Below are 55,020 nucleotides of genomic sequence, written 5' to 3'. Positions count from 1 at the left end.
TGTGACGCCCCGCTATGTGCGCGCCAACCCCGAAGAAGGCGGCAAGCAGGCAGTGGCCGAAGCCTATCGCAACCTGACCGCCGTGGGTGCCAAACCGCTGGCGACCACCGACAACCTGAATTTCGGCAACCCCGAAAAGCCCGAGATCATGGGCCAGTTCGTCGGCGCCATCAAGGGCATCGGCGCGGCCTGTTCGGCGCTCGACATGCCGATCGTTTCGGGCAACGTGTCGCTGTACAACGAAACCGATGGCCAGGCGATTCTGCCCACGCCGACCATTGGGGCGGTAGGCCTTTTGCAGAACGCCGACGAAATCATCGGCACCGAAGTTCGCGAAGGCCACGTTGCGTTGGTGATCGGCGAAACCAAAGGCCATCTGGGCCAATCCGCCCTGCTGGCCGAAGTCTTCAACCGCGAAGACGGCGACGCCCCGCATGTGGATCTGGACGCCGAGAAACGCAACGGCGATTTCATCCGCGCCAACCGTCACCTGATCAAGGCCTGCACCGACCTCAGCGATGGCGGGCTGGCGCTTGCCGCTTTCGAACTTGCCGAAGGGTCCGGCGTCGGCGTGCATCTTGAGGACGCTTCGACAGAATTCCTGTTCGGAGAGGATCAGGGCCGGTACCTTGTGGCCTGCAATTTCGATCAGGCCGAAGCCCTGATGATCGCCGCAGGCCAGGCCGGTGTGCCCATCACCAGCGTCGGCCGGTTTACCGGCGACACCGTGCGCATCGGCGCGTCCGAGGCCCCTTTGGCCGAGTTGTCGACGATCTATCGCACCAGCTTTGCCGAGGCCGTAGCCTGAGCCTCGTTAACACCCTTTACGCTCCGAACCCTGCGCCTGCCGAACTGGCGCAGGGTGCTTGTTTCGCCTTTGCCCGCGCCCCCTTGCACGGGCTTTGGCATCGCTCTACATCTTGGGAAAGACCTTCAGGAGAACCTACATGCCGATGAGCGCTCATGAAATCGAAACCCTGCTGCGCGAGGCCTTTCCGAACGCGGACATCAAGGTCGGGGGAAGTGACGGCGTGCACATGTCCGCGATGGTCGTGGACGAGAGCTTTCGCGGCAAGAACCGGGTGCAGCAGCAGCGCGCCGTCTATGCAGCGCTTAAGGGCAAGATGGATGGCCCTGACGGAGAACTTCACGCGCTGGCCCTGACCACGCGCGCACCGGAGTAACCCGGAGCAAACGCAACAAGACCCGTCGACTGGTCTGATGCAGAAAGTATCGAGAAACCTTCCCGGGAATCGGGCGAAATGACGAAAGCCAATGAACCGAACCGGGAGCCCGTCAAGAACCTGAAAGCCGACAAACGGTGGAGCGACCACCACGGAAAATGACTGCCCGCCGCCGTGGCGGGCCCAGCCTAGGAAACGCGAAATGACCGACGTGAAGACCCAGATCGATGAAACCGTCAAGAACAACGACGTGGTGCTGTACATGAAGGGCACCAAGGAGATGCCGCAGTGTGGGTTCTCCTCGCGCGTGGCAGGCGTTCTGAACTACATGGGCGTGGATTACATCGATGTGAACGTTCTGGCCGACGAGACCATTCGACAGGGCATCAAGGACTATTCAGACTGGCCGACCGTTCCGCAGCTGTATGTCAAAGGCGAATTTGTCGGCGGCTGTGACATCGTCACCGAAATGACCCTGTCGGGCGAGTTGGACACCCTGTTCGATGAAAACGGCGTGGCTTACAACAAGGAAGCCGCCGACAAGATCCGCGAAGCCAACGCCTGAGCCTGCGGCTCAGCGGCTTGTACAGCCCTTCAGAACATCGGTTTCGCTGCCGGCCCCGGCCGCGGCGAAACTGACCACAGCATCCCAGCCTTTGGACCGCAGAACATAGGTCCCCTGCCCGCCGACCGACTCGTATCGGATACCCGATCCACTCGGAACCTGCCGCAAGGCGATCAACTGACCGTCCACCACCATGGCCGCTGCCCCGTCACCCTCGGGTGGGTTGAAATACGTGACCGCAAGCTCGACCCCACCTTCGCAGGTGAAGGTGACAGGCAAGATGTCGATCTGGGCCTGCGCCATGGACGCGCACAGTGTAGCCATACCGGCCAAAACAGTCAGACGGCCCATTTTCATTTCCCTGACTTCTCGGCAACCATTTCCGCCAGTGACTCGGCACGCGCCGCCAACTCGGCAAGCGTGTCCGTCACCGAGGGCGGCACAACGGCCACTTCGACCCGCTCGGGTTCGGGCGGCGGTGCGTTGCGCAGACTGTCCAGTTCCGCCTGCGCCTCGGCCAGTTGCGCCTCCAGCGCCTTGATCCTGTCATCGGACGCCGCAGCCTTGTCGGCCAGCATCAGCCCCGCCATCAACAGCATGCGGGATTCCGGCATGCGTCCGATCTGGTCGGTCAGAACCTGCGCTTCATCATCCAGCAGCTTGGCTGCGGCATGCAGGAACGGCTCTTCCCCGTCCCGGCACGACACTTCGAAACCGCGCCCGCCGATATGAATGGTCACTTCCGGCATTACTCCACCTCTCCTTCGGCAAGGTTGGCATGGGTCAGCAGCGGCTCGAGCCGGGCCAGAACCGCGTGGGCCTCGGCCGCATCCGTGGCCCGCGCGGCGCGGATTGCTTCAAGCTCGGCCTCGGTCGCGCGGTTCAGCAGCTCGGCATCGGGCAACCCGTCCGCGACTGCCTTGCGCAGCTCTTCCACGGTTTCCTGCAACTGCGCGTTGGCCTTGCGCAGACGCTGAAGATCGTCATCGAGGCGCGACATCGCCGCGCCGTGGCTCACCCGCTCGGCGCGCAGCATCTCGAGCTCGGCGTTCAGCTCGGCCACACGTTCGCCGTCGGCCAATTCCGCTTTGAGCCGGGCGATCTCGCTCCGCATCAACTCGACCTTTTCTTCTGATGGCTTCAAGCGCTCGACCTCGGCGCGTAGCTGGGCAAGTTCCTCGCTGTCATCCGGGCGGGTACGCAGGCTCTCGATCTCGGATTTCAACGCCGCCAGTTCATCCTGGTTTTCCAGCGCGGCCTTGGCCTCGGCCAGTTCGGCCCGCGCGGCTTCGACCGCCGCAAGCTGGGACTTGGCCTCGCCCAGTTGCCCGCGCAAGGCGTCGATTTCCTGCTCATAGCGCTCCTTGACGGATTTCAGGCGTTCCTCTAACTGCGCGTTGGCCAGACGCTCTTCGTCCAGCGCGACCCGCAATTTGCCGTCGCCGCCATCCCCTCCGGCCTGCATCGCCTCGATCCCGGCACCGATCCGGTCCATCGCGGCGGTGATGCGTCTGTGAAGGTCTTCGATCTGACTCATTGCCCCTGTTGCCCTTTTGCCAAGGTTCGCTCTCTTCTTACGCCGGCCGAATCAAGCCGTCCCGATCTCATTCATAGTCTAGCGGAATGTGCGCCAAAATACCCAGTGTTTGCTTTCAACCACTTGGACAACACAGTTCAACCGCGCCCCCGGCGCCACGGCCGGTTCCGCTTGCACTTTGAGGGGTGAATGGTATTCAGCGCGCAATCTGCCCGTAACCCAAAGGAAAACATCCGTGGACCTGACAGCGCTGCGCAATGCCAACCCTGAACACTGGGCCAAGGCTGCGGCCATCCGCACCCTGACCCTCGATGCCGTCGCGGCCGCCAATTCCGGCCATTCGGGAATGCCCATGGGCATGGCCGATGTCGCGACCGTTCTGTTTGAAAAGCATCTGAAATTCGACGCATCCGCCCCCAAATGGCCCGACCGCGACCGGTTCATCCTGTCGGCCGGCCACGGCTCGATGCTGATCTATTCGCTGCTGTATCTGACGGGCTACGAACAAGTCACGCTGGACGAGATCAAGAACTTCCGCCAGTTGGGCGCCAAGACGGCTGGCCACCCGGAAAACTTCCTTTTAGACGGCGTTGAAACCACCACCGGCCCGCTTGGGCAAGGGATCGCCAATGCCGTGGGCTTTGCCATGGCCGAGGAGATCCAGCGCGCGCATTACGGCAAGAAGGTCGTCGATCACTATACCTATGTGATCGCCGGGGACGGCTGCCTGATGGAAGGCGTCAGCCAGGAGGCGATCACCCTGGCCGGTCGGCACGAGCTAAGCAAGCTGATCGTGTTCTGGGACAACAACAATATCACCATCGACGGCACCGTGGACATCGCCGACCGCACCGACCAGGTGCGCCGGTTTGCGGCCTCGGGCTGGAATGTAATCGAGATCGACGGTCACGACCCCGAGGCCATTGACGCGGCCATCACCGAGGCGAAGGCGTCGAAAAAGCCGTCGATGATCGCCTGCAAGACCCATATCGCCTTGGGCCATGCCGCGCAGGACACCTCGAAAGGTCACGGTGCTCTGACCGATGCCGAGCAGCTGAAAGCCGCAAAAGAGGCCTATGGCTGGCCCTACGGTCCGTTCGAAATCCCGGCCGAGGTCAAAGCGGCCTGGGAAGCGATCGGTGCTCGCGGCGCTGCGGACCGCGCGGCCTGGGAAGAGCGTTTCGCCCAACTGTCCGAGCGCAAGCAGGCCGAGTTCAACCGTGCCTATGCGTTCGAGGTGCCGAAGAAGCTGGCCGGCGCGATCCGCGCGCTGAAAAAGCAGATCTCTGAAGACCAGCCCAAGCTGGCCACCCGCGCCTCGTCGGAAAAGGTGCTGAACGTCGTGAACCCGATCATGACCGAGACGGTTGGCGGCTCGGCGGACCTGACCGGGTCGAACAACACCAAATCGGCCGATATGGGCGTGTTCCTGCCGGAAAACCGCAAGGGCCGCTATATCCACTACGGCATCCGTGAACACGGCATGGCCGCGGCGATGAACGGCATGGCGCTGCATGGTGGCATCCGCCCCTATGGCGGCACCTTCATGGCCTTCACCGACTATGCGCGTCCGTCGATGCGCTTGGCCGCGTTGATGAAGATCCCCAGCGTTTTCGTGATGACCCATGACTCGATCGGTCTGGGCGAAGACGGCCCGACGCACCAGCCGGTCGAGCATCTGGCGATCTCGCGCGCGACGCCGAACACCTATGTGTTCCGTCCCGCCGACACCGTCGAGACTGCCGAGGCCTGGGAACTGGCGCTGACCTTCAAGGACAGCCCCTCGGTACTGTCGCTGACCCGCCAGGGCGTGCCGACCGTGCGCACCCAGCACAAGGCCAAGAACCTGACCGCCCAGGGCGCCTATGTTCTGGCCGAGGCCGAGGGCAAGCGTCAGGCGATCCTGATCGCCACCGGGTCCGAGGTGTCGCTGGCCATGGAGGCAAAAGCGATGCTCGAGGCCGAAGGGATCGGCACCCGGGTCGTTTCGATGCCCTGTATGGAGCTGTTCGCCGAGCAGGACGAAGCCTATCGCAAGAAGGTCCTGCCCGCCGGCCCCGTCCGCGTCGGAATCGAGGCCGCCGTCCGTGCCGGCGGCTGGGACCGCTGGCTGCTAGGCGAGCGTGGCCGCGAGGCCAAGGCCGGTTTCATCGGTATGTCGGGCTTTGGCGCGTCTGCTCCCGCCGGCGAACTGTACAAGCATTTCGGCATCACCGCCGAGGCAACGGTTGCAAAGGTCAAGGAATTGCTGGGCTGATCCAGCCGAACCAAGCATTCAAGGGGCGGCCATCGTGCCGCCCTTTTCCTTTGTGCCTCAATGGTCCGCTTTCTGCTCTGTCTTATTGGGCCAAAGCGGCGCGATGACCTTGGTCGCCAACGGTATCAGAGCGAACCCCCAGGCCAGCCCGAACATGCCATCCATCGCGGCCTTGCTGATCCACTCCACCGCACCGGCCCATTGATCGGGCACGGCATGACCGGCCGCATAAGCCCAATCGTGGATGTGGTGTGCCAACCAGCCAAAGCCCAGCACCTCGAGCCCATGGATCATGATCGAGCCGCCAACCCATAGCATCGCCGCCGTACCCACGACCGACAGCGTCTTCATGACCTTTGGCATCGCCTTGACCAGCCCGCGGCCCAACCCGCGGCCGACTGACGTCAGCGCGTTCTTGGCCAGATAAAGCCCGACATCGTCCATTTTGACGATCAATGCGACCGAGCCATAAACGGCCACCGTGACACCGATCCCCACAACCGCCAGCGTCGCCGCCTGCATCCAGACATTTGGCGCCTCAATGGCAGAAAGCGCGATGGTCATGATTTCGGCCGACAGGATGAAATCAGTCTTGATGGCACCCTTGATCTTCTGCTCCTCCAGATGACCCGGATCACGGACGTTCATGTCTTCTTCGATGACGTGGCTGCCATGCGGGAATAGCACGTGGAAGATCTTCTCAGCCCCCTCGAAGCACAGGTATGACCCACCAATCATCAGCAAGGGCGTGATCATCCATGGTGCGAAATTCGCAAGCAGCAAGGCCACCGGCAGCAGCAGAATGACCTTGTTGAAAATCGACCCCCGTGCGATGCGCCAGATGATCGGCAACTCTCGCGCGGGGGCAAAGCCCTGGACGTATTTCGGCGTGACGGCCGCGTCGTCGATGATCACGCCCGCGGTCTTGGCCCCCGCCTTGCCGGCGGCCGCCGCCACATCGTCGACCGAGGCCGCCGCCACTTTGGCGATTCCCGCCACATCGTCCAACAGGGCCAGCAAACCGCTCATGCCGCATCCTTTCCGTTCATCCGTCGCACTTTGGACCCTAACCGATCCGACAGCTAGCGCAAGCGTTAGCGCAACCACGCCAAGTTTGCGCTAACACATTGCAAATATGACATTTTCTACCTTTTTTGATGAACCGATCATCGCTATATCGCCCAGAACACAAGCGGATTTGGAGACGTCACATGACCATCAAGGTCGGCATCAATGGTTTTGGCCGCATCGGCCGCTGTACCCTGTCGCACATCGCCGCGTCAGGCCGCAACGACATCGAAGTGATCAAGGTTAACGCCACCGGACCGCTTGAAACCTCAGCGCATCTGCTGAGATACGACAGCATCCACGGCCGCTTTCCGCGCGAGATCTCGATCAGCGGCAACACGATGGACCTGGGCCGCGGGCCGATGCAGATGTTCTCGACCTACGACATGAACGAGCTGGACTGGGAAGGCTGCGACGTCGTTCTGGAATGCACCGGCAAGTTCAACGACGGGCTGAAGGCCAAAACGCATCTTGAGCGTGGCGCGCAGAAGGTTCTGCTGTCGGCCCCGGGCAAGAACGTGGACAAGACGATCGTATTTGGCGTCAACCACAACAGCCTGACCGCCAACGATAGGATGGTGTCGAATGGCTCGTGCACCACGAACTGCCTTGCTCCGCTTGCCAAGGTTCTGGACGAAGGTATCGGCATCGAAAACGGCATCATGACCACGATCCATGCCTATACCGGCGACCAGCCGACGCTGGACCGCCGTCACAATGACCTGTACCGCGCCCGCGCCGCCGCCATGTCGATGATCCCCACAAGCACCGGCGCTGCCAAGGCCCTGGGCGAAGTTCTACCGAACCTCAAGGGGCGTCTGGACGGCTCGGCCATCCGCGTGCCAACGCCGAACGTATCGGCCGTAGACCTGACATTCCGAGCCGCGCGCGATGTGACCGTTGATGAGGTCAACGCCATCGTCGCCGAGGCCGCCAAGGGGCCGATGCAGCGCGTTCTGGGCTATGAACCTGCCCCGCTGGTGTCGACCGATTTCAACCACACCGAAGAAAGCTCGATCTTCGCACCCGACCAGACCCGTGTCGTCGATGGCCGCATGGTCCGCGTGCTGGCTTGGTACGACAACGAGTGGGGCTTCTCGGTGCGCATGGCCGATGTGGCCGTCGCCATGGGGCGCCTTAACTGACATCGCCAAGTAAGCTTGCGCGAAAACGCCCGCTCAGGTTATCTGGGCGGGCGTTTGCGTTCGGAGCGGCAATGACAAACCAAATCGCGATCTGGCTTGGCGTGCTCATTCTGGGTGGACTGATGCTGGATTATGCCCTTGTCGGAACCGAGCATCTCCTATTCCTCGGCAAGAAGTTCTACGACCTTTTGGATTGGGTCGCGTTCTGGCGCTGACAGAGGTTTTGCTTGACATTTTCGCCTGACTGCCTTTGTTAGCGCTAACTAATTTCAATCGCGGCTTAGCGGCCATTCAGACGGAGCGCGACATGACACTCAAACTTGCAATCAACGGATTTGGACGGATCGGGCGCGGCGTCCTGCGCGCCCTGATGGAAAGCGGTCGCACTGATGTGCAGATCGTCGCAATCAACGACCTGGCCAAGCCGGAAATGAACGCGCATCTGTTCGAGTTTGACAGCGTGCATGGCCGCTACGCCAAGCCGATCACCCTGACCGAGGCCGGGCTGGACGTGGGCGCCGGCCCGATCCGGCTGACCAGCGAGCGTGACCCCGAGGTGCTGGACTGGTCGGACGTGGACGTCGTTCTGGAATGCACCGGCGTATTCCGCACGCGCGAAGCCGCGTCGCGTCATTTCAAGAACGGCGCGAAAAAGGTTCTGATCTCGGCGCCGGCGCGCGGGGATGGCGAGGTGAAGACCGTGGTGTTCGGCGTGAACGAACACGAACTGACCGCCGCCGACACCGTGGTTTCAAACGCATCCTGCACCACCAACTGCCTGTCGCCCGTCGCTGCCGCATTGGATGCGGGCCTGGGTATCGTGCACGGCAACATGACAACGGTGCATGCCTATACTGCCAGCCAGCCAGTGCATGACACCGCCGGCAAGGACCCGTACCTGTCGCGCGCGGCTGCCCTGTCGATGATACCGACCACCACCGGCGCGGCCTCGGCCGTGGGGCTGGTTTTGCCTCAACTGCAGGGCAAGCTGACCGGTCAGGCGATCCGGGTTCCCACCCCGAACGTCTCGGTCGTCGATCTGGTGGTCGAAGTATCACGCCCCACCACCGAAGACGAGGTCAACGCCCTGTTCACCGAAGCCGCGGCCAAGATCCCGACCGTTCTGGCCGCGGAAACCCGCCCGTTGATCTCGATCGACTTCAACCACGATTCCCACAGCTCGACCGTGTCGCTGGCCGAAACCAAGGTGACCGACGGCACGCTGGTCCGCGTTCTGGCCTGGTATGACAACGAGTGGGGTTTCTCGAACCGGATGCTGGATACGGCCGCCGCGATGGGCGCCCTAGCCTAACCGCTCTTTCAGCGCGATATTGACCTGGGGCGTGACGAATTTCGACACGTCCCCTCCCAGCCGGGCGATTTCCTTGACCAGCTTCGAGGCAATCGCCTGGTGGCGGGCCTCGGCCATCAGAAAGACGGTCTCGATGGAATCATCCATCGCCCGGTTCATCCCCACCATCTGGAATTCATACTCGAAATCCGCCACCGCGCGCAGGCCACGCACAATGATCTGGGCGCCCACGTCCCGGGCGCAGTCGATCAGCAGGTTCTCGAACGGATGCGCGACGATCTCGGTGCCGGTCTGCGCGGTCAGATGGGCGCATTCGGCCTCGATCATGGCCACCCGTTCTTCCAAAGAAAATAAGGGCCCCTTGTCGCGGTTGATTGCAACGCCGATCACCAGCTTGTCGACCAGCATCGCCGCCCGACGGATGATGTCGATATGACCCAAAGTGATCGGATCAAAGGTTCCGGGATACAATCCAACCCGCATCTGGGCCTCCTGAGCAAGAAAATTTCTGCGCAAGCAAACACAAGTTTTCCGCAGCTGCAAGAGGCCGCATCATTAGCGTAGGGCTAGTGGCCCATGATCATGCCCTGCAGGGCATCCTTTTCCATCGCCAGTTCCGACAATTGCGCCTTGACCACGTCACCCAGCGTCACGATGCCGACCAACTGGCCGTCCTCGACGATCGGCATGTGACGAAAACGGCCTTCGGTCATGCGGGCCAGTACGTCCTGCACCTTGTCCTGTTTGGTGGCGGTAACCAGCTTTTTGGTCATGTAGGCGATGACCGGCTGGGTCAGGCAACCGCTGCCGCTGGCGGCCAGCTCGCGCACGATGTCGCGTTCCGACAAAATCCCAACGGCGGTCTTGCCCCCGTCCTCCGAGACCACGACGGTCCCGATGCGCTTTTCGGCCAGGATCTTGGCTGCGTCGGAAACGGTCGTCGAAGGCGCCACAGTCACGACCCCGTCCGTTGCCTTCGAACTCAGAATGGCCTGAACAAGCATGGGCAAAACCTCCGACAATAATCTTCCCGTATTCCAAAGCGTTGCCGGAATACTCGACCCTGTCAAGCTTGGGCTTCAGCTTCCAGCCGCGCAATCTCGTCGCGGATGCCGCGACTCAGCGCGTCAGCAAAGCGGTTGAGGCGTTCATTGCGCTGATCGCCCTGATGGCGCACTAGGTAGAAGCTGCGGGTCAGACTTACTTGATCCGTCAGGATTTTCCGCAACCCCGGATGGAACGGAAGCGTAAAGTCATGGGCCACGCAGACCCCGGTGCCCAGCGATGCCTGCCGCAACTGGACCGAGACCGAATTCGATGCAAGCGCGACACGGTCAATACCGATGTCGTTGAGGTAGTCCAGCTCGCGATCGAAGATCATGTCCGGGATGTATCCAATCATGCGATGCCTCTGCAGATCCTCGAGAGTGCGGATCGGGGCATGGCGCGCTAGGTAATCCTCTGTCGCGACCATATGCAGGCGATAGTCGCTGACCTTCTGCACCAGCAACTTGCCGGCGGTGGGCGCGCTGACGGTCAGCGCCATGTCGGCCTCGCGCCGCGACAAATTGATAATGCGCGGCAGGGCAAGAATCTGAATGTCCAGATCCGGGTTCGCATCGCTGATGCGGGCACAGACCTGCGGCAGCAGATAGTTCGCACTGCCATCGGGCGCGCCGATGCGGACCTGACCGCTCAGCGCCTTGGTCGACCCGTCCATCGCCCCGGCTGCCGCGCGCATCGCCTCTTCGGCGGATTGGGCGTGTTCGAACAGGCGCTCTCCGGCCGAGGTCAACAGATAGCCTTGGGGCGATTTGGTGAACAGCGGCGCCTTCAGCGCCGTCTCCAGCCGCGCGACCCGGCGCCCCACCGTGGCCGGATCGATCTTCAGCCGCCGCCCTGCCGACGACAGGCTTTCCTCGCGCGCGACGGCCAGAAACACGCGCATGTCGTCCCAATTGGGGGTCATCCCTCACCTATGCATTTTTGCAAAACTCTTTTGAGACATTGCCCCTGTTCAGGTGATTTATGCAAGCCTATGCTGCGCCCAAATTCTGCGGAGGAGTTTGCAATGCAAGACCTGACCCATTTCATCAACGGCGAATACACCCCCGGCACCTCGGGCCGGTTCGATGATGTCTACAACCCCGCCACCGGCGAGGTTCAGTACAGATGCCCGATGGCCAGTGCCGCCGAGACCACGGCCGCCATCGAATACGCCGCTGCAGCCCAGCCTGCCTGGGGTGCAACCAACCCGCAAAAGCGCGCCCGCGTCATGATGCAGATGGTTCAGCTGATGAACCGCGACATGGACAAACTGGCCGAAGCATTGAGCCGCGAGCACGGCAAGACCCTGCCCGATGCCAAGGGCGATCTGCAGCGCGGGCTCGAGGTGATCGAATACTGCATCGGCGCCCCGCAGATGCTGAAGGGTGAGTTTACCGACAGCGCAGGCCCCGGCATCGACATGTATTCCATGCGCCAGCCGCTGGGTGTTGTCGCCGCCATCATGCCGTTCAACTTCCCGGCCATGATGCCCCTGTGGCATGTCGGCCCGGCGCTGGCCTGCGGCAACGCTGTGGTGCTGAAACCCTCGGAACGTGATCCATCGGTGCCGCTGATGCTGGCCGAACTGTTCGTCGAGGCCGGTCTGCCCAAAGGCGTGTTCCAGGTTGTCAACGGCGACAAGGAAGCCGTGGATACCCTGCTGGACAGCGAGATCATTCAGGGTGTTTCCTTCGTCGGATCGACCCCGATCGCGCAGTACATCTATGCCCGCGCCACAGCGAACGGCAAACGCGCCCAGTGCTTTGGTGGGGCCAAGAACCACATGATCGTTATGCCTGACGCCGACCTGGACCAGGCCGCCGACGCGCTGGTGGGCGCCGGTTTCGGCGCTGCCGGCGAACGCTGCATGGCCGTTTCGGTGGCCGTTCCGGTGGGCGAGGAAACCGCCGACGCGCTGATTGAAAAGCTGGTGCCGCGCATCGAAAAACTGAAGGTCGGGCCCTATACCGCAGGCGATGACGTCGATATGGGGCCGGTCGTGACCGCCGCTGCCAAAGAACGCATCCTGGGCCTGATCAACTCGGGCGTTGAACAAGGCGCGAAGCTGGTGGTCGACAACCGCGACTTCAAGCTGCAAGGCTATGAGAACGGCTTTTTCGTCGGCCCCCACCTGTTCGACCATGTCACCCCCGACATGGACATCTACAAGCAGGAGATCTTCGGCCCCGTCCTGTCCACCGTCCGCGCCGGATCCTACGAAGAGGCGCTGAAGCTGGCGATGGACCATGAATACGGCAACGGCACCGCGATCTTCACCCGTGACGGCGATACCGCCCGTGATTTCGCCCACCGGGTCAACATCGGCATGGTCGGCATCAACGTCCCGATCCCGGTCCCGCTGGCCTATCACACATTCGGCGGGTGGAAGAAATCCATGTTCGGCGACCTGAACCAGCACGGCCCCGACAGCTTCAAGTTCTACACCCGCACCAAGACCGTGACGTCGCGCTGGCCGTCGGGCATCAAAGAAGGTGGCGAGTTCAACTTCAAGGCAATGGACTAACTATCCAAAAACAAATTAAAAGGCCGCCCAATCGTTGGCGGCCTTTTCTTTTTCTGAAACCTCCGTTCGGCGACGATGCGCCTGCACGGTCCACTCTCACGAAAAATTCAGCCAAGCCCTCTGGCCCAGCGTCCGCCAACGTCATAGATTGCCGGCCGAAATAAAAGAGCAGTCATTCGTCAGGAGGCTCCGTTGACCAGCAAGATCACCCGCCGCTCGGCCCTTTTGGGCGTCGTGTCTGCCCTGGCCGCTCCGTCGGTGTTGCGCGCTCAAAGCCAGGATGCGTTCCCGCAGTCCGAGGAAGCGATCAGCGTGCAGCCGCCCGTGCGCCGGAACATCTCGTCCTTTTCGCAGCAAAACTGGCAGGACCATTTTGACGAAATCGGCGTCGGCTGCCTGCTGGCCGACATCACCAGCCGCGCGGTGCACTACTGGGGGCCGGACGGGACCTACAAGCTCTATCCCAGCTCGGTTCCGATGAGCGAGGAACTGACCAAGCGCGGCTATACCGAGGTGGTGCGCAAGGCGGAAAATCCCAGCTGGACCCCGACCTCGTCCATGCGCGAGCGCGACCCGACCCTGCCGCAGCGCGTCGAGGGCGGCGACCCAGGCAACCCGCTGGGCACCCGTGCCATGTATCTGTCATGGCCCGCCTATCTAGTTCACGGCACACATGATACGCGCAAGATCGGGCGTCAAAGCTCGTCGGGCTGCATTGGCTTGTACAACCAGCATGTCGAGGAGCTGTATCCGATGGTCCAGATCGGCACTCAGGTGCGGCTTTTGTGAATTGAAAAAGCCCCGGGCCGCGCAGGCACCGGGGCTTGTCTGCCTAGGTGAGTGGTAGCTTTATTCAGGCAGCAGAACCTTGTCGACCACGTGGATCACGCCGTTGCTGGCCTCGATGTCGGCCTGCACGACATTTGCGCCGTCAACCTTGACGCCGTTCTTTGCGTTCACGCTCAGGCGGTCGCCCTGAACGGTCAGCACCTTCGCGCGCTTGCCGGCGATGTCCCCGGACATCACCTTGGCCGGGACGACGTGATAGGTCAGGATCGCAACCAGCTGATCCTTGTTCTCGGGTTGCAGCAGGCTCTCGACCGTGCCCTCCGGCAGAGCGGCAAATGCTTCGTCCGTGGGCGCGAACACGGTGAACGGGCCCTTGCCCTTCAGCGTGTCAACCAGACCGGCGGCCTGTACGGCTGCGACCAGCGTGTTGAACGAGCCGGCGGCAACCGCGGTATCCACGATGTCTGCAGCCTTGGCATTGATCGGCAGAGCCAAGGCGATGGCGGCGGCTGCGCCCATGAAAGTGCGACGGAACATTGCTGATATCTCCTCTCCAGCGTGTTATGGAAAGGGGTACGGCGCTTCCGTGAAACCGGATCACGAAAAATTTCAGGCCCCGGCCCGTTGCACCCAGATGCTCTGCGCCCTGCCTTCCTTAAGAAACGGAAGCGACTCCACCGCGTCGGGGCGAGCGCGTTGCAGGAAATACCCGGGCCAAAGCATTGAAAACGCACCCGATTGCAGCAGCGCGTGCAGCATGTACTGCTCGCCCCATCCGGGGCAATCATAGAAGAACCGCTTGGGGTATTCGTAGGGCAGAAAAACATCGTGCACATGGATCACCACCCCCGGATTCAAGGCAGGGATGATCCGGCAGAACAGATGCGCCACGTCGTTGCTCATACGCACAACATGGCTGGAATCGATGAACAAGACGTCGCCCGCCTCCAGTTCGGCGAACAGCGACGGGTCGACGTCCTCCAGCCGCTTCTGCTCGAACCGGTCCACCACATGGGCGATGTCGGCGCGGGGATAGGGGTCGATGGCCGTGAGTGTCGTGGCCAGCCCACCGTCGATGATCGCCTGCCGGGTCACGCGGGTCGAGTTGCCGCAGCCGACCTCGATCACGCGCTCGGGGCGAAACCGCCGGATCATCAGATACAGCGCATCCGCGTCCGGGCTGTCATAATAACCGTTGCCGATGCGGTATCCGGTCTGGTTGCGGGCCGGGTCCTTCAGGGCCGCAAGCGCATCCTTGTGCGTGGCGTATTCGGCAACCAAGGTTCTGATGTCGAAATCCTGCATCCCCGGAGACAGGGCATAGGCCGGACGCTCCAGCCCGCCGGCCCGCTCGAAGGACTCGAGCCGCGCGCGCTCATCTCGTTCCGGCGCCTTGTCGATCAGCTTGACACCGAACCGGTCCAGAACGGCGTTCAGCTTGGGAAATTTCCTGGGTTTCACGGTGGCGGCTCCGGCTTGGCATTTGGCTGCGGGCTGCTTACCGCCGCAAGCGGTGTCAGCGCAAGGCGGATCACCACAAACCCTTGGCAAATTAAAAAATTGCGTATTCACTGATCCCGAATGGGAACAGGGAGGCCCCGCATGCAGCAGGATTTCACCGTCGGCATCGAAGAGGAATACCTGCTGGTCGACCGCGACAGCCTGCAACTGACCGAGGCGCCTGCCGCGCTGATGGAGGCATGTCAGGCCGATTTCGAAGGCCAGGTCAGCCCGGAATTCCTGCAATGCCAGATCGAGGTCGGCACCCGCCCCCATGTCACGATCAAATCGGCGCGCGAGGATCTGAAACGCCTGCGGTCCTGCGTGGCCCGGCGCGCCGCCGAACACAACATGGCGCCGATCGCCGTGTCCTGCCACCCGTTCGCGGATTGGAAGGATCAGCACCACACGCGCAAGGAACGCTATGATAACTTGCAGCACGCCCTGGGTGGCGTGGCGCGGCGGATGCTGATTTGCGGCATGCATGTGCATGTGGGCGTCGAGGACAAGGCGCAGCGGGCCGACCTGATGCCGCAGCTCAGCTATTTCCTGCCGCACTTGCTGGCCCTGTCCGCCTCGTCCCCGTATTGGAGCGGGCGCGACACCGGTCTGTCCTCGTACCGGTTGACGGTGTTCGACAACCTGCCCCGCACCGGCCTGCCGCCCGTGTTCGGCAGTTGGGCAGAATATGAACGCACCACCGGGGTGCTGGTCGAGTTGGGGGTGATCGAGGACACCTCGAAGATCTGGTGGGACCTGCGCCCCTCGCACAGCTATCCGACTTTGGAAACGCGGATCATGGACGTGCAGCCGCGGTTGGAACACGCCCTGTCACTGGCGGCGCTGGTGCAGGCGCTGACCCGGATGCTGTGCCGACTGAAGGACCGCAACCTGCGCTGGCGGGTCTATGACCGGTTCCTGATCGGCGAGAACCGATGGCGTGCGCAGCGCTACGGCGTGGGCGAAGGTCTGATTGATTTCGGCGACCGGTCGATCAAGCCGATGCCCGAGCTGATGGGTGAGCTGATGGGCATGCTGGCCGAAGACGCCGAGGCCCTTGGCACGATGGCGGAGTTGGCGCAGTTGCGCCAGATTGCCGAAACGGGCACGTCGGCCACACGTCAACGGCGCGTACACGCCGAAGCCCAGGCCAGGGGCGATGACCCCGGCCAGGCGGTCGTGCGCCACCTGATCGAGGAATTCCACGCCGATCTCTGACCGTCAGACCGACGCCAGAACCTTCTGGATGCGGGCGGCGACCGGCTCGTAAAGGTCGCGGTCTTTCCAGTAGCCGTTGTGCGACAGCGGGTTCCACGAGGTGAAGATCTTGCCCGCGTTGATCGGCAGGTCGCGTATGGCCTTGGATTGCACCAGCTGGGCATAGCTGGGCGCGATCTTGCCCAGCGGAAACCCAAGAACATCGTGCTTGTCGAAATAATTGTGCCACCAGGTACGGAACCGCAGCGCAGCAGGCAGGGCCCGATTGGGCGGCTGGATCGGAAAAATGCCTGCCTCGGGATAGGCGAACAGAAAGATCGGTATGTTGCAGCCGAAGGTGATCAACCCGGCCACGGTTTCCATGTTTTCGATCGGGGTCGCATGTTTGGGCGGCCCGCCGCTGCGCAGGTATCGCTGCGCGTCATAGATGTAGTTCGACATGATGTGACCGCCCAGCGAATGCGCCAGAATCAGAACCGGTGCCCGGTCGCTGATCTGGTGGCGCAGAACCTGCATCACCAGTTCCACCTTCTTGTGGATCTCGTCATAGGTCTTGTCGCTGGCATCCGGCGTCTGCCGGTAAGAGGCCGCGTCCGACAGGTTGCACACCACGAACTCGCGCAGTTGATCATAGCCGGTGCTGCGCTTGATCTTGCGCAGATAGTCTTTCTGACGCTCCTGCAGGATCTGCGCCCAGACCACCTCGTGCCAGGCCACCTTGTTCATGTCCGCGCCGACCCGACGCGCCACCCGGCGGTGCAGGTCCTTCGAAAAGGTCGGCACCGAGGACGGCGGATGCGGCTTGCGGTACTGGCTGCCCATGCCGTGAATGACGACAACGGCCATCTTGTAGTTCGGCATAATACGCTCCGTATTAATTCCTGAATGAAAGACCCCATCATATCAGCCTTCGGCGCATGACCCAAATAAAGGTCCAAGCGGGTCATGGGGTTTGCCCCGCGTGAAAAAATTCTGTAAGGATTGAGCAATAAATAAACAGTCGTTCAATTCACGTCGCCACAAGGGGGAGACCGGCCATGGATTTCGCGCTGACCGAGGAACAGACGGCCATTTTCGATATGGCCTATGCGTTCGGGCAAGAACAGATCGCACCTTTCGCCCGCCAGTGGGAGGCCGAGGGCACCATCCCCAAGGATCTTTGGCCCAAGGTCGGCGAACTGGGCTTTGGCGGGCTCTACGTGTCCGAGGAAAGCGGCGGCTCTGGACTGACCCGACTGGACGCCACGTTGGTGTTCGAGGCGCTGTCGATGGCCTGCCCCTCGGTCGCGGCCTTTTTGTCGATCCACAACATGTGCGCCAAGATGCTGGACAGCTTTGCCAGCGACGAATTGAAATCGCGCATCATGCCCGACGTTCTAAGCCTGAACACGGTTCTCAGCTATTGTCTAACCGAACCGGGCTCGGGCTCGGACGCGGCGGCGCTCAAGACGCGGGCCGAGCGCACAAACGAGGGCTATACGCTGAACGGCACCAAGGCCTTCATCTCGGGCGGCGGCTATTCCGATGCCTATGTCTGCATGGTCCGCACCGGCGGCGACGGGCCCAAGGGGATCTCGACCGTCTATGTCGAGGACGGCACACCAGGCCTCAGCTTTGGGGCGCTGGAACAGAAGATGGGCTGGAAAAGCCAGCCCACCGCGCAGGTCCAGTTCGACGACTGCAAGATCCCGGCCGAAAACCTTGTCGGGACCGAGGGCGACGGGTTCAAATACGCGATGATGGGCTTGGACGGCGGGCGCCTGAACATCGCCTCATGCTCGCTGGGTGCGGCGCAGGCGGGGCTGGACATGACGCTGCAGTACATGTCCGAACGCAAGGCCTTCGGCCAGACCATCGACCAGTTTCAGGCCCTGCAATTCCGGCTGGCCGACATGGAGATCGAGCTGCAGGCCGCTCGAACCTTCCTGCGTCAGGCGGCATGGAAGCTGGATCAGGGCGCGCCCGACGCCACCAAATTCTGCGCGATGGCCAAGAAGTTCGTGACCGAGACCGGATCGAAAGTGGTCGATCAGTGCCTGCAATTGCATGGCGGCTACGGCTATCTGGCCGACTACGGAATCGAAAAGCTTGTGCGCGATCTGCGGGTCCATCAAATTCTGGAAGGCACGAACGAGATCATGCGCGTGATCATTGCCCGCCAACTGCTCGCCCATCGCTGAGGTTTCCATGTCCGATATCGACATCCGCACCACGGGCCGTGCCGGCCGGATCACCCTGACCCGGCCCAAGGCCCTGAATGCGCTGAGCTACGAGATGTGCATGGCCATCGACACCGCCCTGCGCAATTGGCGCGAGGATGACGAGGTCGATCTGGTCATCCTTGATGCCGAGGGCGAAAAGGCCTTTTGCGCGGGCGGAGACATTGCCGAGTTGTACGCAACGGGCACAAAGGGCGACTATGCCTATGGGCAGAAGTTCTGGCGCGATGAATACCGCCTGAACGCGATGATCTTCGAATATCCCAAGCAGGTGGTCAGCTTCCTTCAGGGCTTTACCATGGGCGGCGGCGTGGGCATCGGCTGTCACGGGACGCACCGGATCGTCGGCGAAAGCTCGAAGATCGCGATGCCCGAATGCTCGATCGGGCTAGTGCCGGATGTGGGCGGGTCGCTGCTGCTGGCGCTGGCGCCGGGGCGGTTGGGCGAATATCTGGGCGTCACCGGCGCGCGCTTGGGTCCGGGCGACGCGATCTATGCCGGGTTCGCCGACCATTTCATCCCGCAGGACCAATGGCCCGACTTGATCGAGATGCTCGAGGCCTCGGGCCAGGCCGACCTGTTGGCCGAACACGCCGCCCCTGCCCCTGATCGCACCTTGCCGCAGGACGAGATCGACCGTTTCTTCGGCGGTGAAACCCTGGGCGACGTTCTGACCGACCTGCGCAATGGCGACACCGAATTCACCCGCGGCGCGCTCGAGGCGATGGGCCGCAATTCGCCGCTGTCGATGGCGTGTGCGATCGAGATGCTGCACCGCCTGCGCGGTCCTGCCCTGACCATGCGCAAGGCGCTGGAGCTGGAATACCGCTTTACCTTCCGGTCGATGGAGCATGGCGACTTTCTCGAAGGCATCCGGGCGCAGATCATCGACAAGGACCGCAACCCGAAATGGCAGTTTGCGGACATGAACGTGCCGGCCACGGCGGTATCACGGATGCTGATGCCGCTGGGCGCGGACACGCTGACATTCGAGGAGGAGTGAAACATGAAGATCGGATTCATTGGCCTGGGCAACATGGGTGCGCCGATGGCGGCCAATCTGGCCAAGGCCGGTCACGACGTGACCGGGTTCGACACCGCGGGCGTGTCGGTCGAGGGCGTGACCAAGGCCGAAACGGCCACTGATGCGGTCCGCGGCGCCGAGGCGGTCATCACCATGCTGCCCAATGGCGACATCCTGCGCGCGGTGGCCGATCAGATCATTCCGCATATGGAAAAAGGGACGGTTTTCATCGACTGCTCGACCGTCGATGTGGACAGCGCCCGCGCCGTGGCGGATCAGGCCGAACAGGCCGGGCTTCTGGCCGTGGACGCGCCGGTTTCGGGCGGAATCGGTGGCGCGGCCGCGGGCACGCTGACCTTCATGGCCGGCGGCTCGAACGCGGCCTTTGCCAAGGCGGCCCCGCTGTTCGACATCATGGGCCAGAAGGCGGTGCATTGCGGCGCGGCGGGCGCCGGTCAGGCCGCCAAGATCTGCAACAACATGATCCTGGGCGTCACCATGATCGCCACTTGCGAGGCCTTTGCCTTGGCCGACAAGCTGGGCTTGGACCGGCAGAAGATGTTCGACGTGGTCAGCACCTCGTCGGGCTACAGCTGGACAATGAACGCCTATTGCCCCGCCCCCGGTGTCGGGCCGCAAAGCCCCGCCGACAACGGCTACAAGCCCGGTTTCGCTGCCGAGCTGATGCTCAAGGACCTGCGGCTCAGCCAGCAGGCCGCCGAAAGCGCCGATGCGGACACGCCGATGGGCCAGATCGCCACAGCCCTGTACGAACAGTTCGTCGAATCCGAAGACGGCAAGGGCATGGATTTCTCGGCCATGCTGCCCCGGTTCGAAAAGCGCGGCCGCAGTTGAGCTTTGGGCGGCATTTCGCCACCCAGGGCTTGCACTTCGGGCGGGCATTCCAAAATACTGGGAAACGCGGCATGACGGCGCGACGAACCGAGGGGAACCGCCCATGAAGACACTGTTGCATATTGCACTGCTTGCCGGCCTGTCACTGACCCCGGTCGCGACGCTGGCTGACAACGGCAAAGGCAAGGGAAAGAACAAGGACACGTTCTCGGTCGAGCGCGTGGCCCCGCAGAAGGGCGCAAAATCCGTTGCCAATTGTCCACCCGGGCTCGCCAAGAAGGCCGTGCCCTGCGTCCCGCCCGGACAGGTCAAGAATCGGTACAAGGTCGGCGATCGGATCGACCGCGATTATGTCTGGATCGACGATCCGTACCGCTATGGTCTGAAACGCGGCGGCAACTACGTTCGCGCGGGCGACTACGTCTACAGCATCGACCCCGATACGCGCAAAGTGCTGAACCTGATCGGCGCGGTGGCGGATATTCTGTACTGACGCGCAGGCAGCCTATTCGGCCGCCACGCGTTCGGGGTTCAGCATCGGTTTGAGGTATCGCCCGGTGTGGCTGCGCTCGCATTCGGCGACCTCTTCCGGGGTGCCGACGGCCACGATCTCGCCGCCGCCATCGCCACCCTCGGGGCCGATGTCGATGATCCAGTCGGCTGTTTTCACAACGTCCAGATTGTGTTCGATCACCACGACCGTGTTGCCTTGGTCGACCAATTCATGCAGCACTTCCAACAGCTTGCGCACGTCTTCGAAATGCAGGCCGGTGGTGGGCTCGTCCAGAATATACAGCGTGCGCCCGGTGGATCGCTTGGACAATTCCTTCGACAGCTTGACTCGCTGCGCCTCGCCGCCCGACAGGGTCGTGGCCTGCTGGCCAACCTTGATGTAGCCCAGCCCGACCCGCGCCAGAGCATCCATCTTGTCGCGGATCGCCGGAACCGCCTTGAAGAACTCCTGAGCATCTTCGACCGTCATGTCCAGCACGTCGGCGATGGACTTGCCCTTGAACTTGATCTCGAGCGTCTCGCGGTTGTAGCGCGCGCCCTTGCAGGTCTCGCAGGTGACGTAGACGTCGGGCAGGAAGTGCATCTCGATCTTGATGACCCCGTCGCCCTGGCAGGCCTCGCAGCGCCCGCCCTTGACGTTAAAGCTAAACCGCCCGGGCTTGTAGCCGCGCGCCTTGGCCTCGGGCAGACCGGCGAACCAGTCGCGGATCGGGGTGAAGGCGCCGGTATAGGTGGCCGGGTTCGACCGTGGCGTGCGTCCGATGGGCCGCTGGTCGATGTCGATCACCTTGTCCAGATGTTCCAGCCCCTTGATCGTATCGCAGGGCGCAGGCGTCTGACGCGCGCCGTTCAGACGCATCGAGGCGGTCTTGAACAGAGTCTCGATCGTCAAGGTCGACTTGCCGCCGCCCGACACCCCGGTCACGCAGACGAACTTGCCCAGCGGAAACTCGGCCGTCACGTCTTTGAGGTTGTTGCCCGAAGCCTTTACAACCGTTACCTTTTTCTTGTTCCCCTTGCGCCGCTCGGCGGGCACCGGAATTTCCCGCACCCCCGACAGATACTGCCCCGTGATCGAGGCCGCATCGGCCGCGATCTGCTCGGGCGTGCCGTGACTGACCACCTGTCCGCCATGCACGCCGGCACCGGGGCCGATGTCGAACACATAGTCAGCCTCGCGGATGGCTTCCTCGTCATGTTCGACGACGATCACGGTATTGCCCTGATCGCGCAGGTTCTTCAGCGTGCCCAAAAGGCGGTCATTGTCGCGCTGATGCAGCCCGATCGAGGGTTCGTCCAGCACGTAAAGCACACCGGTCAAGCCCGAGCCAATCTGGCTAGCCAGCCGGATGCGCTGGCTTTCGCCCCCTGACAGGGTGCCACTTGAACGAGACAGCGTAAGGTATTCCAAACCAACGTTATTCAGGAATCCCAACCGTTCGCGGATTTCTTTCAAAATGGCGCGCGCAATCTCGTTTTTCTGGGCGCTCAGATGGTTCGGCGCGTCCTCGACCCAGGCCAGAGCTTCTTTGATCGACATTTCGACCACCTGGCCGACATGCAGCCCAGCGATCTTGACGGCCAACGCCTCGGGGCGCAAGCGGCAGCCCTCGCATGTGTGGCACGGCCGGTTGTTCTGATACCGTTCGAATTCCTCGCGGATCCACGCGCTGTCGGTTTCGCGATAGCGGCGCTCCATGTTCGGGATCACGCCTTCAAAGCTGCGGGTCACCTGATAGACCCGTCCGCCCTCGTCATAGCGAAACTGGATTTCATCATCGCCCGAGCCATACAGAAACACTTGCCGCACATGCGCCGGAAGGTCCTTCCACGGTGTGTTCTTGTCGAACTCATAGTGGCGCGCAATCGCCTCGATCGTCTGCAGGAAATACGGCGACTTGCCCTTGCGCCACGGGGCCAGCGCACCGTCATACAGTTTCAGCGTCTGATCGGGCACCACAAGCCGTTCGTCAAAAAACAGCTCGACCCCCAGCCCGTCGCAATCCGGGCAGGCACCAAAGGGCGCGTTGAACGAAAACAGGCGCGGTTCGATCTCGGGGATGGTGAACCCACTGACCGGGCAGGCAAAGTTCTCGGAAAACGTAATACGCTCGGGCTCTCCCTCGCGCGGGGCGGTCTCCAGAATCGCGATGCCATCGGCCAGATCCAACGCGGTGCGCAGGCTGTCGGCCAGGCGGGTCTCCATCCCCTCGCGCACGACGATCCGGTCGACGACCACGTCGATGTCATGGCGGAACTTCTTGTCCAGCGTCGGCGGCTCGTCCAGCTCGTAGAACTGGCCATCGACCTTGACGCGCTGGAACCCCTGCTTGCGCAGTTCCAGAAACTCTTTCTTGTACTCGCCCTTGCGGTCGCGAACGATGGGCGCAAGCAGATAGCCGCGGGTGCCCTCCTCCATCGCCATGATCCGGTCGACCATGTCCTGCACCTGCTGGGCCTCGATCGGCAAACCGGTGGCGGGGCTGTAGGGCGTTCCTGAGCGCGCGAACAGCAGGCGCAGATAATCATATATTTCGGTGACGGTTCCCACGGTCGATCGCGGGTTCTTCGACGTGGTCTTCTGCTCGATCGAGATCGCTGGGGACAGGCCGCTGATGTGATCCACATCAGGCTTTTCCATCATGTCCAGAAACTGGCGCGCATAAGCCGACAGGCTTTCGACATAGCGGCGCTGGCCCTCGGCATAGATCGTATCGAACGCCAGAGACGACTTGCCCGACCCAGACAGACCCGTGATGACAACCAGCTGATCGCGCGGAATGTCCACGTCGATGTTTTTCAGGTTGTGCTCGCGCGCGCCGCGCACCTCGATATTCTTCAGCTCAGCCATTCAGGCCCCCAACACACAAGTGCCCTAGAGATAGGCGAGCGATGCCGAGTCTCCAACCAAAAAATCAGAACAAAGTGTGAACGCGCGACTTTTCTCCGATATCCGCATTCATGGCAGCAAGACAAAACCCAAAACCGTTTGTGCTTCAGGGGAAATACCTGCGACTTCACTTGAAGAAATGGCGCGGTTGACGGGGCTCGAACCCGCGACCCCCGGCGTGACAGGCCGGTACTCTAACCAACTGAGCTACAACCGCGCATTAGGGTCTATGTCGATCCGTTTACCCGGATCAAAGGCTGGCAGCGATGGCGCGGTTGACGGGGCTCGAACCCGCGACCCCCGGCGTGACAGGCCGGTACTCTAACCAACTGAGCTACAACCGCCCGCTGCCCGTTCAGTGCTGAACGTTGGGGTGTATTATGGCCCCGCCCCGGCGTCGTCAAGCGGGGTTTTGAAGTTTTTTTCGAGAACGAACGATTTTGTTCGATCCACCGCATCGAACGGGCCAAGCGCGCGCAATACGCTCCAACTACACGTATCTAATTGGCGCTCGCGAGGGTTGTTTACGACATCACGTTCATATTTCGCGGTCAAAATTATCGTTATGAATGCAAGAAATGAACGCTCTAGAAAACGCGGCTAAAATGATGCCCCACTTGAAAAAATCATGATTTTGCCTTGCTCCGACTAATCTGACCGTTCATGATTTGTAGTCAGTCGGCAAGCCGGTCTGGGCGATCAGAGCTGCCATATTCGTCTCAACCCCGAGCGTCCTTGATTATTCGTCCAAAGACCAAAACTGTTAGGAACAGAAAGCAGCACTAAAACCAATGGCAATTGCAAGACCAACCACGCCCGGAACGAACCCGACCGGGAATCCATTTCTCGACAGCCTGATCTGGGGCTCATCCTGGGGCGGAAGCACGATTACCTTTTCCTTCGACAATGGAACTGTCGGCGACCGGGGCTTTACCAGCGCTATGAAAAGCGCCGTGCGCATGGCCTTCAACACGATCGAGAAGATCATCCCCGTCACCTTTCTGGAACGGCCGTTCCTGACCCCCGTCGGGCAAGTGGCCGAGGTGAATGTCATTTATGCCCTGACCAGCGTGGATACCTTGGGCGGCGCCGTCGGCTTTCACGAAGTACCTGGTGAGACACCGTATCTTGCCAATTATGGGCTGAACACACTGATCGGTGCCTTCGGGTTCGATTCGCCGATCTTCACGGCACCTGGCTTGAAGAAGGGAGGCGAAGGATTCGCGACCATTCTGCACGAGATCCTGCACGGGCTTGGCCTTGCGCATCCGCATGACAGCGGCGGAGGATCGTCGACTTTTCCCGGCGTTACCGCAGCGTTCGATGACTATGGCAACCACGGCCAAAATCAGGGCATTTATACGATCATGTCCTACAATTCGGGGTATGCGGAAAAGCTGCCGTTGAAAAGCTATGCTTACGGCAGCACCGCTACGCCGATGGCTTTGGACATCGCTGCACTGCAGACGATCTATGGCACCACCGCGCACAAAAACGGCAACAACGTGTACGACCTGCGCGACGTGAACGGCGCCGGCACCTATTGGTCGTGCATCTGGGATACCGGCGGCGTCGACACGATCTCGGCTGCCGGTCTGAATCGGAACACCGTCATCAACCTGAATGATGCGGATCTTTCTGGCTCGGATGCCGGAGGTGTTCCGTCTTATGCCGGCGGAATTCGCGGCGGGTATACCATTGCAAACACGGTCGTGATCGAAAACGCGATCGGCGGCAACAGATCCGACCGAATTCTGGGCAACGAAGCCGCCAACCGCCTGGAAGGCCGAGCGGGCAATGACATTCTCTATGGACGGGGCGGCAGCGACGTTCTGCTCGGTTCGCACGGGAACGACACGCTGTCGGGAGACAATGGATCGGACCGCATGATCGGTGGGAACGGAAACGACAATTTCGTGGCGAAGGTGGGCGACGGCGATGACGTGATCAACGGCGGCAACAACTCGGACTGGATCCGATTTGTCGGATCCGTTGGCGCAACCGTCAATCTGTCGAATTCGACGCGGCAGGATACCGGCTATGGCATGGATACGGTCGTAGATGTTGAGAACGCAAGTGGCACCGGGGTCGCCGATGACTTCACCGGGTCGGCCGGCGCCAACGTGCTGAATGGTGGCAGCGGAAACGACTCTCTGTCCGGGCTCGGCGGCAATGATCGGCTGAACGGCGGCAACCACAACGACACGCTGATCGGCGGCGGAGGACGCGACACGTTGAATGGCGGGAACGGCGCCGACGCGATCTTCGGTGGCGCCGGGTTGGACATCATGACCGGCGGCGCCGGAGCCGATACCTTCGTATTCCTGACCGCGCGGGAAAGTACCGCATCGACCCGTCGCACGGACAAGATCAAGGATTTCCGCCCCGGGCAGGACAAGATCGACCTGAGCGCCATCGATGCCAGCACAGTTTTCGACGGCGATGATGCGTTTGTCTTTCGGGGGCAAAAGCCGTTCGGCCTGTCGAACCAAGGCGAGGTCTATTTCGAGAAAGTCAACGCGCCCGGCAGCACAAATGATCGCACCTATGTCTATCTTGACACCGATGGCGACCGGGCGCCTGAAATGGTGATCGAACTGACGGGCTTGCACAATCTGACCGCAGGCGACTTTATTTTGTGATCGCACGCCGCACGGCAGAGGGCCAGTTTTGCCGCCCTTTGCCCTGCGGGAACATCAGTGGATGTGACGCCCTAAAGACCTGCCCGCGGCCACCGGTGACAGAGGGTCGGCCGCTTGAGGGCCCGACTCTTCTTACCTTTTATCCCCGCTCGGGAAGACCAGAAAATTTTTCCTCGAACCGGCTTGAAGCCGGTTCGCAGACACTGTAGAGAGCGTTCCGACGGGTGATTAGCTCAGTGGTAGAGCGCTTCGTTCACATCGAAGATGTCAGGAGTTCGAATCTCTTATCACCCACCATTCTCTCTCTTTTTGTGCGACCATCTGCCTGAACCCTGCTAGCAGGCATGCGCCGCAATAGTTCGACACTGCCGCCGGTGAGCGGCATGAAAAAAAGGGCGGGATGAAACCCGCCCTTTCAAGATTTCTTGCGCTGTCCGGTCAGTGCGCCGTGGCGACCGGGGTGCCGCCATCAACGGCCTTGGCTGCTGCTGCCGCGGCCTCTTCGTCGGCCTCGTCCCATTCGATCGGCTCGGGTTTGCGCACCAGCGCACGTTCCAGAACCTCGGACACGTGCTTGACCGGGATGATCTCCAGCCCTTCCTTCACGTTGTTCGGGATGTCGGCCAGATCCTTCTCGTTCTCTTCGGGAATCAGCACCGTCTTGATGCCACCCCTCAGAGCCGCGAGCAGTTTCTCCTTCAACCCGCCGATCGGCATAGCGTTGCCGCGCAGCGAAACCTCGCCGGTCATGGCGATATCCTTGCGGACCGGAATGCCGGTCAGGACCGACACGATCGAGGTCACCATCGCCAGGCCGGCGCTGGGGCCATCCTTTGGCGTCGCGCCGTCAGGCACGTGCACGTGGATGTCGATCTTGTCGAACTGCGGCGGCTTTACACCGATCTCGGGCGCGATCGAGCGCACATAGGACGAAGCGGCGTCGATGGATTCCTTCATCACTTCGCCCAGCTTACCCGTGGTCTTCATGCGGCCCTTGCCTGGCAGCTTCAGCGCCTCGATATGCAGCAGATCGCCGCCGACCGAGGTCCAGGCCAGACCGGTCACCACGCCCACCTGATCGTCCTGTTCAGCCAGACCATAGCGGTACTTGGGCACGCCCAGGAATTCGTGCAGGTTTTCGGCGGTCACGGTCACGGACTCGGATTCCTTCTTGATGATCCGGGTCAGCGCTTTGCGCGCCACCTTGGCGATTTCGCGTTCCAGGTTCCGCACGCCCGCCTCGCGGGTATAGAACCGGATGATCGCAGTCAGCGCCTCGTCCGTCAGTTCGAATTCCTTGGTCTTCAGGCCATGGTTCTTGACCTGCTTTGGGATCAGGTGGCGCTTGGCGATCTCGCGCTTTTCGTCCTCGGTATAGCCGGCCAGCGGAATGATCTCCATACGGTCCAGCAGCGGCCCAGGCATGTTGTAGCTGTTGGACGTAGTCAGAAACATAACGTTCGACAGGTCATATTCGACCTCAAGGTAGTGGTCCATGAACGTGCTGTTCTGTTCCGGGTCCAGCACCTCGAGCATGGCCGAGGCCGGATCACCACGGAAGTCCTGCCCCATCTTGTCGATTTCATCGAGCAGGATGAGCGGGTTCGTGGTTTTCGCCTTTTTCAGCGCCTGGATGATCTTGCCGGGCATCGAGCCGATATAGGTCCGACGGTGGCCGCGGATCTCGGATTCGTCGCGCACCCCACCCAATGAGATGCGGATAAACTCGCGCCCCGTAGCCTTGGCGACCGATTTGCCCAGCGAGGTTTTACCCACGCCCGGAGGGCCGACAAGGCACATGATCGGGCCTTTCAGCTTCTTCGAACGTTGTTGCACCGCGAGATATTCGACGATCCGCTCCTTGACCTTTTCGAGGCCATAATGATCGGCATCCAAGATCTCTTGCGCGCGGCTGAGGTCTTTCTTGACCCGCGACTTGGTGCCCCACGGCAGCGACAGCAACCAGTCGAGATAGTTCCGAACCACCGTCGCTTCGGCCGACATCGGGCTCATGTTGCGCAGCTTCTTGAGCTCGGCCTCAGCCTTTTCGCGGGCTTCCTTCGACAGCTTGGTCTCGGCGATCTTGGCTTCCAGTTCGGCGATCTCGTTCGCGCCGTCCTCGCCATCTCCCAACTCTTTCTGAATGGCCTTCATCTGCTCATTCAGGTAATACTCGCGCTGGGTCTTCTCCATCTGCGACTTGACGCGGGTCTTGATCTTCTTCTCGACTTGAAGAACCGACATCTCGCCCTGCATCAGGCCATAGACCTTCTCGAGCCGCTCGCTGATGCTGAGCGTTTCCAACAGGTCCTGTTTCTGTTCGACCTCGATGCCCAGATGGCCCGAAACCAGATCGGCCAGCTTGGCTGGGTCGGTGGTGTCGCTGACCGCGGTCAAGGCTTCTTCGGGGATGTTCTTGCGGACTTTGGCGTAACGCTCAAATTCATCCGAAACGGTGCGCACCAGTGCCTGGGTCGTGGTCACGTCGCCAGGAATTTCATTCAGGTATTCGGCGCGGGCTTCGAAGAACTCGACGTTGTCCACGAATTCGGTGATCCGCACGCGCGCCTGACCTTCGACCAGAACCTTTACGGTTCCGTCGGGCAGCTTCAACAGCTGCAGCACATTGGCCAGCACACCGGAGCGATAGATTCCATCCGTATCCGGATCATCGACCGCTGGGTCGATCTGGCTGGACAGCAAAATCTGCTTGTCGTCCTGCATCACCTCTTCCAGCGCGCGCACCGATTTTTCACGGCCCACGAACAGCGGCACGATCATGTGCGGAAACACAACGATGTCGCGCAGCGGCAGGACGGGGTATGAGGAATTAAGAGGCTCTTGCATGCTCTATCCTTATCATTGGCAAGATGGCACTGACCCCTGTCGCAGGCAGCCCTTGGCCATCTCCTTCATTCGACGATAAAGGTGGGGCGCGGATCGCCCGGTTTCAACCTTTTCGCCGTACCTGTCCGAACACAATGACCTGACGCTGACGCGACTGCAAGGCATCAGCTGAGGCCCGATGCAGTTTTGGTCGCACGTGCATCAGATCGTATCAGAGCGGCTCGATGTCGCCCTGCGCCCGTTGCGCGTGGAACTCTGCCTGCCACACTTCGAATGAGCCTTCAGCGATCGCGTCCCGCATACCCTGCATGATTTCCTGGAAATAGTGCAGGTTGTGCCAGGTCAGCAGCATGCCCGAAATCATCTCGTTGGCGCGGAACACATGGTGCAGATAGGCACGCGAATAATTCGAGCAGGCCGGGCAAGTGCACTGCTCATCCAGCGGGCGCGGATCGTCGGCGTGGCGGGCATTCTTGATGTTTACCACGCCGCGGCGGGTGAACACCTGGCCCGTCCGCCCCGAGCGCGACGGCAGCACGCAATCCATCATGTCGATCCCGCGCGCCACGGCGCCCACGATGTCATCGGGCTTGCCCACGCCCATCAGATAGCGTGGTTTGTCGGTGGGCAGGAAATCGGGCGCATAATCCAGACAGCCGAACATGGCCTCCTGCCCTTCGCCCACGGCCAGGCCGCCAACGGCATAGCCGTCGAACCCGATGGCCTTCAGGGCCTCGGCGCTTTCCTCGCGCAGGTCCCGCTCCAACCCGCCCTGCATGATGCCGAACAGCGCGTGGCCGGGCCGATCGCCGAACGCCTCGCGGGACCGTTCGGCCCATCGCATCGACAGGCGCATCGACTCGGCGATCCGGTCGCGGTCGGCAGGCAAGGCGGGGCATTCGTCAAAGCACATGACGATGTCCGACCCCAGCAGGCGCTGGATCTCCATCGACCGCTCAGGTGTCAGCTCGTGCTTCGATCCGTCGATATGCGATTTGAAGGTCACGCCCTTTTCGGTGAGCTTGCGCAGGCCGGCCAGCGACATGACCTGAAACCCGCCCGAATCGGTCAGAATCGGCCGGTGCCAGTTCATGAGCTTGTGCAGGCCGCCCAAACGGTCGATCCGTTCGGCCGTGGGCCGCAGCATCAGGTGATAGGTGTTGCCCAGCAGGATGTCGGCGCCGGTCGCCCGCACGCTTTCGGGCATCATAGCCTTGACCGTCGCGGCCGTGCCCACGGGCATGAAGGCCGGTGTGCGCACCTCGCCCCGCGGCGTGTGGATCACGCCGGTGCGGGCCTTGCCGTCGGTGGCCTTCAGTTCGAATGAAAAACGCTCGGTCATGTCATCGCCTCGGGTCGCTGAACCGGGCAGGCTTTGCCCGATCGACGCGCGCAATGCAACCCGTCAGGGCAATGCCGCAACCCTTTGCGTGAACAGATCGACGACCTGATCGCCGTTCACGTCGGTGCACACCAGTACCGGCGGCCGCGACGGTTCGGGCCGGGTCGCGCCCCGCGCCTCGCCATCCAGCGCGACCCGCAAACCGGTTTCGTGCAGGCTGAACATCGACCGGTGCGAACAAGCAATGACGGCGGTCGAGTCGTGCAGGCCGCAACCGTCCAACCCCGCCACCTCGCGGTAGAAGTTCAGGTAGAACCGGGAAATGTCACGCAGGAACCCACCTGTTTCCGGGGCGCTTTGGGCCAGCGTCTCGAAATCATCGGCGCGGTACAGCGTTTTCAGCGTGACATCTAACCCCACCAGAACCGTCGGCGCTGGGGTCGAGAACACCTCGTCCGCCGCCACCGGATCGTGAAAGATGTTGGCCTCGGCATGGGCATTGATGTTGCCGGGGCAGAACACTGCCCCGCCCATGATGACCAACTGCCCGATATTGCCCGCAAATTCCGGGTCTAGCCGCATCGCGTCGGCAATGTTGGTCAACGGCCCCACCGCGCAGACCGTCAGGTCCTTGCCGTGCCGGCGTGCCATCTCCACCAAGAATTCGGCAGCCGGCAGATCGTGGTTTTGCCCGATCTCGGGTATCTGGGTCAGGTCACCAAACCCCTCGTTGCCGTGAACGTGCCGCGATGGCACATGACCGTCGGCGCCACGCGCGACGCCGGCCCCCGAGGCAACCGGAACATCCAACCCCAGCCGGTGCACAAGATAGCGGGCGTTGCGGCTGGATTGTTCCACATGCGTGTTGCCGAATACCGTGGTCAACCCCACCAGGTCGAATTCCGGCGCAGCGGCGGCATAGGCAATGGCCATCGCGTCGTCGATGCCCGGGTCGGTGTCGATGATCAGTTTCATCCCGCCCCGATAGCGCAATCAGTTGCGGATGCAAAGCAGTCACAGACCGGAATTTCGGCATTGCCCCGCGAATATCCGGCATGGGATTCCACTGCCGTTCCCGCCATACCAGAGTTGAAATCATGGGACTCAATCCCAAAATGTATACAATCGTACACAATAAAAGAGGACAGATATGACCGAAGACCAGATTATCGGACTGCTTTCATCCAACATCATTTACCTTCTGGCGGCCGTTCTGGTCGTCGTCGTCATCCTGAAGGGCATCAAGATCGTTCCGCAATCCGAAAAATATGTGGTCGAACGGTTCGGGCGCCTGCATTCGGTGCTGGGCCCCGGCATCAATTTCATCGTGCCGTTCCTGGACGTAGCGCGCCACAAGATCTCAATTCTGGAACGCCAGCTTCCCAACGCCACGCAGGACGCCATCACCAAGGACAACGTTCTGGTGCAGATTGACACATCTGTCTTCTACCGCATTCTGGAACCCGAAAAGACCGTGTACCGCATCCGTGATGTCGATGGCGCCATCGCCACCACTGTGGCGGGCATCGTGCGCGCCGAGATCGGCAAGATGGATCTGGACGAGGTTCAGTCGAACCGCGCGCAGCTGATCGAACGTATCCAGGAAAGCGTGGAAACCGCCGTTGATGACTGGGGCATAGAGGTGACCCGGGCCGAAATTCTGGACGTGAACCTTGATCAGGCCACCCGCGACGCCATGCTGCAGCAGTTGAACGCCGAGCGCGCCCGTCGCGCCCAGGTGACCGAGGCCGAGGGCCAGAAACGCGCCGTTGAGCTGCAGGCCGACGCCGAGCTTTATGCCGCCGAGCAGGCCGCCAAGGCGCGCCGTGTGCAGGCCGAAGCCGAGGCCTTTGCCACCGAGGTGGTCGCCAAAGCGATTCAGGCCAACGGTCTGGAAGCGGCCCAGTACCAGGTTGCCCTGAAACAGGTCGAAGCCCTGAACGCCCTGGGCAAAGGCAGTGGCAGCCAGACGATCGTGGTGCCCGCCAATGCGCTCGAGGCCTTCGGCAATGCCTTCAACATGTTGAAAGGGGGGAAATGATGGCTGACCCGTTCTGGCTGACCTGGTGGCTCTGGCTGGCGGCGGCGCTGGTTCTGGGCATCCTCGAAGTCGCCCTGCCCGGTTTCATCTTCCTGGGTTTCGCGATCGGCGCCGCCATCACGGGACTGCTTCTGGCGATCCCCGGCATTGGGCCGGACCTGGCCGTGCTGCTGCTGATCTTTGCGGTGCTGTCGCTGATCGCGTGGCTGATCCTGCGACGCATGTTCGCTCTGCCGCACGGACAAGTGAAGACCTTTGACAAGGATATCAACGAATGACCACGATGGCGCCCCTTTCCCGGGCGCCATCCGCCTCTGGACGCTGGCGGCGGCTTTCCCTATATAATCGCTCAGGTAACAACCCGAGGCATCCATGACCCACCCAAGCGAACAGTTGGAAGGCACCCCTTTGATCGCGCCTTCTACGGTCGAGCACCCTCTGTACGAGTCCGTGGTCGAGGCCTGCCGGACCGTCTATGACCCTGAAATTCCCGTGAACATCTATGATCTGGGTCTGATCTACACGATCGAGATCAGCGATGACAACGCGGTCAAGGTCATCATGACACTGACCGCTCCGGGGTGCCCCGTGGCGGGCGACATGCCGGGCTGGGTAGTCGAGGCGATCGAGCCGGTGGCCGGGGTCAAGGAGGTGGACGTCGAACTGACCTGGGAGCCGCCCTGGGGCATGGAAATGATGTCGGACGAGGCCCGCCTGGAATTGGGCTTCATGTAACGCCGCAAGTCCGGGGTCGTCCCGGCACCCGGCATCGCGATCGCTCTTTGCCTGCGCTCATTTCAGGTCACAGGTTGCCTTGATCTCGGCGGCACGGGCGTCCAATTTATTGACATCTTCGCCCGACAACATCTTCAGCCTTTTCTGCTCGGCCCCCGCGACCAACCCGAGCAAGGTGCCGACCGGCGTGATGGCCAGAATGCTTTAGTCCTGCTGCGCCCGGGCATGTTTCCGTTCGGCGGCAATGGCTCTCAGATCGCCCTCGGCGCTGGTGCAATCGACCGGATGCTTGGCCGGATCACCCATGGCCGGCGAGGCGGACAGGGCAGCGACCACGCCGCACAGGATCCGTTTGAATGAGGATCGTATCATTTCCAGGCCTCCTGTCCAAAAGCGGTGGCGCGATCACACCGAACCACCTTCAGCGTATAGGGATGCTCGCCACAGGCAATCTCGGCCATGCGCGAGGCGCGCCCGGCAGAAAAAGACACGAAACCACCGGGCCGGCTTGAGCCTTGCCCTCAGCCACCCTAGATTATGAACAACGCGCGAATACGGAGAGCATGATGTTTGGCATTCCCGGCAAGCAAGCCGTGACGATGACCCCGAAAGCGGCCGAGCAGATCGTTCGGCTGATGAAGTCGGGCGGCCACGCCGGCCTGCGCATCGGCGTCAAAAAGGGCGGATGCGCCGGCATGGAATACACGATGGAATATGTCGATCAGGCCGACCCGAATGACGAGGTCGTCGAACAGGACGGCGCCCGGGTGATGATTGCGCCCATGGCACAGATGTTCCTGTTCGGCACGGAAATCGACTATGAAACCTCGCTGCTGGAATCGGGGTTTAAATTCAAGAATCCTAACGTGGTCGATGCCTGCGGCTGCGGCGAATCGATCAAGTTCGACGAGTCGCTGGCCCAGCAGGGCTAAGGTTTCTGTTTCAGGTGCAGATAGGTTTCCTGGAAGCGCCGGGTCAGATGTTCCCCGGCGCTGATCGTCCGGCCTGAACCGGGCGGTGCGACATTGATGTCGTAGGACGGGTTGAAGAACAGCGGAACCGAGATCCGCTCGTCCCGGCCGCCCCTGACACGGTGCATGGTGGCCTTGACGCGCCCGGCGGTCCAGAATTCCAGCATTTCCCCGAAATTGATGATGAAGGTGCCGGGGTCAGCCTGCACCGGTTGCCATTCGCCCCCGGGCATCTGAACCTCGAGCCCGGGCTGGCCGTCGGTGGCCAGAAGGGTCAGACAGCCATAGTCGGTATGCGCGGCGATACCGAAATCCTTGTCACCCGCCCAGTCCGGGCGCTGGGGGTAATAGTTGCCGCGCAGCAAGGCCATCGGCGTATCGAATGCTCGGTCGAAGCTGTTTGCATCCCGCCCCATGGCGCAGGCAATGGCCCGAAGGATACGCATCGCCACGGCACAGGCGTCCGCGTAATAGGCTTGGATGACAGCGCGAAATTCGGGCGGCTGCGTGGGCCACAAGTTCGGCGCATAGACGCTCAGCCCCCGGCCCTGATACGGGTTTCCCGGCGGCAATTCGAACCCGCAATCGAACACTTCCTTGTAATCGGGGTTGGCATCCGGGTCGACCTGCTCGGACCCGGGCGCGCCCCAGCCGCGGTTCGCGCCCGTCCGCGCCATGTCGACGGCCCGCTTGTCGGCGCGCGGCAGGTGAAAGAACACGCGGTAGGTCTCGATGACAGAACGCACGCGATCTGCGGTCAATCCGGTATTAGAGACGGTCAGAAACCCGACCCGCTGCGCAGCATCGGCAAGGCGCGTCAGGTCCTCGGGCGCGCGGTGGTCCAGTTTCGCAAGATCCAGGTCGTCAATCATCGGCATACAGGGCAAATTGGCCCCCGCAGAGTGGCGGCGAAACCGGCGTCCTGCAACCGGAATTGTCACGCCCGACCAGCGGTGCTAACTGGGGTGCGACCATAAATGCATCAAAGACAGCGGAGGACCCGACATGCGACGCAAGCTGGCGGCAGGCAACTGGAAGATGAACGGAACCGGGGCCGCGCTGTCCGAGTTGCAAACGCTGAAGCAAAGCCACCCCGCGCCCACGGTCGACATCCTGATCTGCCCACCGGCCACCCTGATCCACCGCGCGGCGCAGACGGTCGGGGGTGGCATCGCCATCGGCGGTCAGGACTGCCATGCCGAACGCTCTGGCGCGCATACGGGCGACATCAGCGCCGAGATGCTGAAGGACGCGGGTGCGACCCATGTAATACTGGGGCATTCCGAGCGGCGCGAGGACCACGGCGAACAGGATGAGGACGTGCGCGCCAAGGCCCGCGCGGCCATGGATACCGGACTGATCGCCATCATCTGCGTCGGCGAAAGCCTCGAGCAGCGCGAGGCAGCCAATACGCTGGACATCATCGGCGGGCAACTGTCGGGGTCGGTGCCCGACCAGTCGACCGGCGAAAACCTGGTGATCGCCTACGAGCCGATCTGGGCCATCGGCACCGGCAAGGTCCCGACGCTTGACGAGATCGGCGAGGTTCACGACTTCATCCGCGCCCGGCTTGAACGGCGGTTCGGCGAGGGCGTGGGGCGGTCGGTGCGGTTGCTGTACGGCGGCTCGGTAAAACCGGCCAATGCGGCCGAGATCTTCGGCGTGTCGAACGTGGATGGCGCGCTGGTCGGCGGGGCCAGCCTGAAGGCCCGCGATTTCTCGGGCATCATCTCGGCGCTCGAACAGGCCTGACCCGTCCAATGCCACATGGATGCCGGCCTGGCCGTGCGATCACCTGAAACCCGGGACCGGAACCATGAAAGTCTGTGTCATCTGCATGAAATGGGGTGATGTCTATGGCCCCGAATACGTCAACCTGTTGTACCGGGCGGTTCAGGACAACCTGTCGATCGAGCATGACTTCATCTGCATTTCCGATGATTTCACGGGGCTCGAGCCCGGCATCAAACGGCAGCCCTTTGCCTTTCCCCAGTTGGACCGCCCGCTGTGGACGCATGGAAAATGGCCCAAGCTGCAGATGTTCGACCGCCGGATCGTCGGCCAGTACGATGCGGCGCTGTTTCTGGACCTCGACCTGCTGATCACCGGCGATCTCGATCCGCTGTTTCAGATCACGCTGGACAAGGGCGGGCTGTATCTGATGCCCAAATTCCGCGGCTTCGTCTGGCGGATGATTCCGGCTAGTGTCTGGGATCTTGTGCCGTGGCTGATGAACAAGGTCACCCGTGGCAATTCATCCGTGGTGGGCTATGTCCCGTCCCAGCAATATCACCTGTTCGACGACTTTGACGGCGACACCCATCTGCCGAAATACGAAAACGACCAGAACTATATCTCGGCCCTAGCCTACAAGCGTCGGTGTTTCCCCAAGAACTGGTGCATCGGACTGATTCATCTGGTGCCCTACTGGCCGTTCGGCCTGGTCTACAAACCCTACCGAAACCTGCCGCAGCGCCCCAAGATCGTGATCTTCAATGGCCGACCCAATCCCGATGAACTTGTCAACGATGACATCGGATCTTGGGGCGCACGGCGGCGGCGGGGCTACGGGGGCATCCGGTGGGTCGCGGACTATCTGGCGAAATACGGCGACCCGGCCTGAGGGACCCGAACCGGCGCACCGGTTCGGATCGGATCTTTCCCGCTAGTTCGTTATGATCTCGGGGCCCATGAAGGTGTTCGGTAACACCGTCGAGATCCACGGGATGTAGGTGACCATGATCAGGAACACGAACAGCACCGCCAAGAAGGGCAGCGCGGCGCGGACCACGCTCATCATCGGCATGCCTGCGACGCCCGAGGTGACGAACAGGTTCAGACCGACGGGCGGCGTAATCATCCCGATCTCCATGTTGACCACCATGATGATCCCTAGGTGAATCGGGTCGATGCCCAGTTCGATGGCGATCGGGAACACCAGCGGCGCCACGATGACCAGCAGCCCCGAGGGCTCCATAAACTGACCGCCGATCAGCAGGATCACGTTCACCACGATCAGGAAGGTCACCGGCCCCAGCCCCGCTGACAACATCGCGTTGGCGATATGCTGCGGCACCTGCTCGTCGGTCAGAACATGCTTGAGGATCAGTGCGTTGGCGATCACGAACAGCAGCGTCACCGTCAGCTTGCCGGCCTCGAACAACGTGTGCTTGGTGTCCGCATGGAAGAACGCGGTGATCAAGGCATGGGGCTTTTTCAGCAGCGACATATTCTGTTCGCCATCGGCCGTGCGCAGCGGTCCCATGTCCTTGTAGACGAAGCTGGCGATGAAGAAGGCGTAAACAGCCGCCACCGCCGCGGCTTCGGTCGGGGTAAAAATCCCGCCGTAGATACCGCCCAGGATAATGACGATCAGGAACAGCCCCCAGGCCGCCTCGCGCGCCGATTCAAAGATCTCGCCCCAGCCCAGCCAATCGCCCTTGGGCAGGTTCTTGACCTTGGCCATGACATAGATCGTCACCATCAGCATCAGTCCTGCCATCAAACCCGGGATCACGCCGGCCAGGAACATCCGGCCCACCGACACTTCGACGGCGGCGGCATAGACGACCATCACGATCGACGGCGGGATCAGGATGCCCAGCGTACCCGCGTTGCAGATGACCCCCGCGGCGAATTCTTTCGAATAGCCCACCTGCCGCATCCCGGCGATGACGATCGAGCCGATGGCGACCACCGTCGCCGGGCTGGAGCCCGACAGGGCCGCGAACAGCATACAGGCGAACACGCCAGCAATCGCCAGACCGCCCGGCAGGTGTCCGACGCAGGCGATGGAAAAACGGATGATCCGCCGCGCCACCCCGCCCGTCGTCATGAAGGACGAGGCCAGGATAAAGAACGGGATCGCCAGCAGGGTGAAATGCCCCTCGAAGGCTTCGAACAGCGTTGCGGCGACCGAGGCCAGCGAGCTGTCGGAATAGATCAGCAGGAACAGGGTCGAGCTGAGGCCGAGCGCCACCGCGATCGGAACGCCGATCAGCAGCAGCCCCACGACCATCGAGAAAAGAAAGACAACGTCCATCAGTCATGCTCTCCCTGCTGGGCCCGGACTTCTTCGATTTCGTCCTCGACTTCGTGACTGGCTACAAGACGGTCGGTTTCACCGCGCCAGATCTGCACGCCCACCTGGGCGAAGCGGATCACCAACAGCAGCATGGAAACCGGCAGCACCAGATAAGGCACGACTTTGGGAAGTTTTTCGTAATGTTCGCCATAGTTTATGAGGTCTTCCAGGAAGCGCAGCGGCGCGACCATGGGGATGTCGTCGACCTCATAGAAACTCTGGCTGCGGGCCGAAAAGTCGAAGCCTGTGGGGAACCAGCGCCCCGAGGTCGGCGGCAGGTCGGCGAACACCGCCCAATAGTCGTAGGCCCCTTTCAGCATCAGCAGCGAGAAGATCAAACAGAAGCCAACGGATACCAGCGCCATGATCCGGCGCGGCCCAGGCGCCAGCATGTTCAGGATCGCATCCACACCCAGATGGGCGTGCTTCTTGACCGCGTACGACGCTCCCAGCAGAACCAGCCATCCAAAGGCGAACACGGTCAGTTCCAGCGCCCACAGGATGTTGGAATTGAAGACGAAGCGCGCGATTACGTTGGCGAAGGTCACCACGGTCATCAAACCAAGCAACGCCGCGATCAGGGTTTCTTCGATATGGTCGACCAGCCCGGTCGGGCCGGATTTCGCACCAGACATCTTTCTGTCCCCACGTTTTTTTCATTGAGAGAATTAGTGGCGGGCCGTCGGGCCCGCCCTGCCCGTCCCTCGGCAACGCGCAGGTTGCCAAGGGGTCGGGCGCGGCCGGATCAGAACCCGGCGTTGATGGCCTGCGCCGCGTCGATCTTGTCCTGACCAACGTCGCCGGCGAACTTCTCCCAGACCGGCTTCATCGCGTCGACCCAGGCCTGACGCTGTTCTGGCGTCAGCTGGCGGATGGTGCCGCCGGCGTCGATGATCGCCTGCTTGGCCTGTTCGTTGACCGCGAACGACTCTTTGTTTCGCTGCTCGGTCACCTCGGCAAGGATCGTCAGGAACTGCTCACGCACGTCCGGTTCCAGGCTGTCAAGCCAGTCCACCGAGGTCACGACCAGATAGTCGATGATGCCGTGGTTGGTTTCGGTGATGCCGTCCTGCACCTCGAAGAACTTCTTGCCGTAGATGTTCGACCAGGTGTTCTCCTGCCCGTCGACAACGCCCTGCTGCAGAGCGCCATAGACTTCCGAGAAGGCCATTTTCTGCGGGCTGCCGCCGATGGCTTCCATCTGTGCCACCAGCACGTCAGACGACTGCACGCGGAATTTCAGTCCGTTTGCGTCACTGGGCAGCGTCAGCGGCTTATTGGCCGACATCTGCTTCATGCCGTTATGCCAGAAGGCAAGGCCCTGCAGGCCGCGGCGCTGCATGCTGTCCTTCATCGCCTGACCGGCCTCGGAGGCCTGGAAGGCATCCACCGCGTCGATGTTCTTAAACATGAACGGCAGATCGAACAGGCGGAACTGCTTGGTGAACTTTTCGAATTTCGACAGCGAGGGCGCGGCTAGTTGCACGTCACCCTGCAGCATCGCCTCCAGCACCTTGTCGTCGTTGTAGAGCGTAGAGTTCGGATAGACCTCCATGCACATCTTGCCGTTCATTTCCTCGTTCACGCGCTTTTCCAGCAGAGAGGCGGCGATGCCCTTGGGGTGCTTGTCGGTGTTGGTCACATGCGCGAATTTGACGACGATCTCGCCCTCATCGCACTGGGCGAAGCCGGCCGTAGCGGTCACGGACAGGGCCAGAGCGGTCGCAGCTGTTGCAAGGAATTTCATGTTGGTGTCCTCCCAGACGTTTTGAAACCTCCGTTGGCGCCCACCAAGGCGCCAGATGCGAAGAAGTGAAGCGAATCGGAGGTAGCCAATCAACGTTTCGGAGATTTTGCGCGAATTTTGATTTTTTCTGTTTATTATCTGATTGTTGAAAAGCGTATTCAACATGCTTGTCTGACCGCCGGGGGCGCGATGTGCGAAAATCCGCACACCAAGGCGGCCACCCGTGCGAAAAACCGCACACCTGCCGAATCGCCTGCGAATCGCCAACGGCCTAGCGGCGATAGTCCTCCGGGCGGATGCCATAGCGCGCCAGCTTGTCATAGAAGGTTTTGCGCGGCAGCTTCAGCGACCGAGCAGCCTCCGAGGCCTTGCCGTTGTGCCGCCCCAGCGCTGCGATCAAGAGCGACCGCTCGACCCGGGCCATCTGCTCGGCCAGTCCCAGATCGGCCGCCGTCGCCACCTCCTCCGGCATACCCAGGACAAAGCGCATGGCCGCCGACATCAGCGACCGGGCGTTGCCCGGCCAGTCGCGCGCCATCAGGCTGGCCAGGTGTTCGGGCGTGACCTCGGGCGCGGCGATCCCGGCCTGTTCTGCCGCCTGAGCCACATAGTGGCGAAAGATCACGGGGATGTCTTCGGGGCGTTCCGCCAAGGACGGCACCCGAACCCGCATCACGTCCAGCCGATAGAACAGATCGGCGTTGAACTGACCCTCGGCCACCAGCGCGGCAAGATCCGCGGTCGTGCCGGCAATGATGCGCACCCCTGCGCCCGCCTCGATCAGGTCGAGCGTGGCGTACTGTGTGGCCTCGGGCATCGCCGACACCTCGTCCAGAAACAGAGAGCCACCAGCCGCATCCCCAGCCACCTGACGCAGATCCTGCGCCGTCAGCCCGGCCGCCGGGCGCTTGACGAACGGTCCCTGCGCCCGCGGCGACATCAGGTGGACCACCTCGGCGACCTTCGAGATGCCGCTGCCCGGCGGACCGGTCACCAGAACCTCGGCTTGGGTCGGGGCCACGCTGCGCACGCGGGCGCGCAGGTCCTCGGCCTGGGCGGAGTGTCCGAACAGCAGCCGCGCGGCCGGGTCGCCCTTTTCCAACTCGCGTTTTGCCCGGCGTTCGGCCAGCACCTCGGCCCGGTTGGCGAAGGCCCGATCGAGCACTGCCAACAGATCCGCGGCCGCGCAGGGTTTTTCAAGAAAGTCGAAAGCTCCCTGCCCCATGGCCTGCACCGCCATGGGTATGTCGCCCTCGCCCGTCAGCAGGACTACCGGCAGGTCGGGATCGGCCGACCGGGCATACGACAGCAGATGAAACCCGTCGCGCCCCGGCATGCGGATGTCTGACAGGATCACGCCGGGAAAGCCGGCGTGGATATGATCCTTGGCGGCCACGAACGACCCCGCCGGAATGACCGTCAGTTCGGCCAGTTCCAGCGTCTGGGCCAGGGCCTCGCGCACGGCGGCGTCATCATCTACCAACAGGACCGAGCGGATCATGCGGCGACTTCCTTTTCGAACGGTTCCAGTTCGACGGTGAATACGGCACCATCCTCCGTGTTGGCGCCGCGTATTTCGCCGCCGAAGCTTTGCACCAGACCGTACGAGATGGACAGGCCCAACCCCATGCCCTCGGACGAGCCGACCGTCTTGGTGGTATAGAACGGCTCGAACACGCGGTCGGGGTCGGCGATGCCGGGACCGGTGTCGCGGATGCCGACCCGGATGCGCTCGGCCCGGTCAAGGGTGATGGTCAGCTGCCGCCGGTCGCGGCCCTCCATGGCGTCTGCGGCATTGTTGATGAGATTCACGAAAACCTGCACCAGCCGCACCTCGCCGCCCCAGGCCGGAACGGGTGTATTGGGCGGTTGCCAGTCCACGGCGATGCCATCGGATTTCAGGCGGCTTTCGGTCAGTTCGACGGCGGTGTTCAGCACTTGCACCAGATCGACCTTGCCCATCGGCTCGCTCTCATTGCGCGCAAAGGCCCGCAAGTTCTTGATGATACGCGCCATCCGCGCGGCCATGTCCGAGATACGACCCAGGTTTTCGCGCGCTTTTTCGGTGTTTTCCCGAGCCAGAAAGGCGGCGCCGTTGTCGGCGAATTGGCGGATTGCCATCAGCGGCTGATTCAATTCGTGGCTGATGCCGGCCGACATCTTGCCAAGTGCGCTGAGCTTGCCCGCCTGGACCAGATCGGCCTGCGCGCGTTTCAGCGCGGCTTCGGCCTCCTGCCGTTCGGCCACCTCGCGGCGCAGGGCGGCGTTCGCGGCCGTCAGCGCGCGGGTGCGCTGGGCCACGCGGCTTTCCAGGACCGCGTTGGCCTGCGCCAGGGTGCGCCGACGTTCAGTGGCCAGAAATAGCAAGGCCCCGAAGGCCATGCAGATCGCCGCGACCGCCGCCGCCTGCAAGGCGGCAAGCCGGCGGGCCGGTGCGACATCCATCAGCACTTCTCCGGTCATGCCGATCACAGGCAGATCCCGGGTCAGGTGCAAGGCCCGCCGGGGCAGATACGGGCCCCAGCCGATGGTCCACACTTCATGCGGACCGATCCGGGTGGACCGGAAATCCCCCGCCGGCTGACCGGGTGGCCGCAGGCCCACCTCGCCGGGTGGTCGGGACCAGAACAGCAGCTCGGACCGGTTGGTGATGAAGACCTGCCCCGACCGGTCGACGAAGAATACCGCCTCGGTGCTGCCGCGCCAGGTGCGTTCGACATCTTCGACATCGGCAATCACCATCAACACGCCTCTGACCCGTCCGTCGGGCGCAAAGGACGGCGCGGCGTAGGAATAGATCCGGTTCCCAGTTTCCCCCAGCACGCCATGCGCGCTGCCCAGGGCGCCCTGCATCGCGCGCCGAAACGCCGAGAGGCCGGCCACGTTGCCGCCCACCACGTCCAGCGCCGCGGCCAGCACGCGACCCGAAGTATCCGCAAAAATCACATCCACCGCCGAGGACTTGTCGGCGACCTCCAGCAACAGCGTCCGGGCTGCGGCCCGGTCGGCCTCGGTCTCCAGGTTGCGCAACGCCGGATGCTCGGCCATCAGAACCGCCAGCTCCTGATACACCTGCAACTGCGAGCTCAGCCGGTCCGAAGCCAGTTCCAGATCGGCCTGTGCCTTTTCGCTCAGTTGAAACAGGGCCTGACGATAGCCGTAAGACCACACCCCGGCCGCCAACAGCGCGACCGCCAACAGAAAACCGACCGGAACAAGAAGCCTTTGCATGTTACAGGGTCTTGCATTCACGAAGGCTCATGGCAAGTCTGTCGGCCATGATCATTCTGTCGCAAGCCCCCACCGACCAAACCTTCGTGCAGAACCCCTATGCGTTCTATCACACCGCGCGACAGCACGGCGATCTGGTGTACTGGCCCGAATATGACATGCCCGCTGCAGTGTCGCTGGCCGCCGTGCAGGCCCTGCTGCGCGACCGGCGGTTCGGGCGCGAGGTGCCACCCGAGCAGGCGACCGCGGGCCCAGACCACCTGGCGCCCTGGCTTGCTGTCGAGGCGCATTCGCTGCTCGAGGCCGAACCGCCCCGCCATACCCGCTTGCGGTCACTGGTGCTGCGCGCCTTCACCTCGCGGGCGATCACCGCGCTGGCGCCCGATATCGAACGCTTGTGCCACGACCTGATCGACGCCTTCCCGGACGCGCCCTTCGACCTGCTGGATGCCTATTGCACCCAGGTTCCGGTAATCACGATCTGCCGCCTGCTGGGTGTGCCCGAATCCATAGCGCCGCAACTGCTGGACTGGTCGCACGCGATGGTGGCCATGTATCAGGCCAGCCGCACGCGCCAGACCGAGGACGATGGCGCCCGTGCATCCGCCGCGTTCACCGCGTTTCTGAACGACTACGTCGATCAACGCCGCTCGGACCCGCGCGACGACCTGATCACCCGGCTGATCGCCGCCGAGCAGGACGGCGAGAAACTTTCGCGCGATGAACTGATCGCCACCTGCATCCTGCTGCTGAATGCCGGTCACGAGGCGACGGTGCATTCCCTCGGCAACGGCGTGAAAACCCTGCTAGAGACGGGAACCGGGGCCGAGGCGCTGACAGCCGACCGCATCGACGCCACGGTCGAGGAGATCCTGCGCTATGACCCGCCACTGCACATGTTCACCCGGTACGCCTACGAGGAGGCCGAGGTATTCGGTCACAGCTTTGCCCGCGGCGACCAGGTGGCGCTGCTGCTGGGGGCGGCCAATCGCGACCCTTCGGTATGGGCCGACCCCGACCGGTTCGACCCGACGCGCGAGATCCAGACCAACACCAGCTTTGGCGGCGGCCTGCATTTCTGCGTCGGCGCGCCGCTGGCGCGGCTGGAAATGCGCATCGCCCTGCCCATCCTGTTCGACCGCTGCCCCGGCCTGCACCTGACCGAACCGCCGGTCTATTCCAACAGCTACCACTTCCACGGGTTGCGACGGCTGATGGTGCGGGTCTGATCAGGCCTCGGCCAGCGCGTTAAGGGGCAGCATGGTGGTCGACTTGATCTCTTCCATCGACAGCAGGGCGGTCACGTTGTAGACCCGCACCTCGGAAATCAGCGCCTGATAGAACGCATCATACGCGCGCGCGTTCCTGACCCGCACCTTGAGGATGTAATCGATATCGCCCGCCAGCCGGTGCGCCTCCTGCACTTCGGGACGATCACGCAGGGCCTTGAGGAACTTACGCTGCCAGTCGGCCTCGTGTTCCGAGGTACGGATCAGTACGAAGAACGTGGCCTCGAACCCCAGCGCCTCGGCATCCAGCAGAACGGTCTGCTGCCCGATGATCCCGGCTCCCTTCATCTTGCGGATGCGATTCCAAACCGGCGTCTTCGAACTGCCGACGCGGGCCGCGATTTCGTCCAGCGACTGGCTGGCGTCGCGCTGCAGCTCGGCCAGAATTTTCCGATCCATGTCGTCAATGCGCACCGACATTCCAATTTTCCTTTCGTTTCGAAACTCACGTCCTGAATGGTGGATCCATTGGAACGTTCGTTCTTATTTGTCGCGCAATCTGGCGCATAATGGGGAATATTTCCTATATTGCAGGTCAAGTCAAACAACCGGCGGACCGCCCAGATGCAACAAACGCACACAGCCCAAAAGACCTGCCATGTCGATTTCGTCGGCGCGGGTCCCGGTGATCCGGACCTGCTGACGGTCAAGGCTCTGACCGCGTTCGGCAGGGCCGACGTGGTGCTGCACGACCGGTTGATCAGCGACGCCATCCTGCAGATCGCCGGCCGGTCGGCCCGGCTGATCGACGTGGGCAAGGCCGGTTTCGGCCCCTCGTGGCGGCAAGAGGACATCGACGCACTGCTGGTACGGCTGGCCTTGGAAGGGCAGCGCGTGGTGCGCCTGAAATCCGGAGACGCCACCGTCTTTGGCCGCCTAGACGAAGAAATCGAAGCGCTGGATGCGGCGGGCATTTCCTGGGCCATCATTCCCGGAATCACCGCCGCCTCGGCCGCGGCCGCCAGCATCGGGCAAAGCCTGACGCGCCGAGGCCGCAATTCGTCGGTCCGGTTCCTGACCGGGCACGACATGCAAGGCTTTGCCGATCACGACTGGGCCGGGCTGGCGCGTCCGGGGTCGGTGGCCGCGATCTACATGGGCAAGAAATCCGCCCGTTTCATCCAGGGTCGCCTGCTCATGCACGGCGCCGACCGGGCCACGCCCGTTACCCTGATCGAAAACGCCTCGCGCCCCGACCAGCGGATTTTGGAAACCACCCTAGACCGGTTGGCGTCCGACCTGTCGCAAGCCGACATGACCGGCCCTGCGCTGATGTTCTATGGCCTTGCCCCGCGCGCCGCGGTCCGGGCCGCAACCGAATTGAAGAAGGAGCACGCCTGATGGCCCGCGCTTTTACACCGAAAGTCGTTACCGCCAACGATCTGCTGGAAGGCGACGTGATCTATCTGACCGCCGATGACCGCTGGTCGCGCGATCTGCGCGAGGCCGAGTTGATCACCGACGAAGCGCACGCGCAGCTGCGCCTGCTGGACGCGCAGCGGCAGGTGGACAAGATCGTCGGCGCCTATCTGGCCGATGCCGTCGCCGGGGAAAACGGCCCCGAACCCACCCATTTCCGGGAAGACTTCCGCCGCACCGGCCCGTCCAACTATGCCCACGGCAAACAGGAATCTTCCCCGCAGCCCCGGGCCTGACCTCAGGCCCCTCTCTCCCCATAAAAAGGCCCCAGGCTCCGGGGCTGCAAAAAGGACAGCCAGACCATGTATCGCTACTCCGAGTTTGACAAAGCCTTCCTGACCGAACGCAACAAGCAGTTCCGCGCCCAGGTCGAGCGCCGCATAGACGGTTCGCTGACCGAGGACGAGTTCAAGCCCCTGCGCCTGATTAACGGCCTGTATCTGCAACTGCACGCCTACATGCTGCGGGTGGCGATCCCCTATGGCACGCTCAACAGCGCCCAGATGCGTCAGCTGGCCCTGCTGGCCGAGAAGTGGGACAAGGGTTACGGCCATTTCACCACGCGCCAGAACATTCAGTACAACTGGCCCAAGCTGCGCGACGTGCCCGACATGCTGGACGCGCTGGCCGAGGTCGGCCTGCATGCGATCCAGACCAGCGGCAACACCATCCGCAACGTGACCGCCGACCATTTCGCCGGTGCCGCGGCGGATGAGATCGCCGATCCGCGCCCCTATGCCGAGCTGCTGCGCCAGTGGTCCACAGACCACCCGGAATTCCAGTTCATGCCGCGCAAGTTCAAGATCGCCATCACCGGGTCCGAGCACGACCGTGCCGTGATCAAGGCCCATGACATAGGCCTGCAACTTGTCGAGCGCGACGGCGTTCTGGGTGCCCGCGTTTTGGTGGGTGGCGGCCTGGGCCGCACGCCGATGATCGGCAAGGAACTGTCTGATTTCGTCGCCTTCGACGACCTGCTGGCATACTTGGAGGCCACCGTTTCGGTCTGGAACCAGATCGGCCGGCGCGACAACAAGTACAAGGCGCGCATCAAGATCACCGTGCATGAACACGGCATCGACGCGATCCGCGCCAAGGTGAACGAACGCTTCCTGCAGGTCCGCCCGCAGTTCAAGGGCGCCGACATGGCGCTGCTGGATCAGATCAAGGCGCATTTCGCGCCGCCCGCCTTCCGCGAAGGCTCGGTCGCGGCGTTCGAGAGCGCCTATTCCAACGATCCGGTCTTCCGGTCGTGGATCGACACCAACATTGCACCCCACAAGCAGGCGGATCACGCGATCGTCACGATCTCGCTCAAGAAGCACGGGGCAACGCCGGGTGATGCGACCGCCGAGCAGATGCGCGTGATGGCCGATCTGGCCGAGCAATACGCCTATGACGAGCTGCGCATCAGCCACGAGCAGAACGTGATCCTGCCGCATGTCCACAAATCGGACCTGCCCGCGATCCACGCCAAGCTGAAAGAGCACGGCCTGGCCACCGCGAATATCGGCCTGATCAGCGACATCATCGCCTGCCCCGGCATGGACTATTGCGCGCTGGCGACGGCCCGCTCGATCCCTGTCGCGCAGCAGATCGCGACCCGGTTCGACGAGCTGAAGCTGGAGCACGACATCGGCCTCCTGAAGATCAAGATTTCGGGCTGCATCAACGCGTGCGGGCACCACCATGTGGGCCATATCGGCATCCTGGGCCTGGATCGCGCCGGAGTGGAGAACTACCAGATCACGCTGGGCGGAGACGCCACCGAAACGGCCGCCATCGGCGACCGCACCGGTCCGGGCTTTGCCTATGACGAGATCGTTCCGGCCATTGAGCGGATCATCGAGACCTATCTGGACCAGCGCGAAGGCCCCGAGGAAACCTTTTTGCAGACCTATCGCCGTGTCGGCATGGCGCCGTTCAAGTCGGCCCTGTATCCCGAGGCGCGCGCCAATGCCGCTTGACGAAATCCAGACCGAGCTGGGCAAGGAGCGCCAGGCGCTGACCGAGAAGGTCGAGGCGCTCAACGCCCGCTACCGGCATCACAGCGCCCATGACGTGATGCATGGGGCGCTGGAAAATGCCGGCAAGATCGCTCTGGTTTCCAGCTTTGGTGCCGAGTCTGTGGTGTTGCTGCACATGGCGGCGGTGATCGACAGGAGCACTCCGGTGCTGTTCGTGGACACCCAGATGCTGTTCACCGAGACGCTGATCTATCAGCAGGAGGTGAGCGAGCGCCTAGGGCTGAAGAACGTGCGGGTCATCCGCGCCGACGAAGAGGACCTGCAGCGGGAAGACCCCTATGGCGCGCTACGGCTAAAGGACCCTGATGCCTGCTGCACCCTTCGCAAGACGATCCCGCTGCAGCGGGCGCTGGCGGGTTATGATGGCTGGATCACCGGGCGCAAGCGGTTCCAGTCGGGCACCCGCGCCGCACTCGAATTCTTTGAAGTCGAGGACGGCACCGGCCGGATCAAGGTCAACCCTCTGGCCCATTGGGCGCCCGAGGACGTGCGCGCCTACATGGAGGAAAACCGGCTGCCGCGGCACCCGCTGGTGGCCAAGGGATATCCTTCGATCGGCTGTGCGCCCTGCACCTCGCCGGTGAAGGAAGGCGAAGACCCCCGCGCCGGGCGCTGGCGCGATCAGAACAAGGAAGAATGCGGCATCCATTTCGTGAACGGCAAGATGGTGCGCAGCGGAGAGAAAACATGAACGTAATCGTGACCGACCAGGGCTTTGCGCCCGACGACTGGACCGACGGCTTTGTCTCGCTGGACGATGCCGCCAATGACGTGGTGGCGCTGGACGTGCCCTCGGATACCGACCCCGATGACCTGGCCGAGCGGCTGGGCGGGGTGAAAATGGTGCGGGTGGATTTCCCCTCTTTCGCCGACGGTCGCAGCTTTACCATCGCCCGCACCCTGCGCCTGAAAGGCTACACGGGCCGCCTGCGCGCCAAGGGGCATGTGCTGGCCGACCAATACGCAATGGCACGCCGCAGCGGCTTCGACGAGGTCGAGATCGACGCCAAGCTTGCCGCCCGCCAGCCCGAGGATCAGTGGCTGGCCCGCGCCAACTGGCAGGAACACGACTATCAGGCCCGCCTGCGCGGGTGACGCGACGAACGGGGCAATCTGCCCCCTTTTCCTGACATGGATCAAAGATTAAACGGAGATGCCGGTTTAGCAGACCGGCAGGTGAAACGATGACCGAGATGAAATCCGTGACCGAAGCAACCGCCGTGAAGGCCCCTACCCTGCCTGACGCTCAGACCGTCACCGAAGTGAAGCATTGGACCGACAGTCTGTTCTCGTTCAAGGTGACGCGCCCGCAATCGCTGCGGTTCCGCTCGGGCGAGTTCGTGATGATCGGCCTTCTGGGCGACAACGGCAAACCGCTGCTGCGCGCCTATTCCATCGCTTCGCCAGCCTGGGATGACGAGCTGGAATTCTACTCGATCAAGGTGCCGGACGGCCCGCTGACCTCGAAACTGCAGCACATCAAGCCGGGCGACCAGATCATCCTGCGGCCCAAGCCGGTGGGGACGCTGGTGCATGACGCGCTGCTGCCGGGCAAACGGATCTGGTTCTTTGCAACCGGCACCGGGTTTGCGCCCTTTGCCTCGCTGCTGCGCGAACCGCAGACATATGAGGACTATGACGAGGTCATCATCACCCACACCTGCCGCGAGGTGGCCGATCTGGAATACGGCCGCCAACTGATCGAGAAGATCAAGCAGGACGAGTTGCTGGCCGAGCTGATCGGCGAAGGCTTTGCCGACAAGATCCGCTATTACCCGACGACCACCCGCGAACAGAGCCCCAAGATGGGCCGGATCACCGACCTGCTGAAGGACGGCACCGTGTTCAAGGATCTGGGCATCGAGGGCGGGATCAAGCCCGAAACCGACCGCGCCATGGTCTGCGGGTCGCTGGCCTTCAACCACGACATCAAGGCCATTTTCGAAGAGTTCGGCCTGCGCGAAGGCGCGAACTCGGACCCGAAAGAGTTCTTGATCGAAAAGGCCTTTGTCGGCTGAAGTAGGAAATGGCCGGTGCCCCGGGCGCCGGCCGCCGCCCCGGGCGCGGTCGGGGCAAAGAATTTCGCGCGCCGCCTGCTTTATCCCGCTTGAAAGACGCGGGGTCTCAGTTTAAATTCCCGGCTCGAAATTCTGCAATTATCAAAGGAATGAACCCATAGCTCGCAGACCTCACAACGCGCCGCCGCAACGCGACACCGGCCCGCGCGTCAATGACAAGATCCGTGCCCCCGAAATCCGCCTGATCGGCGCCGATGGTGAAAATATCGGGGTGGTTCATCCCGCCAAAGCCATGCAACTCGCCGCCGACGCCGGCCTGGACCTGGTCGAGATTTCGCCCAACGCGAATCCGCCGGTCTGCAAGATCATGGACTTCGGCAAGTACAAGTACGAAACGCAGAAGCGCGAAGCCGAAGCCCGCAAGAAACAGAAAATCATCGAAGTGAAAGAGGTCAAGTTCCGGCCCAACACCGACACGCATGACTATGACGTGAAGATGCGGAACGTGGTCAAGTTTCTTGAGAAGGGCGACAAGGTCAAGGTGACCCTGCGCTTCCGCGGCCGCGAGATGGCGCACCAGAATCTGGGGCGCGAACTGCTTGAGCGCGTGGCCGAGGACGTCAAGGAAATCGGCAAGATCGAGAACATGCCGAAGATGGAAGGCCGCCAGATGATCATGATGATCGGGCCGCTGCCACAGAAGTAACCCAGCACCTGTTCAGGGCATCAAGGCTCCCTCGGATCGAGGGAGCCTTTTTCGTTGGCCGGCTCAGATCACCCGCGACATCGCGCGGCCCAGCTTTTCGACCAGTTCGTCCAGCTGCACTTCTTCGATGATGAATGGCGGCGCCAGCAGGATATGGTCGCCGTTCCGGCCATCGCGGGTGCCGGACATGGGATAGCAGATCAGCCCTTCGTCAAACGCTGCCTTCTTGATCTTCGCTGCCACGCCCAGGCCCGGATCGAACGGCGCGCGCGTGTCACGATCGGCCACCAGCTCGATCCCGCGGAACAGGCCGCGCCCACGCAGGTCGCCGACATTGGGGTGCTGGCCGAAAGCGGCCTGCAGCCTTTCGTGCAGCGCATCGCCCATCGCCCGCGCCCGCTCGGGCAGGTGGCGATCGGTCAGCTTCTGCACCACGGCCAGCGCCGCCGCGGTCGCGACCGGATGACCGACATAGGTATGCCCGTGCTGGAAGAACCCCGACCCGTCGCGGATCGCCTCGTAGATTGCCCCAGTACACAGGGTCGCACCGATGGGCTGGTACCCGGCCCCCAACCCTTTGGCGATGCACAGGATATCCGGCGCGACCCCATCGTGGTCGCACGCAAACAGGTGGCCGGTGCGGCCCATGCCGCACATGACCTCGTCCAAGATCAACAGAACGCCGTAGCGGTCACAGATTTCGCGGATCCTCTTGAAATAGCCCTCGACAGCCGGCACCGCCCCCAGCGTGGCCCCGACCACCGGCTCGGCGATGAAGGCCATCACGGTGTCCGGCCCCAGCCGCAGGATTTCGGCCTCAAGCTCATCCGCGACGCGCTGGCCATAGTCAAAGCTGGTCTCGCCGTCCTGCTTCTCGGCATATTCATAGCAGGGCGCGATATGGCTCATCTCGATCAACATCGGCGCGAACTGCGCCCGGCGCCACGCATTGCCACCGGCCGACAGCGCCCCCAGCGTGTTGCCGTGATAGCTCTGGCGGCGCGCGATGACCCGCGAGCGCTCGGGCTGCCCGACTTCCAGGAAATACTGACGCGCCAGCTTGATCGCCGCTTCGGTCGCCTCGGACCCGCCCGAGACGAAATAGACCCGCTCCAGCTCGCCCGGCGCCTGTGCGATCAGCAGATCCGCCAGCGCCTCGGCCGGTTCCGACGTCATGAACCCGGTATGGGCAAAAGCGACCTTTTCAACCTGTTCCTGCACCGCGCGGATCACCTCAGGGTCGGAATGCCCCAGGCACGATACCGCCGCGTCGCCGCAATCTAGGTACCGTTTGCCCAGAGTATCGATCAGATAACACCCGTCGCCCTTGGCGGCTGTTGGCAACTGGGCCTTGGTGTGGCGGGGAAAAACATGGCTCATGTCAAAGTCCTTTCAAACGGGCCACAAGCGCCGCGACCGAGGCTGCGTTGTCCGGCCAGATATTTCCATCGGCGTCCGTCAGGCTGTTCTCGAACCCAACCCGCACATCAGCGCCACGACACGCAGCCGCAAGCAAACAGTCATGTTCGCGCCGGCCGAACGCACACACCATCCATGGCGCGTGGGTTTCGGGAAAGGCGTCCAGATCGGCGGGCAGGGATTCCTGGCCCGTCGCATAGCGCCCTAAAACAAGCAGGCGTTCTTCCTGCCCGGCCCGCACGACACCGCGCGCCTGCCAGTCCCGCAACAGCTCCGCATCGGCCGCATCATACAGGATATGCTGAACCCGCGTGCCCTGTTCGGCGCACAGCGCATAAACCCGCTCTGCCAGCTGGGGCGCGCGGGCCATCTCTCGCACCGCGATCGACGCCCATGCGGGCTGAACCAGACGCAGGCAGTCGTACTGCGCTGCAACATCAAAGATGCCTGCCGCCTCGGTGGTGATCTGGATGTCCAGCGCGGGAACGGTGCGGCGCAACTCGGCCAGTGTCTCGCGGTATTTCCCCGCATCCAGCGAGTGCGTCCCGTCACCTTCACGCACATGCAGGTGCAGACCATCGGCACCGGCCGCATGGCAGGCCCGTGCCGCCGCCACGATCTCGCCGATCGTCAATGGGATCGCCGGGTGGTCCGAATACTGACGGCGCGCCCCATTCGGAGCGACCAGCACATAGGGAAGCATCTTTGGCCGTTGAGTTTCGCTCATGGTCTCATCCGTTCATTCTGCCCGAGATGTATACCTCAGCACGCTGTTTTGTGGTTGAAATTTTCATAACATATGTTTTTCTTCTCTCATGCAAAACTCGACCCCTCAACTGATCGACCGGCTGCGCCATGAGATCGAGCGTATGCCGGCCCAGCTTCAGGCCGCCGCCAAGTATGTCATCGACCACCCGGCCGATTTCGCGTTGGATTCGATCCGCACCACGGCTGACAAGATCGGCGTCAGCACGAACGCGGTCATCCGGCTTGCACGGTACATGGGCTATGAGCGTTTCGAGGACTTTCGAAGACCGTTCCGCCACGACCTGACAACCGACCGGGAAGACCGGCTCAATCAAGGCTGGCTGTCGCGCATGGCCGACAGCGGAGAGTTCGGCGCCGCCCAGGCGGGATTCGCCCGGAACGAGTTGAACGTGGTGGCGCGCTCATTGCGCCTGCTGGATCCGGCCAAGGTGGAGCGCGCGGTGACACTCATGACTTCGGCGCGCAGGTGCTTCGTGACCGCCACGCGCGCCAGCTACGCGCTGGCCTATTATTTCCACTATGCGGGCCGAATGGCGTATCCCGGCCTGCACCTTATCCCGCGCCACATGGGATCAGCCATCGACGATCTTCTCGAGGCCGATCATGGTGACTGCCTGTTTGCCATGACGGTGTACCCCTATTCCGCCGATACGATCCAAGCCATGCGATTTGCCCGTAACCGGGGGCTTCGGCTGATCCTGCTGGCCGACAGCGACGTAATCGCGCCGGGCATTGACGCGGACGTGACCCTGACGGTCAGCACACGGTCGAGACATCTGTTTTCAAGCTTTTCCGGGTCCATGGCCGCAATCGAAGTTCTGCTGGGTCACCTTTTCGCGCAGAGCGGTGACGCCGCCGCAGAACGGGTCCGCCGATACCAGCAAGCCCGCGAAGACGCAGGCGCATATTGGCAACCCGCCAAACTGCCGCGCCTGCGCTCCAAATGAAAAGCCCCATCACCGGGGCTTTTCGCAGTTGCGATGTCAGATGCAGGCCTGCACGGCCCGTCGTGTCATCACCCCCACCAGGTGGGCGCGGTACTCCTTGCTGCCGTGCAGATCTCCGATCATGTTCATCGGGTTGACCCGCAGGTCCATCAGGGCATCGGGCCGGAACTCCTTGTTCAGCGCCTGCTCGGCCTCGGTCCAGCGGAACACACCATCCTCGCTGGCCCCGGTTACGGCCACCCTCACCCCATCGGCAAAGCGCGCGAGGAACACGCCAACCAATGCAAAGCGCGAGGCTGGCTGCAGGAATTTTTGATAGCTCGCAGCCTGCGGCACCGGGAACCGAACCGAGGTGATGATCTCCCCCTCGTCCAGTGCCGTGGTGAACATGCCCTGAAAGAAGTCATCGGCAGCGATCTGACGGGAATTGGTCACGACCACGGCACCCGATCCCAACACCGCCGCCGGGTAACACGCCGCCGGATCGTTGTTGGCCAGCGAGCCACCGATCGTGCCGCGATTGCGCACGGCCGGGTCTCCGATATGTCCGGCAAGATCGGCCAGCGCCGGATACTTGTCGGCAACCTCTCGCGCCACGGTCGCATGGGTCGTCGCTGCACCGATGGCAATCGATCCGTCATCCTCGACACACACCCCCTTCAATTCGGGAATGCCGCCCAGGCTCACCAGTGTCGTGGGCGCAGCAAGGCGCTGTTTCATCGTCGGGATCAGGGTCTGCCCGCCCCCCAACGCCTGTGCATCCTCCCCTGCCAATGCCGCAACCGCGTCGGCAATGGTCGAGGGACTCTTGAACTCGAAATTGTACATTTCGCTCTTCCTTTCCGAAAGGCGAGGAACCGCCCTTCATCTGGCTGTAAATATCCCGGGGAGCGCGAGGGGCTGCCCCCTCGCACACCAACCTCTCCACTCAGCTGTTCATCGCCGCCCAAACACGCGACGGGCTGACCGGCATGTCGATGTGGTCCACCGCCTTGCCACCCGAGTTCAGCGCATCGATCACGGCATTGACCACCGCAGGCGGCGATCCAATCGCCCCGGCCTCGCCGCAGCCCTTTACACCCAACGGGTTGTGCGTGCACGGCGTCTGGCTCGAATGATCCACGGTATAGAACGGCACGT

Annotated in this window: 56 protein-coding genes, 3 tRNA genes and 1 pseudogene (1 of these 60 only partly in view); 31 read left to right on the top strand and 29 right to left on the bottom strand. The window is 62.4% G+C overall.

Features of this window, described 5'->3' with window-relative positions; translation table 11 throughout:
• From purL to grxD, 3 genes are all read left to right on the top strand, one after another.
• Positions 1-808, top strand: partial view of a phosphoribosylformylglycinamidine synthase subunit PurL gene (gene purL / locus AC2FMM_RS14920; protein ID WP_496796980.1) — the final stretch only. It extends 1,352 nt beyond the left edge of the window; 808 of the gene's 2,160 nt are visible here — the last part of the coding sequence; the start codon falls outside the window, past its left edge; the stop codon is at positions 806-808.
• A 139-nt stretch (positions 809-947) separates the two neighbouring features.
• Positions 948-1,184, top strand: a complete 237-nt coding sequence (locus tag AC2FMM_RS14915) for a BolA/IbaG family iron-sulfur metabolism protein (protein WP_149775191.1) — start codon at positions 948-950, stop codon at positions 1,182-1,184.
• Positions 1,185-1,386: 202 nt separating this feature from the next.
• Positions 1,387-1,749: a Grx4 family monothiol glutaredoxin gene (gene grxD / locus AC2FMM_RS14910; protein ID WP_496741277.1), complete on the top strand. Its 363-nt coding sequence runs from the start codon at positions 1,387-1,389 to the stop codon at positions 1,747-1,749.
• Between the two features lie 9 nt (positions 1,750-1,758).
• On the opposite strand, the gene AC2FMM_RS14905 is transcribed toward grxD, so the two are convergent.
• The 3 genes from AC2FMM_RS14905 to AC2FMM_RS14895 are packed head-to-tail and all read right to left on the bottom strand — an operon-like array spanning position 1,759 to position 3,286.
• Positions 1,759-2,100 (bottom strand): MliC family protein, encoded by a 342-nt coding sequence (locus tag AC2FMM_RS14905; RefSeq protein ID WP_496796979.1) that lies wholly within the window; start codon positions 2,098-2,100, stop codon positions 1,759-1,761.
• A gap of 2 nt (positions 2,101-2,102) precedes the next feature.
• Positions 2,103-2,498 carry a cell division protein ZapA gene (locus AC2FMM_RS14900; protein ID WP_496679855.1) on the bottom strand — a complete coding sequence of 132 codons (396 nt, stop codon included), beginning with the start codon at positions 2,496-2,498 and terminating at the stop codon, positions 2,103-2,105.
• A complete protein-coding gene (locus AC2FMM_RS14895) occupies positions 2,498-3,286 on the bottom strand; it encodes a hypothetical protein (protein WP_496796978.1) in 789 nt (262 codons plus the stop codon). Before AC2FMM_RS14895 ends, AC2FMM_RS14900 begins: the two co-directional genes overlap by 1 nt.
• A gap of 235 nt (positions 3,287-3,521) precedes the next feature.
• On the opposite strand from AC2FMM_RS14895, the gene tkt reads away from it, so the two are divergent.
• The gene (gene tkt, locus AC2FMM_RS14890) at positions 3,522-5,543 is read left to right on the top strand and encodes a transketolase (protein ID WP_496679851.1); all 2,022 of its coding nucleotides are present in this window, start codon (positions 3,522-3,524) and stop codon (positions 5,541-5,543) included.
• 57 nt (positions 5,544-5,600) lie between these two features.
• Here tkt and AC2FMM_RS14885 read toward each other — a convergent pair whose 3' ends face one another.
• Entirely contained in the window at positions 5,601-6,572 is a 972-nt protein-coding gene (locus AC2FMM_RS14885) for a DUF808 domain-containing protein (protein ID WP_496796977.1), read from the bottom strand.
• A gap of 182 nt (positions 6,573-6,754) precedes the next feature.
• On the opposite strand from AC2FMM_RS14885, the gene gap (AC2FMM_RS14880) reads away from it, so the two are divergent.
• From gap (AC2FMM_RS14880) to gap (AC2FMM_RS14870), 3 genes are all read left to right on the top strand, one after another.
• Positions 6,755-7,756, top strand: coding sequence for a type I glyceraldehyde-3-phosphate dehydrogenase (gene gap, locus AC2FMM_RS14880; RefSeq protein WP_496796976.1), 1,002 nt, complete (start codon positions 6,755-6,757; stop codon positions 7,754-7,756).
• Positions 7,757-7,827: 71 nt separating this feature from the next.
• Entirely contained in the window at positions 7,828-7,971 is a 144-nt protein-coding gene (locus AC2FMM_RS14875) for a hypothetical protein (RefSeq protein ID WP_005983416.1), read from the top strand.
• A 92-nt stretch (positions 7,972-8,063) separates the two neighbouring features.
• Positions 8,064-9,068, top strand: coding sequence for a type I glyceraldehyde-3-phosphate dehydrogenase (gene gap / locus AC2FMM_RS14870; RefSeq protein ID WP_496679844.1), 1,005 nt, complete (start codon positions 8,064-8,066; stop codon positions 9,066-9,068).
• Here the strand turns inward: gap (AC2FMM_RS14870) and coaD are convergent.
• From coaD to AC2FMM_RS14855, 3 genes are all read right to left on the bottom strand, one after another.
• Complete coding sequence (coaD, locus tag AC2FMM_RS14865) at positions 9,060-9,551, bottom strand: pantetheine-phosphate adenylyltransferase (protein WP_496679842.1); 492 nt, start codon at positions 9,549-9,551, stop codon at positions 9,060-9,062. The two genes, gap (AC2FMM_RS14870) and coaD, sit on opposite strands and share 9 nt — an antisense overlap.
• Positions 9,552-9,634: 83 nt before the next feature.
• The gene (locus AC2FMM_RS14860; RefSeq protein ID WP_496679841.1) at positions 9,635-10,072 is read right to left on the bottom strand and encodes a CBS domain-containing protein; all 438 of its coding nucleotides are present in this window, start codon (positions 10,070-10,072) and stop codon (positions 9,635-9,637) included.
• Positions 10,073-10,134: 62 nt separating this feature from the next.
• Positions 10,135-11,037 (bottom strand): LysR family transcriptional regulator, encoded by a 903-nt coding sequence (locus tag AC2FMM_RS14855; protein ID WP_496796975.1) that lies wholly within the window; start codon positions 11,035-11,037, stop codon positions 10,135-10,137.
• A 102-nt stretch (positions 11,038-11,139) separates the two neighbouring features.
• Between AC2FMM_RS14855 and AC2FMM_RS14850 the strand changes: the two genes are divergently transcribed.
• Positions 11,140-12,639: a CoA-acylating methylmalonate-semialdehyde dehydrogenase gene (locus AC2FMM_RS14850; protein ID WP_496679837.1), complete on the top strand. Its 1,500-nt coding sequence runs from the start codon at positions 11,140-11,142 to the stop codon at positions 12,637-12,639.
• A 192-nt stretch (positions 12,640-12,831) separates the two neighbouring features.
• Positions 12,832-13,428 (top strand): L,D-transpeptidase, encoded by a 597-nt coding sequence (locus tag AC2FMM_RS14845; RefSeq protein WP_496679835.1) that lies wholly within the window; start codon positions 12,832-12,834, stop codon positions 13,426-13,428.
• Between the two features lie 60 nt (positions 13,429-13,488).
• Here the strand turns inward: AC2FMM_RS14845 and AC2FMM_RS14840 are convergent, their stop codons facing one another.
• Both AC2FMM_RS14840 and AC2FMM_RS14835 read right to left on the bottom strand, forming a co-directional pair.
• Complete coding sequence (locus AC2FMM_RS14840; RefSeq protein ID WP_490360983.1) at positions 13,489-13,965, bottom strand: fasciclin domain-containing protein; 477 nt, start codon at positions 13,963-13,965, stop codon at positions 13,489-13,491.
• A gap of 72 nt (positions 13,966-14,037) precedes the next feature.
• On the bottom strand, positions 14,038-14,889 hold the full coding sequence (locus AC2FMM_RS14835) for a class I SAM-dependent methyltransferase (protein WP_496796974.1): 852 nt from the start codon (positions 14,887-14,889) through the stop codon (positions 14,038-14,040).
• Positions 14,890-15,030: 141 nt separating this feature from the next.
• On the opposite strand from AC2FMM_RS14835, the gene AC2FMM_RS14830 reads away from it, so the two are divergent.
• On the top strand, positions 15,031-16,146 hold the full coding sequence (locus AC2FMM_RS14830; RefSeq protein WP_496796973.1) for a carboxylate-amine ligase: 1,116 nt from the start codon (positions 15,031-15,033) through the stop codon (positions 16,144-16,146).
• Positions 16,147-16,149: 3 nt separating this feature from the next.
• Here the strand turns inward: AC2FMM_RS14830 and AC2FMM_RS14825 are convergent, their stop codons facing one another.
• A complete protein-coding gene (locus AC2FMM_RS14825; protein ID WP_496796972.1) occupies positions 16,150-17,007 on the bottom strand; it encodes a hypothetical protein in 858 nt (285 codons plus the stop codon).
• A 176-nt stretch (positions 17,008-17,183) separates the two neighbouring features.
• Here AC2FMM_RS14825 and AC2FMM_RS14820 point away from each other — a divergent pair, with 176 nt between their 5' ends.
• The 4 genes from AC2FMM_RS14820 (at position 17,184) to AC2FMM_RS14805 (ending at position 20,737) form a co-directional block, all read left to right on the top strand.
• Positions 17,184-18,326 carry an acyl-CoA dehydrogenase family protein gene (locus tag AC2FMM_RS14820; RefSeq protein WP_496796971.1) on the top strand — a complete coding sequence of 381 codons (1,143 nt, stop codon included), beginning with the start codon at positions 17,184-17,186 and terminating at the stop codon, positions 18,324-18,326.
• A 7-nt stretch (positions 18,327-18,333) separates the two neighbouring features.
• The gene (locus AC2FMM_RS14815) at positions 18,334-19,368 is read left to right on the top strand and encodes an enoyl-CoA hydratase/isomerase family protein (protein ID WP_496796970.1); all 1,035 of its coding nucleotides are present in this window, start codon (positions 18,334-18,336) and stop codon (positions 19,366-19,368) included.
• 3 nt (positions 19,369-19,371) lie between these two features.
• A complete protein-coding gene (mmsB, locus tag AC2FMM_RS14810) occupies positions 19,372-20,244 on the top strand; it encodes a 3-hydroxyisobutyrate dehydrogenase (protein ID WP_496727571.1) in 873 nt (290 codons plus the stop codon).
• A 103-nt stretch (positions 20,245-20,347) separates the two neighbouring features.
• Entirely contained in the window at positions 20,348-20,737 is a 390-nt protein-coding gene (locus AC2FMM_RS14805; RefSeq protein WP_496741292.1) for a hypothetical protein, read from the top strand.
• Between the two features lie 12 nt (positions 20,738-20,749).
• On the opposite strand, the gene uvrA is transcribed toward AC2FMM_RS14805, so the two are convergent.
• The 3 genes from uvrA to AC2FMM_RS14790 form a co-directional block, all read right to left on the bottom strand.
• On the bottom strand, positions 20,750-23,608 hold the full coding sequence (gene uvrA, locus AC2FMM_RS14800) for an excinuclease ABC subunit UvrA (protein ID WP_496796969.1): 2,859 nt from the start codon (positions 23,606-23,608) through the stop codon (positions 20,750-20,752).
• A gap of 179 nt (positions 23,609-23,787) precedes the next feature.
• Positions 23,788-23,864: transfer RNA gene (locus AC2FMM_RS14795), tRNA-Asp, on the bottom strand.
• A gap of 50 nt (positions 23,865-23,914) precedes the next feature.
• Positions 23,915-23,991: transfer RNA gene (locus AC2FMM_RS14790), tRNA-Asp, on the bottom strand.
• Positions 23,992-24,438: 447 nt separating this feature from the next.
• Between AC2FMM_RS14790 and AC2FMM_RS14785 the strand changes: the two genes are divergently transcribed.
• Positions 24,439-26,289, top strand: coding sequence for a M10 family metallopeptidase C-terminal domain-containing protein (locus AC2FMM_RS14785; RefSeq protein WP_496796968.1), 1,851 nt, complete (start codon positions 24,439-24,441; stop codon positions 26,287-26,289).
• Between the two features lie 222 nt (positions 26,290-26,511).
• Positions 26,512-26,586: transfer RNA gene (locus AC2FMM_RS14780), tRNA-Val, on the top strand.
• A gap of 141 nt (positions 26,587-26,727) precedes the next feature.
• Here AC2FMM_RS14780 and lon read toward each other — a convergent pair.
• The 3 genes from lon to AC2FMM_RS14765 form a co-directional block, all read right to left on the bottom strand.
• Entirely contained in the window at positions 26,728-29,136 is a 2,409-nt protein-coding gene (gene lon / locus AC2FMM_RS14775) for an endopeptidase La (protein ID WP_496796967.1), read from the bottom strand.
• Between the two features lie 211 nt (positions 29,137-29,347).
• Entirely contained in the window at positions 29,348-30,478 is a 1,131-nt protein-coding gene (gene tgt, locus AC2FMM_RS14770) for a tRNA guanosine(34) transglycosylase Tgt (protein ID WP_496796966.1), read from the bottom strand.
• Positions 30,479-30,541: 63 nt separating this feature from the next.
• Positions 30,542-31,453, bottom strand: a complete 912-nt coding sequence (locus AC2FMM_RS14765; protein ID WP_496796965.1) for a nucleoside hydrolase — start codon at positions 31,451-31,453, stop codon at positions 30,542-30,544.
• Between the two features lie 175 nt (positions 31,454-31,628).
• Here AC2FMM_RS14765 and AC2FMM_RS14760 point away from each other — a divergent pair, with 175 nt between their 5' ends.
• The 3 genes from AC2FMM_RS14760 (at position 31,629) to AC2FMM_RS14750 (ending at position 33,254) form a co-directional block, all read left to right on the top strand.
• On the top strand, positions 31,629-32,519 hold the full coding sequence (locus AC2FMM_RS14760; protein WP_496679807.1) for an SPFH domain-containing protein: 891 nt from the start codon (positions 31,629-31,631) through the stop codon (positions 32,517-32,519).
• A complete protein-coding gene (locus tag AC2FMM_RS14755) occupies positions 32,519-32,797 on the top strand; it encodes an NfeD family protein (protein WP_496679805.1) in 279 nt (92 codons plus the stop codon). Before AC2FMM_RS14760 ends, AC2FMM_RS14755 begins: the two co-directional genes overlap by 1 nt.
• Before the next feature lie 94 nt (positions 32,798-32,891).
• Positions 32,892-33,254, top strand: a complete 363-nt coding sequence (locus AC2FMM_RS14750) for an SUF system Fe-S cluster assembly protein (RefSeq protein ID WP_005983465.1) — start codon at positions 32,892-32,894, stop codon at positions 33,252-33,254.
• A gap of 204 nt (positions 33,255-33,458) precedes the next feature.
• Here AC2FMM_RS14750 and AC2FMM_RS14745 read toward each other — a convergent pair whose 3' ends face one another.
• Together AC2FMM_RS14745 and AC2FMM_RS14740 are read right to left on the bottom strand one after the other, a co-directional pair.
• A complete protein-coding gene (locus AC2FMM_RS14745; protein ID WP_496796964.1) occupies positions 33,459-33,626 on the bottom strand; it encodes a hypothetical protein in 168 nt (55 codons plus the stop codon).
• Positions 33,623-33,745, bottom strand: coding sequence for a hypothetical protein (locus tag AC2FMM_RS14740; RefSeq protein WP_496796963.1), 123 nt, complete (start codon positions 33,743-33,745; stop codon positions 33,623-33,625). The genes AC2FMM_RS14745 and AC2FMM_RS14740 overlap by 4 nt, the downstream gene beginning before the upstream one ends.
• Positions 33,746-33,820: 75 nt before the next feature.
• Between AC2FMM_RS14740 and AC2FMM_RS14735 the strand changes: the two genes are divergently transcribed.
• Entirely contained in the window at positions 33,821-34,186 is a 366-nt protein-coding gene (locus AC2FMM_RS14735) for a HesB/IscA family protein (RefSeq protein WP_149775221.1), read from the top strand.
• Here AC2FMM_RS14735 and AC2FMM_RS14730 read toward each other — a convergent pair.
• Complete coding sequence (locus AC2FMM_RS14730) at positions 34,183-35,097, bottom strand: isopenicillin N synthase family dioxygenase (protein WP_496796993.1); 915 nt, start codon at positions 35,095-35,097, stop codon at positions 34,183-34,185. The genes AC2FMM_RS14735 and AC2FMM_RS14730 overlap by 4 nt on opposite strands.
• A 133-nt stretch (positions 35,098-35,230) precedes the next feature.
• Between AC2FMM_RS14730 and tpiA the strand changes: the two genes are divergently transcribed.
• Together tpiA and AC2FMM_RS14720 are read left to right on the top strand one after the other, a co-directional pair.
• Positions 35,231-35,977, top strand: coding sequence for a triose-phosphate isomerase (gene tpiA / locus AC2FMM_RS14725; protein WP_496741304.1), 747 nt, complete (start codon positions 35,231-35,233; stop codon positions 35,975-35,977).
• 64 nt (positions 35,978-36,041) lie between these two features.
• Entirely contained in the window at positions 36,042-36,848 is an 807-nt protein-coding gene (locus tag AC2FMM_RS14720) for a hypothetical protein (protein WP_496796962.1), read from the top strand.
• Between the two features lie 42 nt (positions 36,849-36,890).
• On the opposite strand, the gene AC2FMM_RS14715 is transcribed toward AC2FMM_RS14720, so the two are convergent.
• The 5 genes from AC2FMM_RS14715 to AC2FMM_RS14695 form a co-directional block, all read right to left on the bottom strand.
• Entirely contained in the window at positions 36,891-38,267 is a 1,377-nt protein-coding gene (locus AC2FMM_RS14715; RefSeq protein WP_496688260.1) for a TRAP transporter large permease, read from the bottom strand.
• Positions 38,267-38,944, bottom strand: a complete 678-nt coding sequence (locus AC2FMM_RS14710) for a TRAP transporter small permease (protein WP_496679794.1) — start codon at positions 38,942-38,944, stop codon at positions 38,267-38,269. The genes AC2FMM_RS14715 and AC2FMM_RS14710 overlap by 1 nt, the downstream gene beginning before the upstream one ends.
• A gap of 110 nt (positions 38,945-39,054) precedes the next feature.
• Complete coding sequence (locus AC2FMM_RS14705) at positions 39,055-40,056, bottom strand: DctP family TRAP transporter solute-binding subunit (protein ID WP_496713163.1); 1,002 nt, start codon at positions 40,054-40,056, stop codon at positions 39,055-39,057.
• A 271-nt stretch (positions 40,057-40,327) separates the two neighbouring features.
• A complete protein-coding gene (locus tag AC2FMM_RS14700; RefSeq protein ID WP_496796961.1) occupies positions 40,328-41,557 on the bottom strand; it encodes a sigma-54-dependent transcriptional regulator in 1,230 nt (409 codons plus the stop codon).
• Positions 41,554-43,287, bottom strand: coding sequence for a sensor histidine kinase (locus AC2FMM_RS14695; RefSeq protein WP_496796960.1), 1,734 nt, complete (start codon positions 43,285-43,287; stop codon positions 41,554-41,556). The genes AC2FMM_RS14700 and AC2FMM_RS14695 overlap by 4 nt, the downstream gene beginning before the upstream one ends.
• Before the next feature lie 47 nt (positions 43,288-43,334).
• Here AC2FMM_RS14695 and AC2FMM_RS14690 point away from each other — a divergent pair, with 47 nt between their 5' ends.
• A complete protein-coding gene (locus tag AC2FMM_RS14690; protein WP_496796992.1) occupies positions 43,335-44,516 on the top strand; it encodes a cytochrome P450 in 1,182 nt (393 codons plus the stop codon).
• Here the strand turns inward: AC2FMM_RS14690 and AC2FMM_RS14685 are convergent, their stop codons facing one another.
• A complete protein-coding gene (locus tag AC2FMM_RS14685) occupies positions 44,517-44,996 on the bottom strand; it encodes an Lrp/AsnC family transcriptional regulator (RefSeq protein ID WP_149775231.1) in 480 nt (159 codons plus the stop codon).
• Positions 44,997-45,158: 162 nt separating this feature from the next.
• On the opposite strand from AC2FMM_RS14685, the pseudogene cobA reads away from it, so the two are divergent.
• The 7 genes and pseudogenes from cobA to infC form a co-directional block, all read left to right on the top strand.
• Positions 45,159-45,917, top strand: a pseudogene (gene cobA, locus AC2FMM_RS14680) (uroporphyrinogen-III C-methyltransferase); the annotation flags it as partial.
• Entirely contained in the window at positions 45,917-46,231 is a 315-nt protein-coding gene (locus AC2FMM_RS14675) for a DUF2849 domain-containing protein (RefSeq protein WP_496679783.1), read from the top strand. The pseudogene cobA and the gene AC2FMM_RS14675, both read left to right, overlap by 1 nt.
• Positions 46,232-46,297: 66 nt before the next feature.
• Entirely contained in the window at positions 46,298-47,962 is a 1,665-nt protein-coding gene (locus AC2FMM_RS14670) for a nitrite/sulfite reductase (protein ID WP_496796959.1), read from the top strand.
• Positions 47,952-48,713, top strand: a complete 762-nt coding sequence (locus AC2FMM_RS14665; protein ID WP_496796958.1) for a phosphoadenylyl-sulfate reductase — start codon at positions 47,952-47,954, stop codon at positions 48,711-48,713. Before AC2FMM_RS14670 ends, AC2FMM_RS14665 begins: the two co-directional genes overlap by 11 nt.
• The gene (locus AC2FMM_RS14660; protein WP_496796957.1) at positions 48,710-49,117 is read left to right on the top strand and encodes a DUF934 domain-containing protein; all 408 of its coding nucleotides are present in this window, start codon (positions 48,710-48,712) and stop codon (positions 49,115-49,117) included. Before AC2FMM_RS14665 ends, AC2FMM_RS14660 begins: the two co-directional genes overlap by 4 nt.
• An 89-nt stretch (positions 49,118-49,206) precedes the next feature.
• Positions 49,207-50,040 carry a ferredoxin--NADP reductase gene (locus tag AC2FMM_RS14655; protein ID WP_496796956.1) on the top strand — a complete coding sequence of 278 codons (834 nt, stop codon included), beginning with the start codon at positions 49,207-49,209 and terminating at the stop codon, positions 50,038-50,040.
• A 115-nt stretch (positions 50,041-50,155) separates the two neighbouring features.
• The gene (gene infC, locus AC2FMM_RS14650) at positions 50,156-50,746 is read left to right on the top strand and encodes a translation initiation factor IF-3 (protein WP_490360621.1); all 591 of its coding nucleotides are present in this window, start codon (positions 50,156-50,158) and stop codon (positions 50,744-50,746) included.
• A 63-nt stretch (positions 50,747-50,809) separates the two neighbouring features.
• Here the strand turns inward: infC and AC2FMM_RS14645 are convergent, their stop codons facing one another.
• Both AC2FMM_RS14645 and AC2FMM_RS14640 read right to left on the bottom strand, forming a co-directional pair.
• A complete protein-coding gene (locus tag AC2FMM_RS14645; RefSeq protein WP_496741320.1) occupies positions 50,810-52,126 on the bottom strand; it encodes an aspartate aminotransferase family protein in 1,317 nt (438 codons plus the stop codon).
• A 1-nt stretch (position 52,127) separates the two neighbouring features.
• The gene (locus tag AC2FMM_RS14640) at positions 52,128-52,892 is read right to left on the bottom strand and encodes a beta-keto acid cleavage family enzyme (protein ID WP_496741322.1); all 765 of its coding nucleotides are present in this window, start codon (positions 52,890-52,892) and stop codon (positions 52,128-52,130) included.
• 88 nt (positions 52,893-52,980) lie between these two features.
• On the opposite strand from AC2FMM_RS14640, the gene AC2FMM_RS14635 reads away from it, so the two are divergent.
• Entirely contained in the window at positions 52,981-53,880 is a 900-nt protein-coding gene (locus AC2FMM_RS14635; protein ID WP_496741324.1) for a MurR/RpiR family transcriptional regulator, read from the top strand.
• A 36-nt stretch (positions 53,881-53,916) separates the two neighbouring features.
• Here the strand turns inward: AC2FMM_RS14635 and AC2FMM_RS14630 are convergent, their stop codons facing one another.
• Positions 53,917-54,708, bottom strand: coding sequence for an FAD binding domain-containing protein (locus AC2FMM_RS14630; RefSeq protein ID WP_496796955.1), 792 nt, complete (start codon positions 54,706-54,708; stop codon positions 53,917-53,919).
• A gap of 100 nt (positions 54,709-54,808) precedes the next feature.
• A partial coding sequence (locus AC2FMM_RS14625) for a hypothetical protein (RefSeq protein WP_496796954.1) occupies positions 54,809-55,020 on the bottom strand: 212 nt, incomplete at its 5' end.

The organism is Ruegeria sp. BHSC043 (assembly GCF_059612985.1).
Note: the sequence above shows the minus strand (reverse complement) of the source record. Positions and strands in the feature narration are given on the sequence as shown.

Bases quoted from the DNA above. Each gene is read 5' to 3' on its own strand.
- AC2FMM_RS14830 (WP_496796973.1), top strand. From the start codon at position 15,031: ATGCAGCAGGATTTCACCGTCGGCATCGAAGAGGAATACCTGCTGGTC.
- AC2FMM_RS14885 (WP_496796977.1), bottom strand. From the start codon at position 6,572: ATGAGCGGTTTGCTGGCCCTGTTGGACGATGTGGCGGGAATCGCCAAA.
- AC2FMM_RS14905 (WP_496796979.1), bottom strand. From the start codon at position 2,100: ATGGGCCGTCTGACTGTTTTGGCCGGTATGGCTACACTGTGCGCGTCC.
- AC2FMM_RS14635 (WP_496741324.1), top strand. From the start codon at position 52,981: ATGCAAAACTCGACCCCTCAACTGATCGACCGGCTGCGCCATGAGATC.
- lon (WP_496796967.1), bottom strand. From the start codon at position 29,136: ATGCAAGAGCCTCTTAATTCCTCATACCCCGTCCTGCCGCTGCGCGAC.
- uvrA (WP_496796969.1), bottom strand. From the start codon at position 23,608: ATGGCTGAGCTGAAGAATATCGAGGTGCGCGGCGCGCGCGAGCACAAC.
- AC2FMM_RS14815 (WP_496796970.1), top strand. From the start codon at position 18,334: ATGTCCGATATCGACATCCGCACCACGGGCCGTGCCGGCCGGATCACC.
- tpiA (WP_496741304.1), top strand. From the start codon at position 35,231: ATGCGACGCAAGCTGGCGGCAGGCAACTGGAAGATGAACGGAACCGGG.
- AC2FMM_RS14660 (WP_496796957.1), top strand. From the start codon at position 48,710: ATGAACGTAATCGTGACCGACCAGGGCTTTGCGCCCGACGACTGGACC.
- AC2FMM_RS14670 (WP_496796959.1), top strand. From the start codon at position 46,298: ATGTATCGCTACTCCGAGTTTGACAAAGCCTTCCTGACCGAACGCAAC.
- mmsB (WP_496727571.1), top strand. From the start codon at position 19,372: ATGAAGATCGGATTCATTGGCCTGGGCAACATGGGTGCGCCGATGGCG.
- AC2FMM_RS14730 (WP_496796993.1), bottom strand. From the start codon at position 35,097: ATGATTGACGACCTGGATCTTGCGAAACTGGACCACCGCGCGCCCGAG.
- AC2FMM_RS14820 (WP_496796971.1), top strand. From the start codon at position 17,184: ATGGATTTCGCGCTGACCGAGGAACAGACGGCCATTTTCGATATGGCC.
- AC2FMM_RS14900 (WP_496679855.1), bottom strand. From the start codon at position 2,498: ATGCCGGAAGTGACCATTCATATCGGCGGGCGCGGTTTCGAAGTGTCG.
- AC2FMM_RS14735 (WP_149775221.1), top strand. From the start codon at position 33,821: ATGTTTGGCATTCCCGGCAAGCAAGCCGTGACGATGACCCCGAAAGCG.
- AC2FMM_RS14695 (WP_496796960.1), bottom strand. From the start codon at position 43,287: ATGCAAAGGCTTCTTGTTCCGGTCGGTTTTCTGTTGGCGGTCGCGCTG.
- AC2FMM_RS14760 (WP_496679807.1), top strand. From the start codon at position 31,629: ATGACCGAAGACCAGATTATCGGACTGCTTTCATCCAACATCATTTAC.
- AC2FMM_RS14710 (WP_496679794.1), bottom strand. From the start codon at position 38,944: ATGTCTGGTGCGAAATCCGGCCCGACCGGGCTGGTCGACCATATCGAA.
- coaD (WP_496679842.1), bottom strand. From the start codon at position 9,551: ATGCGGGTTGGATTGTATCCCGGAACCTTTGATCCGATCACTTTGGGT.
- AC2FMM_RS14840 (WP_490360983.1), bottom strand. From the start codon at position 13,965: ATGTTCCGTCGCACTTTCATGGGCGCAGCCGCCGCCATCGCCTTGGCT.
- gap (WP_496796976.1), top strand. From the start codon at position 6,755: ATGACCATCAAGGTCGGCATCAATGGTTTTGGCCGCATCGGCCGCTGT.
- AC2FMM_RS14765 (WP_496796965.1), bottom strand. From the start codon at position 31,453: ATGAAACTGATCATCGACACCGACCCGGGCATCGACGACGCGATGGCC.
- AC2FMM_RS14785 (WP_496796968.1), top strand. From the start codon at position 24,439: ATGGCAATTGCAAGACCAACCACGCCCGGAACGAACCCGACCGGGAAT.
- AC2FMM_RS14805 (WP_496741292.1), top strand. From the start codon at position 20,348: ATGAAGACACTGTTGCATATTGCACTGCTTGCCGGCCTGTCACTGACC.
- AC2FMM_RS14755 (WP_496679805.1), top strand. From the start codon at position 32,519: ATGGCTGACCCGTTCTGGCTGACCTGGTGGCTCTGGCTGGCGGCGGCG.
- gap (WP_496679844.1), top strand. From the start codon at position 8,064: ATGACACTCAAACTTGCAATCAACGGATTTGGACGGATCGGGCGCGGC.
- AC2FMM_RS14690 (WP_496796992.1), top strand. From the start codon at position 43,335: ATGATCATTCTGTCGCAAGCCCCCACCGACCAAACCTTCGTGCAGAAC.
- AC2FMM_RS14630 (WP_496796955.1), bottom strand. From the start codon at position 54,708: ATGTACAATTTCGAGTTCAAGAGTCCCTCGACCATTGCCGACGCGGTT.
- AC2FMM_RS14685 (WP_149775231.1), bottom strand. From the start codon at position 44,996: ATGTCGGTGCGCATTGACGACATGGATCGGAAAATTCTGGCCGAGCTG.
- AC2FMM_RS14720 (WP_496796962.1), top strand. From the start codon at position 36,042: ATGAAAGTCTGTGTCATCTGCATGAAATGGGGTGATGTCTATGGCCCC.
- tgt (WP_496796966.1), bottom strand. From the start codon at position 30,478: ATGACCGAGCGTTTTTCATTCGAACTGAAGGCCACCGACGGCAAGGCC.
- AC2FMM_RS14665 (WP_496796958.1), top strand. From the start codon at position 47,952: ATGCCGCTTGACGAAATCCAGACCGAGCTGGGCAAGGAGCGCCAGGCG.
- AC2FMM_RS14640 (WP_496741322.1), bottom strand. From the start codon at position 52,892: ATGAGCGAAACTCAACGGCCAAAGATGCTTCCCTATGTGCTGGTCGCT.
- AC2FMM_RS14750 (WP_005983465.1), top strand. From the start codon at position 32,892: ATGACCCACCCAAGCGAACAGTTGGAAGGCACCCCTTTGATCGCGCCT.
- AC2FMM_RS14875 (WP_005983416.1), top strand. From the start codon at position 7,828: ATGACAAACCAAATCGCGATCTGGCTTGGCGTGCTCATTCTGGGTGGA.
- AC2FMM_RS14860 (WP_496679841.1), bottom strand. From the start codon at position 10,072: ATGCTTGTTCAGGCCATTCTGAGTTCGAAGGCAACGGACGGGGTCGTG.
- AC2FMM_RS14715 (WP_496688260.1), bottom strand. From the start codon at position 38,267: ATGGACGTTGTCTTTCTTTTCTCGATGGTCGTGGGGCTGCTGCTGATC.
- grxD (WP_496741277.1), top strand. From the start codon at position 1,387: ATGACCGACGTGAAGACCCAGATCGATGAAACCGTCAAGAACAACGAC.
- AC2FMM_RS14655 (WP_496796956.1), top strand. From the start codon at position 49,207: ATGACCGAGATGAAATCCGTGACCGAAGCAACCGCCGTGAAGGCCCCT.
- AC2FMM_RS14745 (WP_496796964.1), bottom strand. From the start codon at position 33,626: ATGATACGATCCTCATTCAAACGGATCCTGTGCGGCGTGGTCGCTGCC.
- AC2FMM_RS14675 (WP_496679783.1), top strand. From the start codon at position 45,917: ATGGCCCGCGCTTTTACACCGAAAGTCGTTACCGCCAACGATCTGCTG.
- AC2FMM_RS14850 (WP_496679837.1), top strand. From the start codon at position 11,140: ATGCAAGACCTGACCCATTTCATCAACGGCGAATACACCCCCGGCACC.
- AC2FMM_RS14700 (WP_496796961.1), bottom strand. From the start codon at position 41,557: ATGATCCGCTCGGTCCTGTTGGTAGATGATGACGCCGCCGTGCGCGAG.
- AC2FMM_RS14705 (WP_496713163.1), bottom strand. From the start codon at position 40,056: ATGAAATTCCTTGCAACAGCTGCGACCGCTCTGGCCCTGTCCGTGACC.
- AC2FMM_RS14645 (WP_496741320.1), bottom strand. From the start codon at position 52,126: ATGAGCCATGTTTTTCCCCGCCACACCAAGGCCCAGTTGCCAACAGCC.
- AC2FMM_RS14915 (WP_149775191.1), top strand. From the start codon at position 948: ATGCCGATGAGCGCTCATGAAATCGAAACCCTGCTGCGCGAGGCCTTT.
- AC2FMM_RS14855 (WP_496796975.1), bottom strand. From the start codon at position 11,037: ATGACCCCCAATTGGGACGACATGCGCGTGTTTCTGGCCGTCGCGCGC.
- AC2FMM_RS14825 (WP_496796972.1), bottom strand. From the start codon at position 17,007: ATGCCGAACTACAAGATGGCCGTTGTCGTCATTCACGGCATGGGCAGC.
- AC2FMM_RS14895 (WP_496796978.1), bottom strand. From the start codon at position 3,286: ATGAGTCAGATCGAAGACCTTCACAGACGCATCACCGCCGCGATGGAC.